Source organism: Roseobacter sp. HKCCA2468 (assembly GCF_037805105.1).
GTDB lineage: Bacteria > Pseudomonadota > Alphaproteobacteria > Rhodobacterales > Rhodobacteraceae > M30B80.
Map to the genome: position 1 here is coordinate 54,722 of NZ_JBBLYN010000003.1, position 57,671 is coordinate 112,392.

Annotated in this window: 49 protein-coding genes and 1 tRNA gene (2 of these 50 running past the window's edge); 34 read left to right on the forward strand and 16 right to left on the reverse strand. The window is 57.9% G+C overall.

All coding sequences use genetic code 11. From position 1 onward, the window contains the following. From rpmB to AAC620_RS08920, 6 genes are all read left to right on the forward strand, one after another. Positions 1–141, forward strand: partial view of a 50S ribosomal protein L28 gene (gene rpmB, locus AAC620_RS08895; protein ID WP_317655567.1) — the end only. It extends 150 nt beyond the left edge of the window; 141 of the gene's 291 nt are visible here — the last part of the coding sequence; its start codon lies off the left edge, out of view; the stop codon is at positions 139–141. An 85-nt stretch (positions 142–226) separates the two neighbouring features. Continuing rightward, complete coding sequence (locus AAC620_RS08900) at positions 227–679, forward strand: hypothetical protein (RefSeq protein WP_340244377.1); 453 nt, start codon at positions 227–229, stop codon at positions 677–679. Positions 680–712: 33 nt separating this feature from the next. Then, complete coding sequence (locus AAC620_RS08905; RefSeq protein WP_317655570.1) at positions 713–1,198, forward strand: copper chaperone PCu(A)C; 486 nt, start codon at positions 713–715, stop codon at positions 1,196–1,198. Between the two features lie 119 nt (positions 1,199–1,317). Then, positions 1,318–3,117, forward strand: a complete 1,800-nt coding sequence (gene lepA, locus AAC620_RS08910; RefSeq protein WP_340244380.1) for a translation elongation factor 4 — start codon at positions 1,318–1,320, stop codon at positions 3,115–3,117. 290 nt (positions 3,118–3,407) lie between these two features. After that, on the forward strand, positions 3,408–3,590 hold the full coding sequence (locus AAC620_RS08915) for a CTP synthetase (protein WP_340244382.1): 183 nt from the start codon (positions 3,408–3,410) through the stop codon (positions 3,588–3,590). A gap of 16 nt (positions 3,591–3,606) precedes the next feature. Continuing rightward, the gene (locus AAC620_RS08920) at positions 3,607–4,095 is read left to right on the forward strand and encodes a cytochrome b (protein ID WP_340244383.1); all 489 of its coding nucleotides are present in this window, start codon (positions 3,607–3,609) and stop codon (positions 4,093–4,095) included. On the opposite strand, the gene AAC620_RS08925 is transcribed toward AAC620_RS08920, so the two are convergent. Together AAC620_RS08925 and AAC620_RS08930 are read right to left on the reverse strand one after the other, a co-directional pair. Further along, positions 4,092–4,844 carry an alpha/beta fold hydrolase gene (locus tag AAC620_RS08925; protein ID WP_340244384.1) on the reverse strand — a complete coding sequence of 251 codons (753 nt, stop codon included), beginning with the start codon at positions 4,842–4,844 and terminating at the stop codon, positions 4,092–4,094. The two genes, AAC620_RS08920 and AAC620_RS08925, sit on opposite strands and share 4 nt — an antisense overlap. A gap of 42 nt (positions 4,845–4,886) precedes the next feature. After that, the gene (locus tag AAC620_RS08930; protein ID WP_340244385.1) at positions 4,887–5,798 is read right to left on the reverse strand and encodes a pirin family protein; all 912 of its coding nucleotides are present in this window, start codon (positions 5,796–5,798) and stop codon (positions 4,887–4,889) included. 171 nt (positions 5,799–5,969) lie between these two features. Here AAC620_RS08930 and AAC620_RS08935 point away from each other — a divergent pair, with 171 nt between their 5' ends. After that, on the forward strand, positions 5,970–6,479 hold the full coding sequence (locus tag AAC620_RS08935; RefSeq protein ID WP_340244386.1) for a hypothetical protein: 510 nt from the start codon (positions 5,970–5,972) through the stop codon (positions 6,477–6,479). Positions 6,480–6,504: 25 nt separating this feature from the next. Here the strand turns inward: AAC620_RS08935 and AAC620_RS08940 are convergent, their stop codons facing one another. Then, positions 6,505–7,941: a Glu/Leu/Phe/Val family dehydrogenase gene (locus tag AAC620_RS08940; protein ID WP_340244387.1), complete on the reverse strand. Its 1,437-nt coding sequence runs from the start codon at positions 7,939–7,941 to the stop codon at positions 6,505–6,507. A gap of 269 nt (positions 7,942–8,210) precedes the next feature. On the opposite strand from AAC620_RS08940, the gene AAC620_RS08945 reads away from it, so the two are divergent. The 7 genes from AAC620_RS08945 (at position 8,211) to rpoD (ending at position 17,770) form a co-directional block, all read left to right on the forward strand. Beyond that, complete coding sequence (locus AAC620_RS08945; RefSeq protein WP_340244388.1) at positions 8,211–8,546, forward strand: TadE/TadG family type IV pilus assembly protein; 336 nt, start codon at positions 8,211–8,213, stop codon at positions 8,544–8,546. A 73-nt stretch (positions 8,547–8,619) separates the two neighbouring features. Continuing rightward, positions 8,620–9,873 (forward strand): sarcosine oxidase subunit beta family protein, encoded by a 1,254-nt coding sequence (locus tag AAC620_RS08950; RefSeq protein WP_340244389.1) that lies wholly within the window; start codon positions 8,620–8,622, stop codon positions 9,871–9,873. Positions 9,874–9,887: 14 nt separating this feature from the next. Then, positions 9,888–10,163, forward strand: coding sequence for a sarcosine oxidase subunit delta (locus AAC620_RS08955; protein ID WP_340244390.1), 276 nt, complete (start codon positions 9,888–9,890; stop codon positions 10,161–10,163). Further along, positions 10,153–13,092: a sarcosine oxidase subunit alpha family protein gene (locus AAC620_RS08960; RefSeq protein ID WP_340244649.1), complete on the forward strand. Its 2,940-nt coding sequence runs from the start codon at positions 10,153–10,155 to the stop codon at positions 13,090–13,092. Before AAC620_RS08955 ends, AAC620_RS08960 begins: the two co-directional genes overlap by 11 nt. Beyond that, on the forward strand, positions 13,085–13,648 hold the full coding sequence (locus AAC620_RS08965) for a sarcosine oxidase subunit gamma (protein ID WP_340244391.1): 564 nt from the start codon (positions 13,085–13,087) through the stop codon (positions 13,646–13,648). The genes AAC620_RS08960 and AAC620_RS08965 overlap by 8 nt, the downstream gene beginning before the upstream one ends. A gap of 78 nt (positions 13,649–13,726) precedes the next feature. Beyond that, complete coding sequence (gene dnaG, locus AAC620_RS08970; protein ID WP_340244392.1) at positions 13,727–15,679, forward strand: DNA primase; 1,953 nt, start codon at positions 13,727–13,729, stop codon at positions 15,677–15,679. A gap of 93 nt (positions 15,680–15,772) precedes the next feature. Next, positions 15,773–17,770, forward strand: coding sequence for an RNA polymerase sigma factor RpoD (gene rpoD, locus AAC620_RS08975; protein ID WP_340244394.1), 1,998 nt, complete (start codon positions 15,773–15,775; stop codon positions 17,768–17,770). Between the two features lie 58 nt (positions 17,771–17,828). Here rpoD and meaB read toward each other — a convergent pair whose 3' ends face one another. Next, complete coding sequence (meaB, locus tag AAC620_RS08980; RefSeq protein ID WP_445322458.1) at positions 17,829–18,818, reverse strand: methylmalonyl Co-A mutase-associated GTPase MeaB; 990 nt, start codon at positions 18,816–18,818, stop codon at positions 17,829–17,831. 85 nt (positions 18,819–18,903) lie between these two features. Between meaB and hrpB the strand changes: the two genes are divergently transcribed. After that, positions 18,904–21,312 carry an ATP-dependent helicase HrpB gene (hrpB, locus tag AAC620_RS08985; protein ID WP_340244396.1) on the forward strand — a complete coding sequence of 803 codons (2,409 nt, stop codon included), beginning with the start codon at positions 18,904–18,906 and terminating at the stop codon, positions 21,310–21,312. Positions 21,313–21,314: 2 nt separating this feature from the next. Here hrpB and AAC620_RS08990 read toward each other — a convergent pair whose 3' ends face one another. Then, complete coding sequence (locus tag AAC620_RS08990; RefSeq protein ID WP_340244397.1) at positions 21,315–23,609, reverse strand: xanthine dehydrogenase family protein molybdopterin-binding subunit; 2,295 nt, start codon at positions 23,607–23,609, stop codon at positions 21,315–21,317. 210 nt (positions 23,610–23,819) lie between these two features. Between AAC620_RS08990 and AAC620_RS08995 the strand changes: the two genes are divergently transcribed. Further along, positions 23,820–26,723 (forward strand): valine--tRNA ligase, encoded by a 2,904-nt coding sequence (locus tag AAC620_RS08995; RefSeq protein ID WP_340244399.1) that lies wholly within the window; start codon positions 23,820–23,822, stop codon positions 26,721–26,723. Positions 26,724–26,791: 68 nt separating this feature from the next. Here AAC620_RS08995 and AAC620_RS09000 read toward each other — a convergent pair. From AAC620_RS09000 to AAC620_RS09020, 5 genes are all read right to left on the reverse strand, one after another. Beyond that, positions 26,792–26,868, reverse strand: a tRNA-Met gene (locus tag AAC620_RS09000). Positions 26,869–26,938: 70 nt separating this feature from the next. Then, positions 26,939–27,343: a Cu(I)-responsive transcriptional regulator gene (cueR, locus tag AAC620_RS09005; RefSeq protein ID WP_340244401.1), complete on the reverse strand. Its 405-nt coding sequence runs from the start codon at positions 27,341–27,343 to the stop codon at positions 26,939–26,941. Further along, the gene (locus AAC620_RS09010) at positions 27,343–29,781 is read right to left on the reverse strand and encodes a heavy metal translocating P-type ATPase (protein ID WP_340244403.1); all 2,439 of its coding nucleotides are present in this window, start codon (positions 29,779–29,781) and stop codon (positions 27,343–27,345) included. Before AAC620_RS09010 ends, cueR begins: the two co-directional genes overlap by 1 nt. Positions 29,782–29,850: 69 nt before the next feature. After that, complete coding sequence (rfbA, locus tag AAC620_RS09015; RefSeq protein ID WP_340244652.1) at positions 29,851–30,711, reverse strand: glucose-1-phosphate thymidylyltransferase RfbA; 861 nt, start codon at positions 30,709–30,711, stop codon at positions 29,851–29,853. A gap of 128 nt (positions 30,712–30,839) precedes the next feature. After that, a complete protein-coding gene (locus AAC620_RS09020; RefSeq protein ID WP_340244405.1) occupies positions 30,840–32,045 on the reverse strand; it encodes an aminopeptidase P family protein in 1,206 nt (401 codons plus the stop codon). Between the two features lie 163 nt (positions 32,046–32,208). Between AAC620_RS09020 and AAC620_RS09025 the strand changes: the two genes are divergently transcribed. From AAC620_RS09025 to AAC620_RS09045, 5 genes are read left to right on the forward strand one after another with little or no spacing between them, the layout of a single operon-like run. Next, positions 32,209–33,147, forward strand: coding sequence for an ABC transporter permease (locus tag AAC620_RS09025; protein WP_340244407.1), 939 nt, complete (start codon positions 32,209–32,211; stop codon positions 33,145–33,147). Continuing rightward, positions 33,144–33,965 (forward strand): ABC transporter permease, encoded by an 822-nt coding sequence (locus tag AAC620_RS09030; RefSeq protein WP_445322459.1) that lies wholly within the window; start codon positions 33,144–33,146, stop codon positions 33,963–33,965. The genes AAC620_RS09025 and AAC620_RS09030 overlap by 4 nt, the downstream gene beginning before the upstream one ends. Continuing rightward, positions 33,962–35,560, forward strand: a complete 1,599-nt coding sequence (locus tag AAC620_RS09035) for an ABC transporter ATP-binding protein (RefSeq protein ID WP_340244409.1) — start codon at positions 33,962–33,964, stop codon at positions 35,558–35,560. The genes AAC620_RS09030 and AAC620_RS09035 overlap by 4 nt, the downstream gene beginning before the upstream one ends. Then, a complete protein-coding gene (locus tag AAC620_RS09040) occupies positions 35,557–36,297 on the forward strand; it encodes an SDR family oxidoreductase (RefSeq protein WP_340244411.1) in 741 nt (246 codons plus the stop codon). Before AAC620_RS09035 ends, AAC620_RS09040 begins: the two co-directional genes overlap by 4 nt. A gap of 10 nt (positions 36,298–36,307) precedes the next feature. Continuing rightward, positions 36,308–37,309 carry a P1 family peptidase gene (locus AAC620_RS09045; RefSeq protein ID WP_340244413.1) on the forward strand — a complete coding sequence of 334 codons (1,002 nt, stop codon included), beginning with the start codon at positions 36,308–36,310 and terminating at the stop codon, positions 37,307–37,309. On the opposite strand, the gene ruvB is transcribed toward AAC620_RS09045, so the two are convergent. From ruvB to AAC620_RS09075, 6 genes are all read right to left on the reverse strand, one after another. Beyond that, on the reverse strand, positions 37,310–38,344 hold the full coding sequence (gene ruvB / locus AAC620_RS09050) for a Holliday junction branch migration DNA helicase RuvB (protein WP_340244415.1): 1,035 nt from the start codon (positions 38,342–38,344) through the stop codon (positions 37,310–37,312). Between the two features lies 1 nt (position 38,345). Continuing rightward, positions 38,346–39,029 carry a Holliday junction branch migration protein RuvA gene (gene ruvA, locus AAC620_RS09055; protein ID WP_340244417.1) on the reverse strand — a complete coding sequence of 228 codons (684 nt, stop codon included), beginning with the start codon at positions 39,027–39,029 and terminating at the stop codon, positions 38,346–38,348. Further along, a complete protein-coding gene (gene ruvC, locus AAC620_RS09060) occupies positions 39,026–39,529 on the reverse strand; it encodes a crossover junction endodeoxyribonuclease RuvC (protein WP_340244419.1) in 504 nt (167 codons plus the stop codon). The genes ruvA and ruvC overlap by 4 nt, the downstream gene beginning before the upstream one ends. A gap of 86 nt (positions 39,530–39,615) precedes the next feature. Then, positions 39,616–40,488 (reverse strand): 50S ribosomal protein L11 methyltransferase, encoded by an 873-nt coding sequence (locus tag AAC620_RS09065; RefSeq protein WP_340244421.1) that lies wholly within the window; start codon positions 40,486–40,488, stop codon positions 39,616–39,618. A gap of 7 nt (positions 40,489–40,495) precedes the next feature. Then, the gene (locus tag AAC620_RS09070; RefSeq protein WP_340244655.1) at positions 40,496–41,746 is read right to left on the reverse strand and encodes an MFS transporter; all 1,251 of its coding nucleotides are present in this window, start codon (positions 41,744–41,746) and stop codon (positions 40,496–40,498) included. A gap of 46 nt (positions 41,747–41,792) precedes the next feature. Beyond that, positions 41,793–43,193 (reverse strand): YcjX family GTP-binding protein, encoded by a 1,401-nt coding sequence (locus AAC620_RS09075; protein ID WP_340244657.1) that lies wholly within the window; start codon positions 43,191–43,193, stop codon positions 41,793–41,795. A gap of 131 nt (positions 43,194–43,324) precedes the next feature. Here AAC620_RS09075 and truA point away from each other — a divergent pair, with 131 nt between their 5' ends. The 13 genes from truA to AAC620_RS09140 all read left to right on the forward strand — a co-directional run. Then, the gene (gene truA, locus AAC620_RS09080) at positions 43,325–44,104 is read left to right on the forward strand and encodes a tRNA pseudouridine(38-40) synthase TruA (protein WP_340244423.1); all 780 of its coding nucleotides are present in this window, start codon (positions 43,325–43,327) and stop codon (positions 44,102–44,104) included. Then, on the forward strand, positions 44,101–46,281 hold the full coding sequence (selD, locus tag AAC620_RS09085) for a selenide, water dikinase SelD (protein ID WP_340244424.1): 2,181 nt from the start codon (positions 44,101–44,103) through the stop codon (positions 46,279–46,281). Before truA ends, selD begins: the two co-directional genes overlap by 4 nt. A 42-nt stretch (positions 46,282–46,323) precedes the next feature. Beyond that, positions 46,324–46,959, forward strand: coding sequence for a hypothetical protein (locus AAC620_RS09090; RefSeq protein WP_340244426.1), 636 nt, complete (start codon positions 46,324–46,326; stop codon positions 46,957–46,959). A 2-nt stretch (positions 46,960–46,961) separates the two neighbouring features. Then, complete coding sequence (gene ybgC / locus AAC620_RS09095) at positions 46,962–47,351, forward strand: tol-pal system-associated acyl-CoA thioesterase (protein ID WP_340244427.1); 390 nt, start codon at positions 46,962–46,964, stop codon at positions 47,349–47,351. A gap of 182 nt (positions 47,352–47,533) precedes the next feature. Next, positions 47,534–48,226 carry a protein TolQ gene (gene tolQ / locus AAC620_RS09100; protein WP_317655619.1) on the forward strand — a complete coding sequence of 231 codons (693 nt, stop codon included), beginning with the start codon at positions 47,534–47,536 and terminating at the stop codon, positions 48,224–48,226. After that, complete coding sequence (tolR, locus tag AAC620_RS09105; protein WP_317655620.1) at positions 48,226–48,717, forward strand: protein TolR; 492 nt, start codon at positions 48,226–48,228, stop codon at positions 48,715–48,717. Before tolQ ends, tolR begins: the two co-directional genes overlap by 1 nt. Before the next feature lie 5 nt (positions 48,718–48,722). Beyond that, a complete protein-coding gene (locus AAC620_RS09110; RefSeq protein ID WP_340244430.1) occupies positions 48,723–49,742 on the forward strand; it encodes an energy transducer TonB in 1,020 nt (339 codons plus the stop codon). Continuing rightward, complete coding sequence (tolB, locus tag AAC620_RS09115) at positions 49,739–51,085, forward strand: Tol-Pal system beta propeller repeat protein TolB (RefSeq protein WP_445322460.1); 1,347 nt, start codon at positions 49,739–49,741, stop codon at positions 51,083–51,085. The genes AAC620_RS09110 and tolB overlap by 4 nt, the downstream gene beginning before the upstream one ends. A gap of 125 nt (positions 51,086–51,210) precedes the next feature. Continuing rightward, the gene (pal, locus tag AAC620_RS09120) at positions 51,211–51,708 is read left to right on the forward strand and encodes a peptidoglycan-associated lipoprotein Pal (protein WP_317655623.1); all 498 of its coding nucleotides are present in this window, start codon (positions 51,211–51,213) and stop codon (positions 51,706–51,708) included. A 5-nt stretch (positions 51,709–51,713) separates the two neighbouring features. Continuing rightward, entirely contained in the window at positions 51,714–52,595 is an 882-nt protein-coding gene (gene ybgF / locus AAC620_RS09125; protein ID WP_340244433.1) for a tol-pal system protein YbgF, read from the forward strand. A 26-nt stretch (positions 52,596–52,621) separates the two neighbouring features. Beyond that, positions 52,622–53,887 (forward strand): tRNA lysidine(34) synthetase TilS, encoded by a 1,266-nt coding sequence (gene tilS / locus AAC620_RS09130; protein WP_340244435.1) that lies wholly within the window; start codon positions 52,622–52,624, stop codon positions 53,885–53,887. 80 nt (positions 53,888–53,967) lie between these two features. Continuing rightward, the gene (gene ftsH / locus AAC620_RS09135; RefSeq protein WP_340244437.1) at positions 53,968–55,884 is read left to right on the forward strand and encodes an ATP-dependent zinc metalloprotease FtsH; all 1,917 of its coding nucleotides are present in this window, start codon (positions 53,968–53,970) and stop codon (positions 55,882–55,884) included. A gap of 202 nt (positions 55,885–56,086) precedes the next feature. Then, positions 56,087–57,671, forward strand: partial view of a formate--tetrahydrofolate ligase gene (locus tag AAC620_RS09140; protein ID WP_340244439.1) — the 5' portion only. 92 nt of this gene lie beyond the right edge of the window; 1,585 of the gene's 1,677 nt are visible here — the first part of the coding sequence; the start codon lies at positions 56,087–56,089; its stop codon lies beyond the right edge, outside the window.

Genomic DNA, 57,671 nt, shown 5'->3' on the forward strand with positions numbered 1-57,671 from the left:
GTTTCCAACTCTGCTTTGCGCACCGTAGATGCGCGCGGCGGTTTGGATGCTGTGCTTCTGCGCGCGAAGGATGACGTCTTGTCGCCCCGCGCCTTGAAGATCAAGCGCGAGATTGCCAAAGCGCAAGCTGCGCAAGCCTAATCACCGCTGATCGAGATCCTGACCTTCGCGGGTGAGGATGCTGCAAGAAACGCCCCCGACCCTTGGTTGCGGGGTGTTTCGTTTTATGCGGCAACGCGACACCATCGCGCAGGGCCAGACATTATTTTTTGTGGTTTTGATGGGCGCCATGACACGCAAGGCTTCCAATTGGCTGATGACAGCGCTGATTGCGCTGATGCTGCTAACGAGCAGCGCCCAGGCCATGGCGCGCGGTCAAATGGTTTGGGGCGAATTAACCACATTGTGCCTCGGGGCCGAGCAGGTCTGGATCGTCACCGATGCGCAGGGCTTGCCACTTCTGGATCAAGACGGGGCGCCTGTCGCGCATAAACACGCCTGCCTTGATTGCCATCTGGCCCATGCTGCCCCGTTGATCTTCAGCCCCGCTTGGCAGGCGAATGCAAGCTATCATAAATTTGACCAGACACGCGAAGCCCCCACCCTAATTGGGGCCTCTCTCCCCCGCCACAAACAGGCCCGCGCACCCCCCTCCTTCTGTGAGTTCAACCCTATTTGAATTTCAACACAGATCTGGATGGAGATATCCAAAATGAAAAAACAGTTTTTCCTCGCGGCAGCCCTCTGCGCGCTGCCCTCTTTCGCGTTGGCCGATATGGTCGTCAGCGATGCCTATGCCCGCAGCACAGGCCCTTCGGCCCCCACAGGTGCGGCCTTTATGCAGATCACCAACGACACGGGCCAAGATGACGTCATCACGGGCGTGACATCAGATGCGGCGGCCAAGGTCGAACTACACACTCATATCGCCGATGGGGATGGGGTGATGCGCATGGTGCATGTTGAAGAGGGGTTTCCCATTGCAGCAGGAGAGACCATTTTCTTGGAGCGCGGAGGCAAGCATGTGATGTTCATGGGGCTGAATGCACCGATGGAAAATGGTGCTGAGATCGAAGTGACGTTCACCTTCGAGACGGCAAGCCCGCTGACAGTGACCATTCCCGTTGATCTTGATCGTATGCCCGAAGGCCATTCCATGAGCGGCCACGGGTCGATGGGCGAAGGCCATAACAACTGATCCCGCAAACCCGCGCAGGCAGGGCATGTGCTTGCGCGGGTTTATCATCTGAGCCCTCTTTCCTATTGGCCCGCCTTGCGCTATCTGACCGGTTACTGCACGCATAGCCTAGGGCCAACATGACCGAGCTTTCTCGCATTCGTAACTTCTCCATCGTGGCGCATATTGACCACGGCAAATCCACCTTGGCGGATCGCCTGATTCAATTGACAGGCACAGTGGCCGAGCGGGATATGAAAGAGCAATTGCTTGACGCGATGGATATCGAGCGCGAACGTGGGATCACCATCAAGGCCAATACTGTGCGGATCGAATACCCCGCCAAGGACGGCCAGACCTATGTGCTGAACCTGATCGACACGCCTGGCCATGTCGATTTCGCCTATGAGGTCAGCCGCTCGATGCGGGCGGTGGAAGGGTCGCTTTTGGTTGTGGATGCCAGCCAAGGGGTTGAAGCGCAGACCTTGGCCAATGTGTATCAGGCGATTGAAGCGGATCATGAGATTGTCCCCGTTCTCAATAAGATTGACCTGCCCGCCGCCGAACCTGAGCGGGTCTGCGAACAGATCGAAGATGTGATCGGGATTGATGCCTCAGACGCGGTCATGATTTCCGCGAAAACGGGTTTGGGCATCCCAGACGTTCTAGAGGCAATCGTCACCCGCCTGCCTGCACCCACAGGTGACGCGAATGCACCGCTCAAGGCCATGCTGATCGACAGCTATTATGACCCGTATCTCGGCGTGGTTGTTCTGATCCGCGTGGTGGATGGCAAGATCAAAAAGGGCGACCGCGTCCGTATGATGAAAACCGGCGGGCTGTATCAAATTGACCGCCTCGGCGTGTTCCGCCCCCAGATGGAGAATATTGCAGAACTCGGGCCAGGCGAAATCGGGTTTCTGACCGCCTCCATCAAACAGGTGCGCGACACCCGTGTCGGCGACACCATCACCCATGATAAGGGCGGCTGTTCTGCAGCGCTTCCAGGGTTCAAGCCCTCGATCCCTGTGGTGTTCTGCGGCCTTTTCCCTGTGGATGCCAATGATTTCGAAGACCTGCGCGATGCGATTGAGAAATTGGCCCTCAATGACGCAAGCTTTACCTATGAGATGGAAACCTCAGCCGCGCTTGGGTTCGGCTTCCGCTGCGGGTTCTTGGGTCTTTTGCACCTTGAGGTCATCCGCGACCGCCTTGAACGTGAATATGATATCGACCTTATCACCACCGCACCTTCGGTGATTTATCATGTGCATATGCGGGATGGGTCGATGGTGGAATTGCACAATCCCGCCGATATGCCCGACCTGACCTATGTGGATCATATCGAAGAGCCGCGGATCAAGGCCACGATCCTTGTGCCTGATGATTTCTTGGGCGATGTGCTGAAACTCTGCCAAGACCGCCGCGGGGTGCAGCTTGACCTCACCTATGCGGGCAACCGCGCGATGGTGGTCTATGATTTGCCGCTGAATGAAGTTGTGTTTGACTTCTATGACCGCCTCAAATCGGTGACCAAGGGCTATGCCAGCTTTGACTATCAGATGACGGGCTATCAGCAAGATTACTTGGTCAAAATGCAAATTCTGGTGAATGATGAGCCAGTTGATGCCCTATCAACCATGGTGCATCGGGACCGCGCCGAACAGCGGGGCCGTATGATGTGCGAAAAGCTCAAAGACCTGATCCCGCGCCATATGTTCAAAATCCCGATCCAAGCCGCGATTGGCGGGCGCATCATCGCACGCGAAACCTTGGCCGCGCTGCGCAAGGACGTGACCGCAAAATGTTATGGCGGGGATGCTACCCGCAAGCGGAAACTCTTGGATAAGCAGAAAGCGGGCAAGAAGAAGATGCGCCAATTCGGCAAGGTCGAAATCCCGCAAAGCGCCTTCATCAATGCGTTGAAGATGGATGATTGAGGGTGCGGGGAGGCAGATATGCCCGCCTCTCTCGCGTCTGCGCTCTTGACACATCCCCCACAAGTCGTGTCACCTCCTGACATGCGTCAATCGTGGCCAGCGAATTGCGCGGGTGTGCTGGGGTGTAGTGAGTTTGCCAAAGTAACCGACCGCTTTGTGGGGGCAGTAGGGGCCTGCAGGCGGTCGGCGCTTTTGGGCGCGTCAAACCTGATCTAAATCAAGGCGCGGCAGATCGTTACGGCAATGATCCCTTTTAGGAAACGTGCAGAACGAACCAAAAGGATCATATCATGCGCTTGTTTTTCCTCATATTTACATTGGCCGCGACAGCTTTGGCGGGGATTGGCGTAACAGCTGTGTTGGCCGCAGGTCTTGACGGGTGGCAGCCGATTGCCATTGCCGCAGGGGGTGGTGCGGTCATTGCCTTGCCCGCCGCGTGGATCATAGCGGGGCGTATTAAGGCATTAACCTGATAGGAACGGAAAAGAGATGTCAAAACCACTGGGCTATAGCGGCACGCAGATTGCGCTGCATTGGGGCATAGCCGCCCTCATCATTTATCAATTCGTCTACCACGAAGGCATTGAAGAGGCCTATGAGCAGGCGCTTGAAACAGGCGTTTACGCGCAATCCTTGGGATGGGCGAGCCACGCCATTCCTGGGATTTTGGTGCTGCTTTTGGTGATCTGGCGGCTTGTTCTGCGCCTGCGGCGCGGCGCGCCTGATGCCCCCGCAGAAGAGCCCGCGATTTTCGCGCGGCTGTCGCATCTCGCCCATTGGGCCTTTTATGCGCTGATGCTGGCCTTGCCAGTCACGGGGATGCTGGCATGGGGCGGTCAGATTGAGGCGAGCGCCGAGGTGCATGAGGTTCTCAAGTCGCTTCTCATGCTGTTGGTGTTGGTGCATGTGGGCGCGGTCTTGGTGCATCAATTTATCTGGAAGACCAATATCATGCAGCGCATGAAACGCGCAGGTTAGCCCAAGAACACCTTGAGGCTTTCCACAAATTCCCGCGGGGCGTCAGCATGCAGCCAATGCCCCGCTTGCGGAATTTTTGCGAATTTCGCATTGGGAAATAGCGCCTTAATGGCGGGGCGATGCTCGGGACGGACATAATCGGAACGCCCGCCCGACAGGAACAAGATATCCCCCGCAAAGGGGGTGAAATCCCCTTCAGGCCAACCTGTGATCTTCGCCATTTCGCGCGAGAGAACGTCCAAATTTAAACGCCACGCCTGTGCCTTAACATCTAGCGATTGCAGCAAAAACGCGCGCACCCCCGCATCGTCCACATGGGCCTGCAATTGGCGATCTGCATCCCCGCGTGTCGCAACCGCGTTGAGATCAATTGCGCGCATGGCGTCAATCATCGGTTGTTGCGAATGGCCATAGGTCACTGGGGCAATATCCGCGATCACGGCGCGGCGGATCAAATCGGGCCGCGTCAGAGCCAGCATCATCACCGCCTTGCCACCCATCGAATGGCCAACCACATCGGCACAGACGCCATGCGCCTCGATCACTTGGGCCAGATCATTGGCCAGATCAGGGTAGCTGTGACTGTCATACCATGGACTCGCGCCATGGTTGCGCATATCAACGGTGAGGCAATGCCGTTCGACCCGTTTCGCAATCACACCCCAATTGCGCGCTGATCCATAAAGACCATGCGCGATTAAAAGAGGCGGGCGATCCTGCGGCGTGCCATGTTCGACAATGTTCAACATAGGCCGCTTTTTAGGGGATCCCCCGCCCCTTGGAAAGGTGACTTAATGCGCGGGCGCCACAAAGGTGCCATTGCGCAAATCTGCAATGGCTTGGCGGATTTCGTCTTGGGTGTTCATCACAATTGGCCCATGCCACGCGACAGGTTCCTCAATCGGTGCACCCGAAATCAGAAGGAACCGCACACCTTCAGGCCCCGCCTGCACAGTGATCTCATCGCCTGTGCCAAATCGGATCAAGGTGCGATCGCCCGACATATCACGAATGTTCACCTCTTGCCCCATGACCTCTTTTTCCAAAAGCACGCCTGTGGGTTGGCTTGCATCCGCGAATGCGGCTTGACCTTCGAAGACATAGGCAAAGGCACGGCGATAGGTGTCGATGCGGAAGGTTTTCTTCACGCCCGCAGGGATTGAAATGTCCAAATATTGGGGATCAGCGGCGATGCCCTCCACGGGGCCTTTCTTGCCCCAGAACTCCCCAACGATCACTTTGACGCGGGTGCCATCGTCATCAATCACCTCTGGGATTTCTTGCGCGGCGACATCTTGATAGCGCGGATCTGTCATTTTCATAGATGACGGCAGATTACCCCACAGCTGAAATCCATGCATTTGCCCTTTGGCGTTTCCGAGCGGCATTTCTTGGTGCAAGATGCCCCGCCCTGCGGTCATCCATTGCACCGAACCTGCCCCCAATTTGCCAGTATTGCCAAGGCTGTCTGAATGCTCAACCGTGCCTGCCAGCACATAGGTGATTGTCTCAATCCCACGATGGGGGTGCCAAGGGAACCCTTTCTGGAAATAGGCGGGGTCTTCGTTGCGAAAATCGTCAAACAACAAGAACGGATCAAGTTCGGTTGGATCTTGAAAGCCAAAGGCACGGTGCAAATGCACCCCTGCCCCTTCCAACGTGGGCTTTGCGCTGCGCGCTTCGACAACAGGACGGATCGACATAAGCTTTCTCCTTCTCATGCCCCTTAAGATCTTTGGAGCGTGTTGTGAGTGAAACTAGGGCGCATCCCGCACCATGACAATCTGCACAAATCCGCAAAAAGATGTGCATCTTTGCGAGGGCCGATATTCCATGTATGAGCGGGGGGCAGATTTCAGCGAAAGGAATGCTTCGTGGCCAAGAAACGCGCCCAAGACGAGATTATCGGCTATATCGCCCCCAATATTGCCCGCCGCAGCTTTGCGGTGTTTTGTTTGGGTGGCCTAGGGTTTCTTCTGATCATGATTGCGGCCACAAACCCGCCCCAACATCTCTTCTGGCTCTTGCTGTTGATTGTGTTTGGCGTGGGGTCATTGGGGATGACCTATAAATTGTGGGAAGCCTCATCGCACAAATTGATCCTAACCCGCGCATGCCTACGCGAAGAGAATGGCCGCGTGCTGTTTCATATCGACAATGTCGAAAGCGTGGATCGCGGGTTTTTTGCGATGAAGCCCGCGGGGGGCTTTATCGTCTTTTTGCACAAACCCGAGGAAGGGGGTCGCGTTTATGCCCCTGGTCTTTGGCGGCGTTGGGGGAAATCTGTGGCCGTTGGCGGCGTCACATCCGCAGGCGAAGCCAAGGCCGTAGCTGATTTGATCAAAATCATATTGGCGGAGCGGGATTTGGGGGCGAAATCCTAAAGCGCGAACCCGCCCCCGAAAGAGGTCATAACCCTTTTGCGCGATAGCTTGCCGCCACACGGGCAATGGACACCAAAAATCCCGCCATCCGCAGATCAGGCACATCGTTGCGATCGTGCCAGACCTCGCGCATCGCCTGATAGGCGGTGCGCATCGTATCATCGAGGCCAGAGCGCACCAATTCCAACTCTCCGGCGCCGCGCAGATATTTTTGTTTAAAATCGGGCGACAGCGTCCAACCAATGCCTGTGTCGCGCGACAGCCGCTCCAGCTCATTTACGATCAATTCATGGCGGCTTTCTTCTTGGCGGCGCTGCATCCGACCAAATCGGATATGTGACAGGTTCTTCACCCACTCGAAATAGGACACGGTCACGCCGCCCGCATTGGCGTAAAGATCAGGAATAATCACCACGCCCTTTTCGCGCAGCACATCATCCGCGCCAGCGGTGATCGGGCCATTGGCCGCCTCAATGATGAGCGGTGCTTTAATCCGCGCGGCATTGGACAGGTTGATCACCCCTTCAAGCGCCGCAGGGATCAGGATATCGCACTCAGCCTCAAGCGCAGAGGCGCCATCCTCGATGAAGGTGCCGCCTTTGAATTTACGCACACCGCCCGTGGCAACGATGTGTGCGCGCAAGGCTTCGATATCCAACCCCTGATCATTATGAACCGCGCCATCGCGCTCGATCACATGGGTAATCTTCGCGCCATCCTCATCACTCAGAAAAAGCGCCGCATGATAGCCCACATTGCCCAAGCCCTGCACAATGATACGCTTGCCCTCAAGGTCGCCCGATAGATTGGCCGCCTTGATATCCTTTGGATGGCGAAAAAATTCCCGCAAGGCATATTGCACGCCTCGCCCTGTGGCCTCGATACGGCCTTGAATCCCCCCCGCATGAATGGGTTTCCCTGTAACGCAGGCCTTTGCATTAATGTCGGTTGTGTTCATGCGAGCATATTGATCTGCAATCACCGCCATCTCACGCTCGCCCGTGCCCATATCTGGGGCGGGCACGTTTTGACTGGGGTTGATGAGATCACGCTTGATCAACTCATAGGCAAAGCGGCGGGTGATGCGGTCGAGTTCATCTTCATCCCATTCGCGCGGGTCAATGCACAGACCACCCTTCGAGCCACCAAATGGCGCCTCTACAAGCGCACATTTAAACGTCATCAGGGACGCCAAGGCCTCAACCTCATCTTGATTGACATTGGGGGCATAGCGGATGCCACCTTTTACAGGTTCCATATGCTCGGAATGCACCGAGCGATAACCCGTAAAGGTCTTAATTTCACCGCGTAGCTTAACGCCAAAACGCACCACATAGGTGGAATTGCAAACGCGAATTTTCTCCTCCAATCCGGGGGAGAGATCCATCAACGCGGCCGCGCGGTTGAACATCAGTTCAACGGATTGACGAAAACTTGGTTCATTTGCAGGGATGCTGGCCATAGCTGTTCCTTCCTTAGACAGCGAACAAAACGGCGCGGGTGCGATTAAATTTACATATCCCCCCTCATCGCACCCAAACTTTGCCAAATCATGACACTCAAAAAGGGTTTGTGATCTGTGTCACACTTCGAACCCTACGCCTTGCCACGAAGATTGCAAAAAACTTCGTAAACTCTTCCCGTAATCGCCGCATTTTCGCCGCTCTTTGAGGACATGACAGGAAAGCCTCCGCCAAATCTGCGGTGGGTCAGGTCAATGGATTGAGGATGATGCAGGGGAAACCGAAAACGGCACAGCTTTGCCGCCATGGTTTGGGCGCGAACCGATTCTGGCGGGACGAGCATGGCTCGGTCACGATCTTTGTGGTGCTGTTGACGATGGTCATAGTTAGCCTTGGCGGCTTGGCGATGGATGTGATCCGCTTCGAATCTCAACGGGCGAAATTGCAAAGCGCGATTGATCGTGCGGTTCTTTCTGCGGCAGGCACCGCCAATGATGAGGCCGAAGTTTCTAGCATCGTCACACAATATTTGACCGCGCAAAACATTACGCCCTCGCGATTAACCCCTGATTATTTCATCCAAGATGGTCGGCAAAATACCTGAGTTTGTCGCAACTTGACGAAACCCTTCTGCGCTGCTGTCCTAGGGTGAGCTTAGGGACAAAGGGAGAGGTCAGATGCGCTATTCAGGCCTTCGTGTGATCAGCGAAGGATTGCGAGGGCAAAAATCATGGACGCGCGCGTGGCGCGATCCTGCTCCAAAAGCGCAGTATGACATGATTATCATTGGCGGTGGCGGCCACGGTCTGGCAACCGCCTATTACCTCGCCAAAAATCATGGCATCACAAATATTGCCGTGCTTGAGAAGGGCTATTTGGGCGGTGGCAATATCGGTCGCAACACCACCATTGTGCGCGCAAATTACCTACTTGAAGGCAATTCTCAATTTTACAGCCATTCCCTGAAACTATGGGAAGGGCTAGAGCAAGACCTGAATTACAATGTCATGCACAGCCAGCGCGGCATTATCAACCTGTTCCACTCAGACGGGCAACGTGATGCCTTTGCGCGGCGCGGGAATGCGATGATCAATCAAGGCGATGATGCGATCTTGTTGGATCGCGATGAATTGCGGCGCATGATCCCCTATCTCGATTATGATCAAACCCGTTTCCCAATTTTTGGCGGGCTCTACCACAAACGCGGCGGCACAGCGCGGCATGATGCGGTGGCTTGGGGCTATGCCCGCGCGGCGGATCAACGTGGTGTAGACCTCATCCAGAATTGCGAAGTCACAGGGATTGATGTGCATCAGGGCCGCGTCACGGGTGTCCAAACCACGCGGGGTGCCATTAGCGCACGCAAGATTGGCGTTGTGGTGGCGGGACGCAGTTCTCAGGTGGCCGCAATGGCAGGCCTGCGCTTGCCCATTGAGAGCCATGTGTTGCAGGCCTTTGTCACCGAAGGGCTAAAGCCCGCAATTGACCATGTGATCACTTATGGCATGGGGCATTTCTATATCAGCCAGTCTGACAAGGGCGGACTGGTCTTTGGCGGTGACCTTGATTTTTATGCATCCTATGCCTCGCGCGGGAACCTGCCCACCGCAGAGCATGTGGTGGAAACAGGGATGACGCTCATGCCGATGATCGGACAGGCCAAAATGCTGCGCTCTTGGGGGGGGATTATGGATATGTCCTCGGATGGCAGCCCCATTATCGACAAAAGCCCGATTGAGGGCCTCTATTTGAATTGTGGGTGGTGTTATGGTGGCTTTAAGGCCGTGCCCGGATCGGGGTATGCCTTCGCGCATCTTATGGCCACAGATCAGCCGCATCAAAGCGCCGAGCGCTATCGCCTTGACCGATTTGAGACGGGGCGGGGCCTCATGGATGAAGAAGGCCGCGGCAGCCAACATAATTTGCATTAGAGATCGAGACGGTTATGCGTATCCCCTGCCCCATTTGCGGCGAAAGAGACGGCCGCGAATTTCGCCCCAAAGGCGATATCACCTATGCAGATCGCCCTGCGGCTGAGGCGGGCGCGGCGGCGTGGCACAGCTATCTGCATTTGCGAGACAATCAACCGGGCCAAATCGTTGAGATTTGGCGCCATGCGCATGGCTGCGGGGCGTGGATATCTGTCACCCGAAACACAGTCAGCCACGCCATCCTAGGGGCAGAGTTGCTACGTGATCGAGGACAAGATCATGCGGGTTGAGGGCAAAGGACGGATCAATCGCGACAAGCCGCTCAATTTCACCTTTGACGGCAAAACCTATCAGGGGTTCGAGGGCGATAGCCTTGCCTCTGCGCTTTTGGCCAATGATGTCGCATTGGTCGGACGTAGTTTCAAATATCACCGCCCTCGCGGGATCGTGACGGCAGGCTCGGATGATCCAAACGGCTTGGTTGAACTGTCACGCGGGCCATATGGGGCCGCGATCCCGAACACACGCGCCACCATGCAATCCCTCTATGAGGGGCTTGTTGCGAACAGTCAAAACCATCTCGGGCCGCTTGGGTTTGATCTTTTGGCGGTGAATGATCTGGCCGCGCCCTTCTTAAGCGCGGGGTTTTACTACAAAACATTCATGTGGCCGCGCCGCTTTTGGGAAGCGGTTTACGAACCCCTGATCCGCCGCGCAGCAGGTTTGGGCCGCTTGTCCCGCGAGATGCAGGCAGAACCATCTGAAAAGGCCTTTGGACATTGTGATCTTCTGGTCATTGGCGCTGGCCCTTCGGGCCTGACTGCCGCCCTTGTCGCGGCCGAGGCGGGCGCGGATGTGATCCTTGTGGACGAGAACACAGAACTCGGCGGCAGGCTTTGGCTTGAGGATGCTGCAATTGACGATATGCCTGCGCAAACTTGGCTCGCGCAAATATCGGCCAAACTTTCTGCAATGCCCAATGTGCGGATCATGCCGCGTTGCACAGTCACGGGGGCCTATGATGGTGGCACCTACGGCATGATCGAGCGCGTGGGACTTGAGCACGCCCCAAGTGGCACTGTGCCGCGCGAATGTTTCTGGCGCATCACCGCACGCGCTGCGATTTTGGCCACGGGCGCGGTTGAACGGCCCATTGCATTTGCAGACAATGACCGCCCCGCCATTATGATGGCAGGCGCTATGCGATCCTATCTTGATCGCTACGGCGTTTTGCCTGCGCGCAAAATCGCGCTGTTTGTCAGCACGGATCAAGGACATCGCGATGCGCTTGCCTTGCAGGCCGCGGGGGCAACCCTTGCCGCTGTCATCGATCCGCGCAGCGATGCACCTGCGCTTGGCGATTATCCCCTTTATCGCGGTGCGGAGGTCGTGGCGACACGCGGCCGCAAGCGCATCTCGGGTATCACCATTCGTGACGCCGCGGGGAAAACCACCGATATGGACATTGGCGCTTTGGGAATGTCTGGGGGATGGAACCCCAATATTCACCTTGCCTGCCATATGGGCGCCCGCGCAATTTGGAACGCGGAGAAATCCTGTTTTCTTGCCCCTGAGGGCGCGGTTCCTGCCCTGCATTACGCAGGCAGTGCTGCAGGATATTTCAGCACTGCCGAGTGTTTCACCTCGGGGTTTGCAGCGGCGATCAATGCCCTGTCCGACTTGGGCCTGACAGCCCCTCATACGCCCTGCCCAATCGCCCCCGCTTCGCGCGAGACAGCGAGGCCCCATTGGGTGGTTTCTGGCAAAAAGCGGGCATGGATTGATTTTGCCAATGATGTGACCACCAAAGATATCCGCCTTGCCGCGCAAGAAGGGTATCAATCGGTCGAACATATGAAGCGCTACACGACCCAAGGAATGGCGCCCGATCAAGGACGCAGTTCAAACACGACCGCGATTGCGGTTTTGGCAGATGCCACGGGTCGTGGAATTTCCGAGACTGGCACGACAACCTATCGCCCGCCCTTTGTGCCCGTGTCCCTTGGTGCGATTGGCGCAGGCGCGCAAGGCAAAGGGTTTGCACCCGAACGCTTGACCACCAGCCATGCAGCAAGTGTTGCCCGCAAGGCGCCGATGGTGGCCACGGGCCTGTGGTATCGTGCATCCTATTTCCCACAAAATGGCGAGACAACATGGCTGCAATCCTGCAACCGCGAGGTGGGCTATGTGCGCAATGCGGTCGGTGTTGTCGATGTTTCCACTTTGGGCAAAATCGCCGTGTCAGGCCCTGATGCCGCGCGGTTCCTTGATTTTGTCTACAGCAATATGATGTCGACCCTGCCAGAGGGGCGTGTGCGCTATGGTTTGATGCTGCGCGAAGATGGGTTTGTCATGGATGACGGAACCTGCGCGCGCGTAGGCCCCTATGACTATGTGATCACCACGACCACCGCCGCCGCAGCCGAGGTCATGGCGCATCTGGAATTTGTGGCGCAGGTCTTTTGCCCTAATTGGAAACTCAGCCTGACCTCTACAACAGAGGCTTGGGCGCAATTTGCGGTGGCAGGGCCAAACGCGTTTGACCTTGTGGCGGGTCTGACCACAGACCTGCGCCGCGATGAATTGCCCTTTATGGGATGGGTCGCGCGAGATGTTTTGGGCGTGCCTGCCCGCATTTTCCGCATCTCTTTCTCAGGCGAGGAAGGCTATGAAATCGCGGTTCCTGTGGGCTATGGTGCAAGCCTTTATGACGCGCTTCTGACCCGCGCCGAAGCGATGGGGGGCGGGCCCTATGGGGTCGAGGCCCTCAACGTCTTGCGCCTTGAAAAGGGCTTTATCACCCATGCCGAAATCAATGGCCGCGTGACCGCGGGTGACTTGGGCATGGCGGGGCTATTGTCCAAGAAGAAAAGTGATTTCATTGGCCGTGCAGGGGCAGCGCGCGAAGGCTTGCTTGACCCTGCGCGTCCCACATTAATCGGGTTGCGCCCTGTTGATGGCCAATCAAAAATTCTTGCAGGCGGGCATTTGTTCGAGGCCGATGCAAAACCCAGTCGGGAAACCTCAAAAGGCTACGTATCTTCGGCCTGTTTCTCGCCAACCTTGGGCCATCCAATCGCACTTGGCTTCTTTGTGGATGGGCGCGCACGACATGGGGATCAAGTAAAAATGGTTGATCATCTGCGCGGGCAAGAAACCCTTTGCGAGATTTGCCCGCCTGTCTTCTTTGACCCTGACGGAGGGCGGATGCGTGACTGATCTTTCCCTAGCCCCAGTTGTAACGGGCCCCAGTGAAATCTCTCATGGCGCGATGCAGCTCAGCCTTGATGCCCCCCAAAACATCACGGCACTCTTGCCCCATCCAAACTGCCTTGATGCGGTGAACACGATCCTGAAATCTGATTTGGGCCTAAAATTTCCTGCGCCAAGTGAGGTCGTCACAAACGACACACTGCGGCTGATTTGGAACGGGTTAGATCATGCGCTTCTTTTGGGGGCTTCAGCCCCCCTTGCCCCCTTGGCACCTTACGCGCTTTTGGCAGATCAAAGCGGGGCTTTGGCGCGGTTCACGCTGACGGGGCCTGATCTGGCCGAGGTTTTGGCGCGGCTTTGTCCTTTGGACCTGCGCCCCACCGCCTTCGGGCCACGGCGTTCTGCGCGCAGTTTATTGGGCCATATTGATGCGCTATTTGTGACATCCGATGACGAAGGTCACATCGAGATATTCGTGATGCGATCCATGGCACAATCGGCCCTGACCGAACTGACCCATGCAATGCAAGGGGTGGCCGCGCGCAGATCAGCCGCGCTATGAGTTTGCCCACAGGGTTCTCCACAGAGGATCGCACGGCGGCATCTGGACAGCGCCCGCGTTCGCGCAGATACTCGCCCCATGAGTTTGCCGCCCGGATTTTTGGATGAATTGCGCACCCGCATCTCGCTGTCGCAGGTGGTCGGGCGCAAAGTCATGTGGGACAACCGCAAATCCAATGCGGCCAAGGGGGATATGTGGGCCCCTTGCCCCTTTCACCAAGAGAAAACCGCATCTTTCCATGTCGATGATCGCAAGGGGTTTTATTATTGTTTCGGCTGTCAAGCCAAAGGCGATGCAATCGGCTTTGTGAAAGATACTGAAAATGTCAGCTTCATAGAGGCGATTGAAATCCTTGCGCGTGAGGCAGGGATGCCCATGCCAGAACGAGATCCGCGCGCACAGGAAAAATCAGACGCGCGCGAGAAATTGGCACAGGCCACCGAGGCGGCGGTGCAATTCTATAAGCTACAGTTGAAATCCTCTGCGGCCCGTGACGCGCGGGATTATCTTGAAAAGCGGGGCCTAGATGAAGCTACGCTTGCACGGTTTGAAATCGGCTTTGCCCCATCAGCACGGCGCGGGACCTTTGAGGCATTGCAGGCCAAAGGTATCGCTGCCGAGGATATCATCACCGCAGGGATTGCCAGCAAACCCGATGATGGTGGCGCGCCCTATGATGCGTTTCGAGATCGGATCATGTTTCCCATCCGTGACCCGCGCGGGCGCTGCATCGGCTTTGGTGGGCGCGCGATGGATCCGAACGCGCGCGCCAAATATCTCAACAGTCGAGAGACACCTCTGTTCGATAAGGGGCGCGCCTTGTTCAATCACGGCCCCGCCCGCGAAGCCGCAGGCAAGGGCCAGCCTTTGATCGTGGCAGAAGGCTATATGGATGTTATCGCGCTATGGCGTGCAGGGTTTGAGGCGGCGGTGGCCCCGCTTGGCACCGCCATCACCGCCGATCAATTGCAACTGATGTGGCGCATTTCGCCCGAGCCGATCATCGCCCTTGACGGGGATAAGGCGGGCTTACGCGCCGCAATGCGCCTGATTGATTTGGCCCTGCCCTTGTTGGGTGCGCAAAAATCCCTGCGGTTTTGCATCCTTCCTGAGGGCCAAGACCCTGATGATCTGATCCGTGCCAAAGGGCGCGGCGCAATGCAAACCCTGATTGACGGGGCGCAGCCCTTGGTCAACCTCTTGTGGCAACGCGAAACCGAAGGCCGTGTTTTTGACAGCCCCGAACGGCGCGCCGAATTGGACAAATCTTTGCGCCGCGCCACGGCACAGATCCAAGATCCTGATTTACGCCACCACTACGATACAGCATTCAAAGACCTCAAATGGCAGCTGTTCCGCCAAAAACGGCAGAGTTCCGCAGCACCTAAAACAGCCCGCAGCCCCCGCAAGGCTGGGTTTATGCGCCCTGACTTCCCTCTCGAACCTTTGGCGGAAACCCGTGCCTCGGCCCTCGCTTCAGGGGCAATTAGCGAAAAAGATCTGCGTTGGTCGGTCATCTTGGCGTTGTTGTGTCTTTACCCCGCCTTGCTCGATCATTTTGAGCCGCAGCTTGACCGACTGCACCCTGAGCTGGAGGAATATCGCCGCCTGAGCGCGCATCTTTTGGGGACGCGATGCCGTGACAAAGAAAGCCTTAACCAAGAATTAGAGGCTTTTGGGTTATCTCCCCTTCTTGAAAATCTGCTCTCAATGGGCCATGTGCGCATTACACCGCCCATTTTATCGCAGGGCGCCGAAGACAAAGCACGAGACTGCCTCACGGAGGAATTCGCGAAACTGGCCGCGTGGCATGGGATCGACCATGAAATGGCCGAAGCCCTTGAGGGGTTGGATCGCACCGAAGACGATCCGCACCTGTCATGGCGTTTAACTCAGGCCTTAAAGACGTTACAACAAGCCACAAAGCCGAAAAGAAACGACCAAGCGGATGCCAGTGAAGACACATCTGCATATTCAAACCGCCTGCGCCACTTGATAGAGGAGCGCGTGTGGGAGAAGAAAAAACGTTAATCCGCTTTGCGAATCACTGATTCGCACTACAATGATTTCAGGTGCAAGCGTCAGCCGACCTTGGCCGAGCTTGAACGAAAAGGATAATCGCCGATGGCCAAAGACAGCGATGACGGCAAACCCGAAGGCGAAGAGACCGAAATCGGTCTAGATATGAGCCAAGCTGCCGTCAAAAAAATGATCGCCGAGGCCCGCGCGCGTGGCTTTATCACCTATGATCAATTGAACGCTGTCTTGCCGCCTGAACAGGTCTCCTCTGAACAGATCGAAGATGTCATGTCGATGCTGTCTGAGATGGGCGTGAATATCATCGAAGATGATGAGATCGAGGAAGAGGAAAACAAATCCTCTGGCGGTGAGTTGGTGGAAACCTCCACCTCGCGCGAAGTGGCCTTGGCCAGCAGCGAGACCGAAAAACTGGATCGCACAGATGACCCTGTGCGGATGTATCTGCGCGAAATGGGCAGCGTTGAATTGCTCTCGCGTGAAGGTGAAATTGCGATTGCCAAGCGCATTGAAGCGGGCCGCAACACCATGATCGCAGGGCTTTGCGAAAGCCCCCTGACCTTTCAGGCGATCACCATCTGGCGGGACGAATTGCTAGAAGAAGATATTCTTCTGCGCGATGTGATTGACCTAGACGCCACATTTGGCCGCTCAATCGGTGAAGAAGATGATGATGCGCCCGTGGTTGGTGGTTTGGATGGCGACAACCGCGACAGCGGCAGCGCTGCATCGAACCAGAGTGACGAGCCAGAATTGGACGCGGATGGGAACCCAATCGCCCGCGATGATGACGAGGACGAGGACGATCAAGCCAATATGAGCTTGGCCGCGATGGAGGCCGCGCTTAAACCTCGCGTTTTGGAAACCCTAGATCGTATCGCCAATGATTACATCTATTTGGCCGAAATGCAGGACAAGCGTATCTCGGCCACGCTGAATGAAGATTCGAGCTTTGATTCGGGCGATGAGGCCACCTATCAAAAACTGCGCGGCGAGATTGTGGAATTGGTGAATGAACTGCACCTGCACAACAACCGTATCGAGGCGCTGATTGACCAGCTTTACGGCATCAACCGCCGCATCATGTCGATCGACAGCGCCATGGTGAAACTGGCGGATCAGGCCCGCATCAATCGCCATGAATTCATCGAGGCCTATCGCGGCTATGAACTTGACCCCACATGGGTGGATCGCATGGCCGAAAAACCTGGCCGTGGGTGGCAAGCCCTGATGGAACGCTCCCGTGATAAGGTGGAAGACTTGCGCGCCGATATGGCCCAAGTTGGCCAATATGTCGGCCTTGATATCAGCGAATTCCGCCGCATCGTGAACCAAGTTCAAAAGGGCGAGAAAGAAGCGCGTCAGGCGAAAAAAGAAATGGTCGAGGCGAATTTGCGCCTCGTGATCTCCATCGCCAAGAAATATACCAATCGCGGCCTGCAATTCTTGGACTTGATTCAAGAGGGCAATATCGGCCTGATGAAGGCGGTGGATAAATTCGAATATCGCCGCGGCTATAAATTCTCGACCTATGCGACATGGTGGATCAGGCAGGCGATCACACGATCCATCGCCGATCAGGCCCGCACGATCCGCATCCCCGTCCATATGATCGAGACGATCAACAAACTGGTGCGCACGGGCCGCCAGATGCTGCACGAAATCGGCCGCGAACCCACGCCCGAGGAATTGGCCGAAAAGCTGCAAATGCCACTGGAAAAGGTGCGCAAGGTCATGAAAATCGCCAAGGAACCTATTTCCTTGGAAACCCCGATTGGGGACGAAGAAGACAGCCAGCTTGGCGATTTCATCGAAGACAAGAACGCCGTGCTACCGTTGGACAGTGCCATTCAGGAAAACCTGAAGGAAACCACAACCCGCGTTCTGGCCTCGCTCACGCCGCGCGAAGAACGCGTGCTGCGGATGCGCTTCGGCATCGGGATGAACACCGACCATACGCTTGAGGAAGTGGGACAACAATTCAGCGTGACCCGCGAACGCATCCGCCAAATCGAGGCCAAGGCGCTACGAAAACTGAAGCACCCCTCGCGGAGCAGAAAGCTGCGGAGTTTCTTGGATCAGTGATGCACGGCCTGCCTTGGCTTTTGTTGATCACCAAAGTCGCGCTCATGCGGAAAACCGCCTAAGGGGCCATTTTCCCCAAAATCTCCGCCGCCGCCGCATCGGGGCTGATTTTGCCCGCTGCCACATCACGCACGCGGGTCTCGATAGCGGCGCGGATCGTCTTATCCTCGCGCAACCGCGCCAATAACCCCTCGCGCAATTCTGTCTCGAACCAATGGGCCGCTTGCGTGGCGCGGGTTTCTTCCCAGATGCCTGCCGCCTGCCGCCACTGGGCCAAATTCTGCATCTCGACCCATGCTGTCTCAATCCCTGCCCCTTCCACGGCAGAAACGGCCAGTGCCTTTGGGAACCCTTCGGGGTCTTGCGGGCGTTTGCGCAACAGCCGCAGCGCGCCTGCGTAATCGGCCACTGTGCGGGTGGCGGTGGCACGCAAATCACCATCAGCCTTGTTCACCAAGATCAGATCGGCGATTTCCATGATCCCGCGCTTGACCCCTTGCAATTCATCCCCGCCCGCGGGCGCCAAAAGCAGAACGAAAAGATCGCACATCTCGGCCACCATCGTTTCGGATTGGCCCACACCCACTGTCTCGATCAAGACAACATCAAACCCTGCCGCCTCACAAAGCGACACCGCCGCGCGGGTGCGGCGCGCCACGCCGCCGAGGCTTGCCTGACTGGGTGAGGGGCGGATAAAGGCCGAGGGCGCGCGCGAGAGCTGCTCCATCCGTGTCTTATCGCCCAAGATTGACCCGCCTGAGCGCGCAGAGCTGGGATCAACCGCCAAAACCGCAACGCGCAGCCCTGCATCGGTCAGCATCATCCCAAAGGCCTCGATAAAGGTGGATTTCCCAACACCAGGCGTGCCCGAGAGGCCGATGCGCAGCGCCTCACGCCTATGGCCGCGCAGCGCGTCCAAAAGTGCGGCCGCCTGCGCACGATGATCGGCGCGGCTGCTTTCGACCAAGGTCACGGCACGGGCAAGCGCACGGCGTTCGCCCGCCAAAATCCGATCCTTGAGATCGAGAATATCCAATTCTGCCGTCATCGGGGCTGATTACTCCTTGACCTTACAAGGGCTTTTCTGCCTGTTCGGCCAAGCTACGTCCACCCCGAAAGACTTTTGCCGCCCTATGCGCCTGCCGATTGATGATATCCTGCCCGAGCTGATCGCCGCCCTTGCGCGCGCAGGCCGCGCCGTTTTGCAGGCCCCGCCCGGCGCGGGCAAAACCACCCGTGTGCCCCTTGCCCTGCTTGAGGCGGGGGCGGTGCAGGGTCGTATCCTCATGCTTGAACCCCGCCGTTTGGCCGCGCGTGCCGCTGCCGAACGCATGGCGCAAACCTTGGGCGAGGGGGTGGGGCAGACCATCGGCTACCGCATGCGCGGCGACAGCAAAACAAGCCCTGCCACGCGGATTGAGGTTGTGACCGAAGGCATCCTCACCCGCATGATCCAAGACGCGCCTGATCTGCCTGACATTGGCGCGATCATCTTTGATGAATTCCACGAGCGGTCGCTCAATGCTGATCTTGGTCTTGCCTTGAGTTGGGAATTACGCGGCGCGCTTAGGCCAGATCTAAAGATCTTGGTCATGTCGGCCACATTGGATGCGGCCCCCGTGGCGGCACTCCTTGATGACGCGCCCCTTGTCACATCAGCAGGCCAAGCCTTTGAGGTGGTGACCCATCATCTGCCCGCCCCCCTGCCCAAGGAGACGCGGCTTGAGCGCGCGATGGCCGATCTGATCCTGCAGGCCCTGCACGAAACGGAGGGGGGCATCTTGGCCTTTTTGCCGGGTCAAGGCGAGATTGCGCGCACCGCAGCCCTGCTTGATTTACCCCGCGATATTCGCCTGCATCAACTTTATGGGGCAATGCCCCTGGCCGCACAGCGCGCGGCCATTACACCCGAGGCAGATGGTGCGCGAAAATTGGTGCTTGCCACATCCATCGCAGAAACCTCACTGACCATTGCAGATATATCCGTGGTCATCGACAGTGGCCGCGCAAGGCGCGCGCGGTTTGACCCCGCCTCAGGCATGACACGGCTTGTGACCGAACCCGTCAGCCGCGCCGAGGCGGATCAACGCCGTGGCCGCGCGGGTCGTGTCTCGGCAGGCATTTGTTATCGAAATTGGACGAAGGGCAGCGAAGGCGCGCTACCCGCTTTCCCCCCCGCCGAAATAGAGGCCGCCGATTTGACAGGCTTGGCATTGGAACTGGCCCTCTGGGGCAGCGCGGATGGCTTGGCTTTTCTCACGCAGCCCCCTCTGGGCGCTCTGGCCGAGGTGCGGGCCTTGTTGCAAGGGCTTGGGGGTTTGGACGCCAAAGGGCGGATCACGGCTCACGGGCGCGCGATGGCTGCAATGCCCTTGCACCCGCGTCTTGCGCATATGCTGTTGTCTGGAGATGCGCGCGCCGCCCGAATTGCGGCCCTTTTGGGCGAGCGTGACCCCCTGCAGGGGCAAACTTCGCAAAGTGATCTGAAGCTGCGTCTGCGCCTTTTGGATGACCCTGCAGGAAAATCCCCTACCCTTGCGCGTATCCGTCAGGAAATGGCGCGCCTCAAACCCTTGGCCAAAGGTCGCGCGTTAAGTGACGCGCAATATCTGGCCTTGGCCTATCCCGACCGTATCGGGATGCGCCGCAAGGGGGACGCCCCGCGATATATTCTTTCAGGTGGAAAAGGTGCCATCTTTGACGCAGGCGATGAATTGGCAGGCGCGCGCTTGATTGTTGCCAGTGACCTTGATGGCAACCCGCGCGAAGCCCGGATCAGGGGCGCGCTTGCCCTGACCGAAGCCGAGTTGCGTGACATCTATGGCGATCAAATTGCATGGCAAAAGATTTGCGACTGGAACCCGCGCCTGCGGCGCGTTGAAACCAAGCTGCAAGAAAGCTTTGGCGCGCTCATCCTAGACGAGAGGCATGACCCCAAGCCAAACCCCGAGGAGGTTGCAAAAGCCCTCTGCGCGGGTATTCGCGACCTTGGTCTAAACGCGTTAGGGTGGACACGCGGCGCAACATTTCTGCGGGCGCGCATTGCCTTCGCGGGCTTGACCGATGTCAGCGATGAGGCGCTTTTGGCACAGCTTGAAGATTGGGCTTTGCCCTTCCTCGGCACAGCGCGCACCGCGGATGATCTGGGGCGGTTCGACCCTAGCGAGGGGCTAAAGCTGTTGGTGGGATATGAGGCCTTGGCCGAGCTTGATCGCCTTGCACCTGCGCATTGGACAACCCCCTTGGGGCGACAAATCGCGATTGACTACGGCGATGCCCAACCCGCCATTGCACTGCGCATCCAAGAGGTCTTTGGCGTGAACGAGCATCCGCGCATAGGGCCAGATCGCTTGCCCATTAAATTCACGCTGCTCTCTCCTGCGCAGCGCCCTATTCAGGTGACGCAAGATCTGCCGCAATTTTGGGAAGGCTCTTATGCGGATGTGCGCAAGGATATGCGCGCGCAATATCCCCGCCACCCTTGGCCCGAAGATCCACGCGCGGCTGACCCAACCCTGCGGGCCAAACCACGCGGGACATAACCCTATTCTGCCGCAATCGCGCGGGTGGCTTCGATGGCCTCCCACAGGCGGGCGGGGGTGAAGGGCATCTCAACCTTGGCGCCCATATCCGCAAGCGCATCATTGACCGCATTCGAAACTGCCGCCAACGCACCCACTGTGCCTGCCTCGCCACAGCCCTTCATCCCCAATGGGTTCGCGGTTGAAGGAACAGGACGGATGGAGAAGCCGATAAAGGGCATATTATCGGCACGCGGCATCGCGTAATCCATGAAGGTTGCTGTCAAAAGCTGACCATCTGCGTCATAAACCACGCGCTCGCAAACCGCCTGACCAATCCCCTGCGCAACGCCACCATGCACTTGGCCCTCAGCCAACATTGGGTTCATCATATTTCCGAAATCATCTACCACAGTGTAGCGATCCACGGCCATCACACCCGTTTCGGGGTCAATCTCGACCTCAGCAATATGGCACCCATTGGGATAGGAACGTCCGGGCAGTTTGACATATTCCTGCACCACACACAGATCCGCACGGCCCGCACCGCGCGCGGCCTCTGCAGCCTCTAGGAGCGTAACCACCACATTTGAGCCAGGCGCACGGAAGACACCTTCATCGGCATCGAAATTGACATCATCCGCATCGAGATGATCCGCCATGAAATCGCGCAAGCCACCGATGAGGCTATCACCTGCGGCGCGCAGCGCCATGCCCTGCACAGTGACCGAGCGCGATCCACCCGTGCCGCCACCCATTTCGATCAAATCACTATCACCCTGCACGATCTCAATCGCCTCAAGCGGAAGGCCCGTTTGATCATGGACAAGCTGCGGATAGACCGTTTCGTGGCCCTGCCCGTTTGATTGCGTTCCGACATAAACGCGCGCGCCGGCATCAGTGAGTTCGATCTTGGCCCGCTCATCGGGGTCGCCTAGGATTGACTCGATATAGTAACAAATCCCCGCACCGCGCAGTTTGCCCTTGGCGGCGCTGGCGGCACGGCGTGTGTCAAAGCCTGACAGATCCGCTTTTTCCAAGGCACGATCCAAAAGCGCCCCAAACTCGCCCACATCGTATAGCTCCCCCGTTGCGGTGCGATAGGGCATCTGATCAGGGCGAATGAAATTGCGCCTGCGCAATTCGGCGGGATCCACCCCCAAGACGCGGGCAGCGTGATCCATGCTGCGCTCAAGGCAGAAAATCGCCTCAGGGCGCCCCGCCCCACGATAGGCATCGACCTGCGCGGTGTTGGTAAATACCGCACGGTTGCGGAAAAACACATTTTGAATGTCATAGGTGCCCGTCAAAACGCGGGCGAATAGGTTTGATTGGATCAGCTGCCCATATTGCGAGACATAGGCCCCAAGATTTGACCAACTGTCCAAATGATAGGCCACGAGGCGATAATTCTCGTCAAAGCCAAGCTCACTCACTGTGACCAAATCTCGGCCCGCGTTATCGGCCAACATGGCCTCGGTGCGATCGGACATCCACCGCACAGGGCGGCCCATATGACGGGCGGCCATCGCGGTTAGGAAATATTCGGGATAGCCCATGGTCTTCATCCCGAACCCACCGCCTACATCGGGCGTGGTCACACGGACGTGCGAAGGATCAATGCCAAAGAATTTGGATAGATCACCTTTGGTGCCCCAGACCCCCTGACCATTTACGCCCAGATGGATACGCTCACCCTGCGGTTCCGCGAAGCACCCACGCGGCTCGATTGAATTGACGATAATGCGGTTGTCTTCGATGCGCAGACTGACACGATGTTTGGCCTGTGCCATCGCAGTTTTGACAGCCGCCTCATCGCCATGTTCCCAATTATAGGCCACGTTATCGGGCGCTTCGTCATGCAGCGCCGCGCCGCCTGCAGAAAGATCTAATTTCACGGGCAGGTCATCAATATCCAATTCGATCAGTTCAGCTGCATCGCGCGCCTGCGCAAGGCTATCTGCCACGATGAAGGCCACGGCCTCGCCCACAAACCTCACCCGCGAGGTGGTCAGGACGGGGCGGCGCGGGGCAGCCGCATCGCTGCCATCGCCGTTTTTCACGGTGACATAGCGCATCGCATTCAGATACCCCGCCGCTTCGATATCAGCACCCGTGATGATCATATGCACCCCATCCGCCGCACGCGCGGCATCAAGATCAAGGGTGGTGATAGTGCCATGTGCAACAGGGCTGCGCAGCACGAACCCCACCAAGGCATCCTTTGGCGCAATATCATCAATATAGCGCCCCTGCCCCGTTAAAAGACGAGCATCTTCAAGGCGTTTCACCGATTGGCTTGATCCAAACTTTTTCATGATCCCTCCTACTGGCATGGCGCTGAACTGCGAAACGCGCCTTCGCTTAGGTCGCACAGTAGCGGGCCAGATCGATCTGTCCAGTCTCGCCCGCCGCTTTCTCACGATTTCCCGTAGAGAAGCGCCCCCTTGCCCCTTGGCCTCACCCGCCCCATTGGGTAAGGGAAGCACTGAGAAACCACACGCAGATGCAGCCCGAAGGCAGATCAAATGGAAAAGACATTCGACGCAAAATCAGCCGAAGCGCGGATTTCCGCGAAATGGGAAGCAGGGGAATGCTTTAAGGCAGGGGCCAATGCCAAAGCAGGTTCTGAGGCGTTTAGCATCATGATCCCGCCCCCCAATGTGACGGGCGTGCTGCATGTGGGCCATGCGTTCAACAACACGCTGCAAGATGTGCTTGTGCGGTGGCATCGGATGCGCGGCTTTGACACGCTGTGGCAGCCTGGCACCGATCACGCGGGCATCGCCACGCAGATGGTGGTCGAGCGCGAATTGGCCAAGGAGGGCAAATCGCGCCGCGATATGAGCCGCGAGGAATTCCTCTCCCATGTTTGGGCGTGGAAAAAGAAATCTGGCGGCACGATCATCGAACAGCTTAAGCGCCTTGGCGCCTCCTGCGACTGGTCACGCGAGGCCTTCACCATGTCAGGCGCACCCAATGCACCCGCAGGCGAAGAGGGCAATTTCCATGATGCGGTGATCAAGGTCTTTGTCGATATGTATAACAAAGGCTACATCTATCGCGGCAAGCGGTTGGTGAACTGGGATCCGCATTTCGAGACTGCGATTTCCGATCTTGAGGTCGAGAATATCGACCAGACAGGCCATATGTGGCATTTCAAATATCCGCTCGCGGGTGGGGACACCTATGAATATGTCGAGAAGGATGAGGACGGAAACGTCACCTTGCGCGAGACGCGCGATTATATCTCGATTGCCACGACACGGCCCGAAACCATGCTCGGCGATGGCGCGGTGGCGGTGCATCCCGATGACGAACGCTACAAGCCCATCGTGGGGATGCTCTGCGAAATCCCTGTCGGGCCAAAGGAACATCGCCGCCTGATCCCGATCATCACCGATGAATATCCTGATCCAACTTTTGGCTCGGGCGCGGTTAAAATCACGGGCGCGCATGATTTCAACGATTACGCCGTGGCCAAGCGGGGCAATATCCCCTGCTATCGCCTGATGGACACACGCGCGCATCTGCGCGCCGATGGCGCAGCCTATGCCGAGGCCGCGAAGACTGCGCAGGAAGTGGCCAATGGGGACAAGACCCTGACCGAGGCCGAAGTGGACGCGCTGAACCTTGTTCCCGACCATCTGCGCGGGATGGAGCGTTACGCCGCCCGTGATGCGGTTGTGGCGGAGATCACCGCCGAAGGTCTGGCCGTGATGACCCGCGCCGATGACCCCCGCCTTGGCAAAGCCGCGCTGAAACCAGACGCGGAAGGCGCGGATGCCTTGGTGCCTTTGGTCGAGGAAAAGACCATCACGCAACCCTTCGGGGATCGCTCAAAGGTCGTGATCGAACCGATGCTGACCGACCAATGGTTTGTAGACACCGCCAAGATCGTGGAACCCGCGCTAGAGGCCGTGCGCACGGGCCGCACGCGGATCATGCCCGAACAACACCGCAAGGTTTATTTCCACTGGCTGGAAAATATCGAGCCATGGACGATCTCGCGGCAGTTGTGGTGGGGGCATCAGATTCCTGTGTGGTATGATGACGAAGGCGGAATGTATTGCGCCCCAACAGAGGCAGAAGCGCAGGCGATGGCAGGCGGCAAATCCCTGACCCGCGACCCCGATGTTCTCGACACTTGGTTCTCCTCTGGCCTTTGGCCCATCGGCACGCTTGGCTGGCCTGAAAAGACACCAGAATTGGAACGCTATTTCCCGACCTCAACGCTTGTGTCGGGCTTTGACATCATCTTCTTCTGGGTTGCGCGGATGATGATGATGCAATTGGCCGTGGTCGATGACATCCCCTTCCGTGACGTTTACGTCCACGCGTTGGTGCGCGATGAAAAGGGGCGCAAGATGTCGAAGAGTATCGGCAACGTGCTTGATCCCCTCGAATTGATTGACGAGTTTGGCGCGGATGCGCTGCGCTTTACGCTGACCTCCATGGCCGCGATGGGGCGCGATTTGAAACTGTCTAAAGACCGCATCGCGGGCTATCGCAATTTCGGCACGAAACTGTGGAACGCCGCACGGTTTGCGGAAATGAACGATTGCAAACCTGTTGACGGGTTTGATCCAAAATCGGTCAGCCAAACTGTGAACAAATGGATCATCGGCGAAACCGCACAGGCGCGTGTGGCCCATGATGAGGCGCTGTCGCAATATCGGTTCAACGATGCGGCAAACGGGCTTTATGCTTTTGTCTGGGGCAAGGTGTGCGATTGGTATGTCGAATTCGCCAAGCCGCTTTTTGCCTCTGATGACGCGGCTGTCATCGCCGAAACCCGCGCGACCATGGCATGGGTGATCGACCAATGTCTGATCCTTTTGCACCCCACAATGCCCTTCATCACCGAAGAGCTGTGGGGCGAGATTGCAGATCGCCCCAAGATGCTGGTGCATACAGATTGGCCCGACTATGGCGCGGAACTGGTCGATGCCGAGGCCGCACGCGAGATGACTTGGGTGATTTCGCTGATCGAAGAAATCCGCTCCGTGCGCGCGCAAATGCATGTGCCTGTGGGGCTTAAGGTGCAGTTGTTGCAACTTGATCTCGATGCGCGCGGTCAGGCCGCGTGGGACAATAACGCAGCGATGATCGAACGGCTTGCCCGCATCTCGGAGCTGACCCATACCCAGACCATGCCCAAAGGTGCAGTCACAGTTGCGGTTGAGGGCGGCACGTTCGGCCTGCCCGTGGCTGATCTGATTGATGTGGCCGAGGAAAAGGCGCGCTTGCAGAAGCTGCTGGATAAGTTGGCCAAGGAAATCGGCGGGCTGAAGGGCCGCGTGAACAACCCCAAATTCGTGGCAAGCGCCCCCGAAGATGTGGTCGCAGAGGCCCGCGAAAACCTTGCGGCCCGTGAGGAAGAAGAAGCCAAGATTAAAACCGCCTTCGCGCGTTTGGCGGAATTGGGCTAAGATGAACGCGGCGGCGCACGAGCGCCGCTGCTGCGTCAATCACAGTGCTGAATGTGCAAGGAAGGGCTTGGTAGCGGAGGAGGGACTTGAACCCCCGACACGCGGATTATGATTCCGCTGCTCTAACCAACTGAGCTACTCCGCCAGAAGCATCGCGGAAGTAGGACAAGCGGGGGCAAGCGTCAACCTCAAAATCGAAGCGCCCGCGCAGTTTTTCAATCCACCCGCCCGCTTGGCTCAATCGCGAGATCCTCCAAGATTGGACAATCGGGGCGGTGATCCCCCGAACAGCGCGACACAAGATCGGCCAAGGTCGCCCGCATCGCGGCCAATTTGGCCATTTTCGCATCAATATCCTGCAAATGTTGTTGCGCGATCTCTTTCACATCGGCGCTTGCGCGCCCGCGATCCTCGTAAAGGGCCAAAAGCGCGCGGCATTCCTCGATGGAAAACCCCAATTCACGGGCGCGCCCAAGAAAGCTCAGCTTATGCACCTCTTGTTGCGAAAAACTGCGGTATCCGTTTTCGCCGCGCGCAGGGGCAATCAAACCAATTTCCTCGTAATAACGGATGGTTTTGGCGGGCAGGCCCGTGGCCATGGCCGTTTGCGATATATTCATCAATGCCCCCCCACATGACGCAGGCGTAGCGCGTTCATCACCACAAAGACCGAGCTTGCCGCCATCGCGCCCGCCGCCAACATCGGGTTCAAAAGCGGCCCTCCGATCAGGGCCAATGCCCCTGCTGCGACAGGGATCAACGCCACGTTATAGCCAAAAGCCCAAAACAGATTCTGCCAAATATTGCGCAAAGTGGCCCGCGACAGGGTCATGGCATCCACAACACCCCATGGCGCGCCAGACACCAGAACCACATCTGCCGCCTGCATCGCGATATCGGTGCCACTGCCAAGCGCGATGCCCACATCTGCCTGCGCCAAAACAGGGGCGTCATTGATCCCATCGCCGACAAAAACAACGCGCTGCCCCGCCTTTTGCCACGCCGCCACAAGTGCCAATTTATCTTCGGGCTTGAGGCGAGCATGGGCTTCTGTGATGTCCAATTCTGCGGCAAGCGCATCAACCGCAGGCGCCGCATCGCCTGAAAGAAGCGCGATCTTCAGACCCATGCTTTTCAACGCGTCAATCGTGTCGCGGGCATCTTTCTTAGCAGGATCACGAAAGGCCAGACTGCCGGCATAGGCACCATCTTGCGCCAAGTGGATCAGGCTTGCGCCCTGAGGGGGAATGTCTGGGACACTGACACCCAACTCTGCCAAATAGGCCTCTGTGCCTAGGGCGATCTCCGCGCCCCCGACAGTTGCGCGGACGCCGCCACCGATGCTGTTCTGGAACCCTTGCATCGCCGCGATGGTCAGCCCACGCGCCTCGGCCTCGGCCACAATTGCTTGGGCGAAGGGATGTTCTGATCCACGCTCAACACTTGCGGCCAAGGCAATCAGGCGATCTTCGTCTTGCGCGTTGTAACACGCCACAAGCGCAGGCGCGCCCGTGCTGAGGGTGCCTGTTTTGTCAAAGGCCACAATGTCGGCCTGCCGCAAATCTTGCAGTGCGCGCCCCTCACGGAAATGCACCCCCAATTCCGCAGCGCGCCCCGTTCCTGCCATAACAGACACAGGTGTCGCCAGACCCATGGCGCAGGGGCAGGCAATAATTAGAACAGACACGCCAATCACCATAGCCTGCACGGGGGATGGGCCAAAGACCCACCAAAGCGCCGTGGTTACAAACGCCACAGCGATCACGACAGGCACAAAAACCGCCGCAACGCGATTGATCAAAGATTGGATAGGCAGGCGCGTCATCTGCGCCTTTGTGACCATATCCACGATCTGCGCGAGAACCGTTTGCCCACCTGTTGCAGTCACGCGGTAAATGGCGCTGCCCGCGCGGTTCATCGTGCCGCCCACAACACGATCACCCACAGATTTCGTCACTGGAACAGGCTCGCCTGTGATCATGCTTTCTTCAACCAAGGCCTCGCCCTCGGTCACGATGCCATCGGTGGCAATTTTCTCACCTGGTTTGACGCGGATCAGATCCCCGATCCGCAGGTCAGACGCTGCCACCTGCCGTTCGGCCCCATCTTGCAAGAGGGTGGCGGTGTCAGGGCGCAGTTCCATGAGGCTGCGAATAGCTGCGCCCGCCTGACCGCGCGCGCGAAATTCCAAAAAACGTCCCAAGAGGATCAAGGTGACGATGACCGCAGCGGCCTCGAAATAGATGAAACGGCTGGCTTCTGGGATTAAGTCTGGTGCGAATGTGACCACGGTGGAAAAGGCCCATGCCGCCGTGGCCCCCATCGCAACCAAGGAATTCATCTCTGGCGCGCCGCGCAGCAATGCAGGCACCCCTAGGCGGAAAAACACAGCACCGGGGCCAAATAAGACCAAGGTGGTCAGGGCAAATTGCGCCAGACGGGTTGTAAATTCCCCAAAGGTCGCGACCTGCCAGTGATGAAACGCGGGAAAAAGATGCCCGCCCATCTCCATGATAAAAACAGGCAAGGTCAGGAGCGCCGCCAAGATCAACTGTCGCTTTAGCAGGTGCCCTTCATCCTCTGCGCCGCTCTCGGGCTGCACCTCTGCCGCCTGTGTCTCAGGCAGGATTGGATAGCCTGCTTGACGCATCATATCGGTCAAATCGGAAAGGGCCAAATCGGGGGCCGCGGTGACATAGGCCTCTTTCATGGCCAGATTGACTTCAGCTTTGATCACGGCGGGATAGGCATTCAAGGCTTTTTCAGCGCGGGAGGCGCAGCCCCCACAACTGAGATTTTCCACGGCAAAACGCCAGTGAGTGGTCTGCGCAGGGTCAAGCGCAACGGGATACCCCGCCTTGCGCATCGCTGCATCCATCGCCGACAGATCAAACTCTGGCGTGGCTGTCACTTGGGCGGTTTTGGTGGTCAAATTGACCTGAGCAGAACGAACATGCGGCAAGGCTGCAAGCGCCTTTTCCGCCCGCGCAGCACAGCCCCCACAAGAGAGGTTCTCAACAATCAAAGGGATCACGCGCTGCGCTTGGTGGTCTAGCATTCTAAAGGGTCACTTATCATTCAGTTGGGGCATTTCACCCTTCAGATAAGGGTTCCAGTTACTGGAAGGTCAAGCCCCTTTGATGAGTGCCTGCAAATATTGCCCATATTCATTCTTGCCAAACAACTGGGCGCGCGCGGCAAGATCTGCCGCCGAAATCCAGCCTTTGTGATAGGCGATCTCATCGGGGCTGCCCGTCTGCAAACCTTGGCGTTTTTGCAATGTATAGACGAATTCCGAAGCCTCGAGCAGACTGGCATGAGTGCCTGTGTCAAGCCACGCATACCCGCGCCCCATTTGGCAAACATCCAATTGCCCATCGTCAAGATAACTCTGCAAAAGCGAGGTGATCTCTAACTCACCCCGCGCTGATGGGGTCACCGATTTGGCGCGCGCAGGCGCCGTGCCATCCAGAAAATAGAGGCCTGTCACTGCATAATTTGAAGGCGGCACTTCTGGCTTTTCGATGATTTCGCGCACACGGCCCTCAGCATCAAACCCGACCACGCCATATCGCTGCGGGTCTGACACATGATAGCCAAAGACAGTGCCACCTGCTTTGTCATGATCGGCCTCTTTCATCAATTCAGGCAATCCGTGACCAAAGAAAAGGTTATCACCCAAAATCATCGCCGAAGGCGCACCTGCCAAGAAATCCTCCGCCAAAAGATAAGCTTGGGCCAGACCATCGGGCGAGGGTTGTTCAATCCAGTCCAACCGAATGCCCCATTGGCTGCCATCGCCAAGGGCGCTTTTGAACTGGGCTTGATCCTGCGGGGTGGTGATGATCGCAATCTCGCGGATATCGGCCAACATCAGCACCGAAAGCGGATAATAGATCATAGGCTTATCATAAATCGGCAAAAGCTGTTTCGAAAGGGCCATGGTAATCGGATAAAGCCGCGTTCCCGTGCCACCCGCCAAAATGATGCCTTTGCGTGCCGTAGATCCCCCGTGCGTTCCGCAAGCCTGATGTCAGCTTATGCCATGCAGGGGGCAAGGTTGAAGCAGAAACTTCAACGGACTGGGGCGGCCACCTGACCGCCCCTTCCGATAGATTACCCCACCACGTTTTCGGCAGGGCCGTATGGATAGCCCGTGATATCCTCGGCCCCATCCTTGGTGATGATCAAAATATCATGTTCGCGATAGCCGCCCGCGCCTGCCATTCCCTCGGGGATTGTCAGCATAGGCTCCATGGAAATCACCATGCCTTCTTCGAGAACAGTGTCGATATCCTCGCGCAGCTCAAGACCTGCTTCGCGGCCGTAATAATGGCTTAACACCCCAAAGGAATGGCCATAGCCAAAACTGCGATATTGCAGCAAATCGCGTTCCGCGAAGAAATCATTGATCGCATGGGTGATCTCAGCACAGCTGACACCCGGCTTCATCAGGCTCATACCCAATTCATGCGCCTCGATATTCGCCTGCCAATAACCAAGGCTTGCCGCATCCACTTCGCCCACAAACATCGTGCGCTCAAGCGCGGTGTAATAGCCCGAGATCATTGGGAAGGTATTGAGGCTCAGGATATCACCGCGCTGTAAAACCCGCCCCGTGACAGGGTTATGCGCGCCATCGGTGTTAAGCCCCGATTGGAACCACACCCAAGTGTCCCGATATTCGGCATCGGGAAAGCGTTTGGCGATTTCCAGCTCCATCGCATCGCGGCCTGCCATGGCGACATCAATCTCGCGCACCCCCGCCTTCACGGCGTCTCGAATGGCATAACCGCCCACATCGGCAACTTGCGCGCCTGCGCGGATCAACTCGCGCTCGGCGACAGATTTCACCATGCGCTGGCGCATCGTAGCAGGCGCGACATCGGCGGTGGATTTTGGCGCCAAGAACTCATTGAGAAGCGCAAATTGGCTCAAGACCAAATGATCGGCTTCGTAACCAACTGCCTTGCCCTGCCCCGCGACATGGGCCACGGCGCGCCAGTAATTGTTGCGCTGCCAATCGGTATAGGTGATCCCATCACAGGCGCAGCGCCGCCATGGCTGCCCCGCATCAATACCCGCAGAGATCACGACCGCCTCAGATGCGGTCACAACCAACGCATAGGGGCGGCCAAAGGCACAGTAGAGAAAACCCGAGTAATAGGCGATATTGTGCATCGAACTCAGCACAACCGCATCTAGGCCTTGCGCATCCATAATTGCGCGCAGCCCCATCAGGCGGGCGTCATACTCAGCTTGAGAAAACGGAAGAATGGCTTTTTCGCCATTGTGGAAACGGAAGAATTCAGGTCGCTGCATCGCCGACCCTCCTTTGACAGAAGACCCCGGCGTTCAGGGCGGTTAAGGTCTGCCATGGGACGACGCCATCGTCCCCAACCTCGTGGCACTATCTGCCGCGAAAGCCTTGAGTCGCGCAAGTCCCCTCTAGCGGCCTAGCACGCCTTCGGGCTAAGGTTTTGCCATGTTGAGCTATTTTCTCAGTCGGGCGCTTGCGATGATCCTTAGCCTTGCCGTGGCAAGCGTAGTTATCTTTTGCCTCATTGAGGTGATCCCCGGTGATCCTGCCAGTTTCATGCTTGGCCTAAATGCCACAGACGAGGCGGTTGCAAACCTTCGGGCGGAACTGGGCCTCGATGGGGGGCTTCTGCCCCGATATCTGGCATGGGTCGGGGGCATGGTGCAGGGAGATTTTGGCCTATCCTACACCTATCGCGTGCCCGTGGCCGATTTGATCCAAGATAGGCTTGCCGTTTCACTGCCCTTGGCCATTTACGCGCTGATCCTGTCAACTGCCCTCGCGATCCCTGTGGGGGTGCTGGCCGCGGCCAAGCGCGGCGCATGGCCCGATCTTGGGGTGATGGCGGCTGCGCAAATCGGCATTGCGATCCCCAATTTTTGGTTTGCGATGCTGTTGGTGCTGCTGTTCGCGATACAATTACAATGGGTGTCGGCAGGTGGATTTGCGGGATGGGACAGTTTCGGGGCGGGGCTCGCCTCGCTCACGCTGCCCGCCTTCGCCTTGGCCCTGCCGCAGGCGGCCATTTTGGCGCGGGTTTTGCGTTCGGCCCTCTTAGAGACATTAGAGCAAGACTATATCCGCACCGCCCGCGCCAAGGGCCTAAGCCGCAGGCAAACCCTATGGCGTCATGCCTTGCGCAATGCAGGCATTCCCGTGATGACGATCTTAGGCCTTCAATTCTCGTTTCTTCTTGCGGGCGCCATTATCATCGAAAATGTTTTCTTTCTTCCTGGGCTTGGTCGCCTGATCTTTCAGGGCATCACCCAACGCGATTTAATCGTGGTCGAGTCGGTCACCATGCTGCTTGTGTTCGCCGTGATCCTTGTAACCTTTTTGGTTGATCTGGCCTACGCCGCCCTTGATCCTAGGCTGCGCAGATGAAGGTGCAGCGATCCTTGATCCTTGGCGGTGCGATCAGCCTGTTTTTCCTTGCCCTCGCCACCCTTAGCCTCCTCTGGGTGCCCCATGAGGTCACAAGCCTTGCGATTGCCAATCGCCTGCAAGGGCCAAGCGCCACCTATCTGCTTGGCACGGATCAATTCGGGCGCGATGTCCTATCTTTGCTGATGGTGGGCGCGCAAACCTCTATTGCGGTGGCGGTGGCGGCCATTGGCATTGGGGCAGGCATTGGCGTGCCTTTGGGTCTGCTGGCGGCAGCACAGCATGGGCGCTTTGGCGATGAACTGATCATGCGGGGCAATGATCTGATCTTTGCCTTTCCCGCGCTTGTGATCGCCATTCTGATCACTGCAACCTACGGCCCCTCGGCGTTTAACGCGATCCTTGCAATTGGCATTTTCAATATCCCCGTCTTTGCCCGCGTGACCCGGGCAGGGGCGCTACCACTTTGGACATTGGATTACATCCTTGCCGCGCGTGTGGCGGGAAAATCCAAGTTTAGGATCAGCCTTGAACATATCTTGCCCAATATTCTGAACCTGATCATCGTGCAGGCCACGATCCAATTCAGCCTTGGGATTCTGGCTGAGGCCGCGCTCTCCTATGTTGGGCTTGGGGCGCAACCGCCAACCCCCAGTTGGGGCCGCATGTTGGCCGAGGCGCAAACCATGATCTACACCCATCCGATGCTGGCCATTCTGCCCGGGGCCTGCATCATGGCCTTGGTTCTTGGCTTGAACTTGGCGGGGGATGGGCTGCGCGATCACCTTGACCCGAGACTGGAGCGCGCCCTGAAATGACCGCTTCGCCCCGCCTTAAACTGAAGAACCTGACAATCACCCATGACGGGGGTGCATTGGTTTCTGATCTGTCCTTGACGCTCGCCGCGCATCGGATCACCGCCTTGGTTGGGGAATCTGGATCAGGCAAATCGATGACGGCGCTGGCGATTATGGGCCTATTGCCCCAAGGATGCAGCGCGCAGGGTTCGGTTCTGCTCAATGGCATTGACAGTCTCTTGGGCCTGTCAGATCGAAAAATGTGCCAGTTGCGCGGTCGAAGGATTGGGATGATTTTCCAAGAACCCATGACCGCGCTGAACCCCGTTCTGCAAATCGGCGCACAGGTGGCCGAAACCCTTATGGTGCATCGCATCAGTCCCAATCGGCGGGCCGCAATGGCGCAGGCGCGCACCGTTTTAGATCGGGTTGGCTTGGCGCAGATCGCGCTTGATCGTTATCCGCATGAGCTGTCTGGCGGACAAAGGCAGCGCGTGGCCATTGCCGCTGCGATCGCGGCAGCGCCCGATGTTTTAATCGCGGACGAGGCGACAACCGCGCTTGATGTCACCACGCAACAGGGGATTTTAGCACTTTTGAAAACCCTCGTTGCCGAGGATGGCATGGCGCTTTTGCTGATCACGCATGATCTGGCCGTTGTGGCCTCGATGGCTGACGAGGTGGCGGTGATGAACCAAGGCCGCATCATTGAAAAAGGCGAGACAAAGCGGCTTTTGTCCCGCCCGCGCGACCCTTACACCAAGGCGCTCTTATCCGCTGCCCGCCCCGCCCCAAAAGAGACCGAACCCCTGACAAGCGAGACACTCTTATCCGTGGAAGGCGTCAGTCGCATCTATCCGCCCAAACGCCTAGGCTTGCGAAAATCTGAACCCTTCGTTGCAGTGCGTGATGCAAATCTTACCCTTAAGCGAGGGGAATGTTTGGGGATCGTAGGGGGGTCTGGATGCGGAAAATCCACGCTCGCCCGCGCCATTTTGGGGCTAGAGGCCGCGCAATCAGGGAAGATTGTCTTAGACGGCACAGAGGTGCATCCGAACATGCCGCTTGAAAATCGGCGACGTCTGTCAATTGTGTTTCAAGACCCCTATGGCAGCTTTGACCCCCGTTGGCGGGTGGGGCGCGTGATCGCGGAACCGCTTGATCTGCAAAATGTCCCATCTAATGAGGTCACATCTCGCGTTGCAACTGCACTTGAGCAGGTAGGCCTTTCGCCTCAAGATGCGCAAAAATACCCGCATCAATTCTCAGGCGGGCAAAGACAGCGCATTGCCATTGCCCGCGCGCTGATCACGCGACCCGATATCGTGGTGCTTGATGAGGCGGTTTCAGCCCTTGATGTCTCCGTGCGCGCACGGGTTTTGGATTTGCTGAAATCGCTGCAACAGGAATTGCAGCTTTCGTATATTTTCATCACCCACGATCTCACGGTTGTGGCCCATATGGCCGACACTATTGCGGTGATGGAAAATGGGGTGATTGTCGAACAGGGGCCAGCGCCCCAAATTCTATCTGCCCCCAGACATCCTTATACACAAAACTTACTCAACACCGCGCCCCGCTTGGACGCGGCCCCACAGAAAGGGACAGTTTCATGAGGCTTGCAGGAAAAACCGCAATTGTAACGGGCGGCGCATCGGGATTTGGCGCAGGGATCGTGCGCAAATTCCGCGCCGAAGGGGCCGAGGTGATGATTGCCGATCTCAATGGCGCGGCAGCCCATGACATGGCCCAGGCCACGGGTAGCCTTGCCCATGAAACCGATGTCGCCAAGGGCGAGAGCGTGGCCGCCCTCGCCCAATCTGCGCTTTCCGCGTGGGGGCGTATTGATATTATTGTGAACAATGCGGGCATCACCCATCTGCCGCAGATGATGGAAGATGTTACCGAGGAGATGTTTGACCGCGTCCTCGCGGTGAATGCGAAATCTGTTTATCTGATGGCCCGTGAAATCGTTCCGCATATGAAAACTGCACAAGCGGGCACGATCCTCAATATCGCCTCAACTGCAGGCCTCAGCCCACGCCCCAAGCTGAATTGGTATAATGCCTCCAAGGGCTGGATGATCACCGCAACCAAGGCGATGGCGGTGGAACTGGCCCCGCAAGGTATCCGCGTCAACGCGCTATGCCCTGTGGCGGGGGAAACCCCGCTTTTGTCCAGTTTTATGGGCGAGGACACGCCCGAAATGCGGGCAAAATTTCTATCAACCATCCCTTTGGGCCGGTTTTCCACGCCCGAGGATATGGGCAATGCTGCGTGCTTCTTGTGCTCGGATGAGGCCTCAATGATCACAGGTGCCGCCTTGGAGGTTGATGGCGGGCGCTGCATCTAAGGGGATGGCGATGTTTGAGAAAGGCGCGAAAAACTTAATCACCGATGTCGCGGGCCTATATGTCGGCCACGCTCAGGATGACGTGATCAAAACAGGGGTCACTGTTCTGACAGCCGAGCGCCCCTTTGTGGCAGGGGTGCATATCATGGGCGGTGCGCCTGGCACGCGAGAAACGGAGCTCTTATCGCCTGAGCGATTGGTGCAGGAGGTGGATGCACTGGTTCTCGCGGGCGGGTCTGCCTTTGGCCTTGATGCGGCCTCAGGTGTGATGGATGGCTTGCGGGCCGCGGGGCGCGGCTTCGCCGTTGGCGATCAGCTTGTGCCAATCGTGCCCGCCGCAATTCTCTTTGATTTGATCAATGGTGGTGACAAAGCATGGGGTCAGAACCCCTATGCCGCCTTGGGACGTGCGGCGTTTGAGGCGGCATCCCCTGATTTTGTCCTTGGTACAGTGGGCGCAGGAACAGGGGCGCTGACCGCTGACCTCAAGGGTGGGCTTGGCTCAGCCTCGGTCACCTTTGACGGGATCACGGTGGGCGCTCTGGTCGCTGTCAACGCATTGGGCCGCGTGACTATAGGCGATGGCCCGCAATTCTGGGCAGCCCCATTTGAAATGGGTGCAGAATTTGGCAGGCTTGGGACTGGGGCGCTTGGGACAGGGGCGTTCGATCCATCCGCATGCCCCTTGGTCAAAGGGCATCGGGACGGGGCAACCACCATCGCGATTGTGGCGACAGATGCCATCTTGACCCAAGCGCAAGCCACCCGCATGGCCACCGCCGCGCATGATGGCATGGCGCGCGCGATTTACCCCGCGCATACGCCGATGGATGGGGATTTGGTCTTTGCCGCTGCAACGGGCGCGCGCGCCCTTCACGATCCGCTCATGGATACGCTGCATTTGGGAAATGCGGCAGCCCTGTGCCTTAGCCGCGCGATTGCCCGCGCGGTCTATGAGGCCACCCCTGCAGCACATGATCCCCTGCCCACATGGGCCGAGAAATTTGGCTGATCATTCAAAAAGCCCCGTTTGCGCAGCCGGGGTAGGAACGGGCAGCCCGAGATGCGCAAAGGCCGATTGCGTCAGCATCCGCCCCCGCGGGCTGCGCGCAATCAGGCCTTGTTGCAAGAGATAGGGTTCAACCACCTCTTCGAGCGCATCGCGGCTTTCGGAAAGGGCGGCTGCAAGCGTTTCAATCCCGACAGGGCCGCCGCCATAGGATTCGGCGATCAGGCGCAGATAGCGCCTGTCGGCGCCATCCAGCCCAAGCTTATCGACCCCAAGCCGTGTCAACGCGCGATCCGCGATTTCAGCGGTGACACGCCCATCCCCCTCAACCACCGCAAAATCGACCACGCGGCGCAATAAGCGGCCTGCAATGCGCGGGGTGCCGCGCGCACGCTTGGCGATCTCCCGCGCCCCTTCCTCATCGGCAGGGGCGCCCATCAGGCGCGCGCCACGGGTCACAATCTGCTCCAACTCGGGCGTGTCATAATACACCAAACGCGTGGGGATGCCGAACCGATCCCGCAAGGGCGTGGTCAACAGCCCCAAGCGGGTGGTGGCCCCGATCAAGGTAAAGGGCTGCAATTCGATGCGCACAGATCGCGCGGCAGGCCCCTCACCTATAACCAGATCCAGTGCAAAATCCTCCATCGCGGGATAAAGCACCTCTTCGACTGCGGGGTTCAGGCGGTGAATTTCGTCAATAAACAAAACATCACGCGGCTCAAGATTGGTGAGGATCGCGGCCAAATCCCCCGCTTTTGCCAAAACGGGGCCCGAGGTCATGCGAAAATTCACCCCCAATTCGCGCGCCATAATTTGCGCCAAGGTGGTCTTGCCCAAGCCCGGGGGGCCATGAAACAGCACATGGTCCATCGCCTCACCGCGCTTGCGGGCACTTTCGATAAACACCCGCAAATTTGCCCGCGCTTCGGCCTGACCAATAAACTCGGTCAGAAGTTCAGGACGCAAAGCGCGATCTTCGCGCAGATCATCCTGCGGGTGCGGATCGGGGCGCAATGTTGGATCAGGCGTGCTCATATCAATCCTTCGAGGCCAAGAGGCGCAGTGCCGCGCGGATCAGTGCAGGGGTCGTATCGGCCTCGTCTGCCGCGCGCGCAACCGCACTTGCCGCGTCAGAGGGGCCATAGCCCAAATTGGTCAGGGCTGAAATTGCCTCAGCCTGACTTTGCGCATCGGCCTGCGCGGTTGCAGGCGGCGGCGGTGCCGCAGGGGTGGATACAGGCCCCTGCGGGCCTTCCACCACGGGCGCAGGGGCATTCTGCGTCAAATCGCGGGCCAGACTGCCACCCATCGCCATCAAAGCGGGGCCTTTATCCTTTAGTTCATTGACCACGCGCTGCGCCAATTTCGGACCCACACCAGGGGCTGCTTTGACCGCGCCCCAATCCCCAATCGCAATGGCACGGGCCAAGGCCTCTGTACCAAGCGCACCCGAAATTGCCATCGCGGCTTTGGCCCCCACGCCCTGAACAGACACCAACAAACGATGCCACTCACGATCATACGGGGTTAAAAACCCAAAAAGCTGCAAAAGGTCTTCGCGCACCAGAAGTTCGGTGTAAAGGCTTGCCACCTGCCCCGCATTCGGCAGGTTCGCAAGAGTGCGTTCTGAGCAATAAACCACATAGCCCACGCCACCGACATCCAAAAGCACATGGTCACTGGCGCGGTAATCCACGCGGCCTGTCAATTTCCCGATCACAGGCTTGCCCCCACTGCTTTCATGATCCGCGTCTGCGATTGCGCATGATGGGCATGACATATCGCAATCGCCAAAGCGTCAGCAGCATCCGGGGATTTTGGCGCGCATCCGGGCAATTGCAGGCGCACCATATGTCCAATCTGATCTTTATGCGCGTGCCCCACCCCAACCACGGTTTTCTTTACTGTGTTTGGCGCATATTCAGCCACAGGCAAGCCTGCCTTGGCAGGGGCCAACATCGCAACACCGCGCGCCTGCCCCAATTTCAACGTAGCCGCGCCATCACGATTGACAAAGGTCTGTTCGACTGCCGCGCAATCTGGTGCAAATTCGGCAAGGACGGCGATTAATCCATCATATAGCGCCAAAAGACGCGGGGCGAGATCACCGCCCACCCCTTCGATAACGCCATTTGAAATGTGGCGTAGGCGCGGGCCATCCGCCTCGATTACGCCCCACCCAAGATAGCGAAGCCCTGGGTCAATACCGATGATACGCATGGCCTGCTCGCCCTTTGTGGTTCTTTGCGTCAGCTTAGCCCATCAATAGCACGAAACAAGAACATTCAACAAGCGTGGCGTGCCCATCACCCCATATAGCGCAGTGTCAGCGCCGCCCATTCCCCATGCTCGGACGCATAAACCCGCTCGAACCCTACCGCGAGATAGGCGGCAGTGACATCCTCAGCCTGCTCCAACAAAAGGCCTGACAAGATCAAATAACCGCCCTGCGCGGCATGACGCGCCATATCGGGGGCCAGTTCGATCAGTGGCCCCTTTAGGATATTGGCAAAGATCAAATCAAAGGGCGCGCGGGCTGCAAGGGTGGGATGATCAAACCCTGCGGCTTGCACAGCCTCGATCCGATCTGCGAGGTCATTTGCTTGGGCGTTTACACGGGCGACATCAACCGCGATCTCATCAATATCAGAGGCCAGAACAGTCTGCGGAAAGACCCGTGCCGCAGCCAAGGCCAAGACCGCCGTGCCACAGCCAATATCAACCACATTTTTGAAAACATGGCCCTCAGTGAGCAGGCGATCAAACGCAATCAAACATCCAGAGGTGGTGCCGTGATGCCCTGTGCCAAAGGCCATTGCGGCCTCAATCAGCAAGGGCACGGCATCGTTTGGAACTGTATCGGCATCATGGCTGCCGTAAAGGTAAAACCGCCCCGCGCGCACAGGGTGCAATTCACGGCGCACCTGCGCGACCCAATCAGTTTCGGGCAATTCTGAAACGACAAATTCCCGCGCGCCATGCGATGCCGCCAAAAGCGCCAATCCGATCTCATCGGGGGCCTCAAGGAAATAGCCGCCCACCTCCCAACGGCCAGAGCCGTCTTCGATCTCAAAAACCCCTACGCCATAGGGCGCGGGATCAAGTGCCTCTATGGCCTCACCCAAGGCTTCGGCGGCGGATTTAGCAGGCAATGTGGTAAAGGCGGTAAAGGTCGTCATAAGCACCCTATTTGATCACGGTGGTGATGGGCGCAGCCACGGGTAAACCGCGCCGCGCAAGTAAGGTTTCATTCCCCGCCTCTGGATGACGCGGCACCAAAAGCGACAAGGCGAAAGATGTGGCAGCCATCCCTGACGCAAGCAGGAACACCGCAATCGGTGAGGTCAGCCAGATATACCCCAAGATCGCAGGCAAGAACACCGCAGCGATATGGTTGATGGTAAAGGCCACGGCGGCGGTAGGCGCAATATCAGCGGGATCTGCGATTTTCTGAAAATAGGTTTTGATGGCGAGGGCCAGCGCAAAAAAGATGTGGTTGCCGACATAGAGGACCGCCGCCATACCCACGCCCCAATCAAAATGATAGAGGCCCGCATAAAGCAGGAAAATCACGAACAAGCCCGCATATTCAAACATCAAGGCCGCACGTTCCCCAAAAAAGGCAACAGCACGACCCAGAAGCGGGGCCGCGATCATATTGGCGACCAATGTGACCATGAACAGCGCTGTGATCTCATGCACGGCAAAGCCATAGCGCTCGACCATCATGAAGCCTGCAAAGACCACGAAAATCTGCCGCCGCGCGCCCGACATAAATTGCAGCGCATAATAGAGCCAATAGCGGCGGCGCAGGATCATTTTGCGGTTCTGCGGGGTTGGGCCCTCAAATTGGGGGAAGGCGAAAAATGCAATCACTGCAACCAAAGCGGTAAAGCCGCCCGCCAACCCATAGACCAAGTCATAGCTCAAATCATAAGCACGCCATGTCAGCACGATTAACCCATAGGCCAAAAGCGTGGCCAAAGACCCCATCGACATCAGCCAACCAATGGTCTGTGGCGCGCGCTTTTTGTCAATCCATTGCAATTGAAGCGATTGGTTGACTGTCTCGTAATAATGGAACCCGATGGAGGAGATCAGGGTGACAATCAACAACCCCCCCAAGGAGGGGAATTGCGAGGTCAGCGCCGTGGCCAGACCCAACATAACCAAGGACAAAAGCGCCAATTTCTGCTCGCGGATCACAAGCAATAAGGCAATCACGCCAATCGCGAGAAACCCTGGAATTTCGCGCACTGAATGCAGCCATCCTATGTCGGCCCCGTCAAACCCTGCCGCCTCAATCACAAAATTATTGAGCAATGCAGACCATGTGGCAAAGGCCACAGGCATCGCAAAAGCCATCAGGAACAAAAGAACCTGCGGGCGCTGCCAGCGCGGCAAATGTGAGGTTTCAGAGAGGGGCACGAGCTTCATAGACTTTGCCATAGGCCCGAAGGGCTAGGCTTGGCAATTGAAACTTTCACCCCATACGATCTGCCAAAAGAAATTCCGCCGCCGCATCAAGGCGAATATGCGGCGGGCCAAGCCCCGCGCGCAGGCTTGATATAGGCGGGGCGAAATCTGTCACCGCGAATTCATGATCCGACCAATCCCGCGCGCCTTCGCGTGCAGGGGCAAGGATATGGTCGGGATGGTCGGGCAAGTGCCCCGCATAAAGGGCGCGCATCTGATTAGATTGCCCAACACGGCCCCGCACCAGATCAACCTCGGCCCCGTCTAGAACGCGGCTTTCCTCAACGGTGCTGCGCAGGCCTGCAATCGCCATAGCCCGCGTTTTCGCCCCCCGATAATCGGCGCGCTGTTTGGCCTCTTGCACCAAAGCCTCAAGAAGATTGGCATAGGCCTGATGCTGGGATTGATGCAGATAATCTGCCTTGGTGGCGGCAAAAAGGATACGATCGGTTTTTTGCCCCAAGAGCGCCGCCAAAGGGCCATTCGCGCCGTGGCGAAACACCGACAAAATACCCGCCATTGCCTGTCGCAGATCTTCTAAGACCTCAGGCCCACCTTGCATGGCGCTGAGCAGATCCACCAAAACCACTTGACGATCAATGCGGGCAAAATGCGCGCGAAAGAACGGACGCACGATTTGCGATTTATAGGCCTCAAAGCGCCGCGCGGCCTCGCGCGCGATTGTGCCACGCCTCAGGGCCTCAATCGGCAAGGGGCAAAAGGTAAGCGCGGGGCTGCCTTGCAATTCGCCCGGCAAGATAAAACGGCCGGGGGTCAATTGGCTGAACCCCGCCGCGCGCGCCGCGTGCAGATAGGCGGTGAAACTTTGCGCAAGGGCCGAGGCCTGCATCTCATCATGGCGCGTCTCAGCCACGGCTTCGGTGGCCATCGCCAAGAAATCTCGTGCTTCGACCAAGTTCTGCGCCTTGGCGGAAATCTGCGCCAAGCTGGCCTTAGACCATTGCGCGTAGCTTTGCGTCAGCAGTCCCAAATCCAACAACCATTCACCCGGATAATCAGTGATATCCAAATGCAAGCGGCGTGGGCCCGTCAGACGCGCAAGCCGTGATTTTGGCGTGACGCGCAAGGACAAGCGCAATTGCGAAACGCTGCGCGTGCCAATCGGCCAATGCGCCTCTGGCCCCGTCATCGCGGCAAGATGGCTTTCGTAATCAAACCGCGCAACCGTATCATCGGGTTGTGGTTGCAGGTAGGCCGCTTCAATCCGACCTTCGCGCTCGGGCGAGAATGCCGCCATGCGGCCGCGCTCCATCAAATTGGCCACGAGAGAGGTGATAAACACCGTCTTTCCTGCGCGAGACAGCCCTGTCACCCCCAAGCGCAGGCTTGGGTCTGAAAAGGCGCGCGTCAATGCTTCGCCCGTGCTCTCCACGCTGTCACGCAGCATATCGCCCAAAGATGATATCACGCTTGGCCTGCCCCCATCTGATGCCTTGCGCAAAGATAGGATGCCAAAGCCGCCATGGATAGGGGGTCATGGGCAATTGCATGGCGCGCGCGTTTCCGTTAGCCAAAGCCATGGCCCGTTATGCGCTCAAAGTCGAATATGATGGTCGCCCCTTTGCGGGGTGGCAACGTCAGGCTGATCAACCCTCGGTGCAGGGTGCGATTGAGGCTGCGCTTGCACAGCTTGAGGCGGATGTGCCCTCCATCGCTGCGGCAGGGCGCACAGATGCAGGCGTTCATGCCACGGGTCAGGTCGCGCAATGTGACATGGCCCAAGAGTGGCAGCCCTTTCGCCTGTCCGAGGCGCTGAATTATCATTTGAAACCTTTACCCGTGGCAATTGTGGCCTGTGCGCCCGTGTCAGAGGATTGGCACGCGCGGTTTTCCGCAGTTGAACGGCGCTATACCTATCGGCTGATCAACCGCCGCGCGCCCTTGACCCTTGATGTGGGGCAGGCATGGGCCGTCAAGCAGCCCCTTGATCTTGCCGCCATGCAAGAAGCCGCGCGCCATTTGATCGGCAAGCATGATTTCACAACCTTCCGTGCCTCTATCTGTCAGGCAAAATCGCCCGTCAAAACCCTTGATGAGATACGGATTGAGGCCTTCCCGCGCGGCGATGCGGTCGAATTTCAATTTCACCTGCGCGCGCGCTCGTTCCTGCATAATCAAGTGCGCTCGATTGTCGGCACGCTTGAGCGGGTTGGGGCGGGATCATGGTCGCCTGACGATGTGCGCATCAGCCTAGAGGCGCGCGATCGGGCCGCCTGCGGCCCTGTTGCGCCGCCAGATGGATTAATCCTGACGGGCGTGGGGTATCCAGATGATCCGTTCAGGGGTCAAGGATCATGACCCCCACCGCTTGGCCCGTGACCCGCGAAATTGTGCTTGTGGGGGGCGGGCATAGTCACGCGCTGATCGCGCGCATGTGGGGGATGCAGCCACTTGCGGGTGCGCGCTTGACCCTTGTCTCGCCAAACCCAACGGCGGCCTATTCAGGGATGCTGCCCGGTGCGATTGCAGGGCATTATCAACAAGACGAAATTGAGATTGATCTGGTTCGCCTTGCCCGTTTCGCCAATGCCCGCCTCATCCTTGCCCCCGCCATTGGGATTGATCGAGCGGAAAAACGCCTGCATCTCGCAGGGGGTAGGTCTATTTCCTATGACATAATGTCGATTGATATTGGCATTACGACTGATATGCCCGCCTTAGCAGGCTTTGCAGATCATGCCGTGCCCGTCAAACCTCTCGAGGAGTTTGCAGCCGCATGGGAGGGCTTTCTAACCCAAGCGCCCAATCCTGCACGCATCGCCCTTATCGGTGGCGGAATTGCGGGGGTTGAGGTCGCCATGGCCGTGGCGCACCGCCTGCGCACCATAGGGCGCAAGCCCGAGGTGACGATATTTGAGCGCGCACAAGCGTTGCAAGAATTGCCTTCGCGCGCGGCACGGCTTCTGCGACAAGACTTGCGCACCCAAAACATTACCCTGCGCGAGGGCGTTGAGATCACCGAGATCACCGCGCAAATGATCCATCTGCGAGATGAGCCTCCGCTGCCCTTTGATTTGATCCTTGGCGCGGCAGGCGCGCGGGCGCATCCGTGGCTGGCACAGACAGGGCTTGCCCTGAAAGATGGGTTCATCCGCGTGGGCGCCGATCTGCGCAGCGTGACAGACCCCGATATTTTCGCCACGGGGGATTGCGCGCATTTTGATCATGCCCCCAGGAGTAAGGCGGGCGTTTATGCGGTGCGCGCGGCAAAGCCGCTGTTTCACAATCTGCGCGCGGCTGCGATGGGGCGCAGTTCGCACACCTACCAGCCGCAACGCCATTATCTCAAGCTGATTTCCTTGGGCGATAAGCGAGCCATTGCCACGCGCGGAAGGGTGTCTGCATCCTTTCCCTTTCTGTGGATGTGGAAAGACCAAATTGATCGCAAGTTCATGCAACAGCTGACGCAGTTGCCTGAGATGGCGGCACGACCGCAACCGCCACAAGACCACGCGCTTGGCATAATCGAGGCCATGGGGCCAAAACCGCAATGCGGCGGCTGTGGCGCAAAACTGGGCCAAGCCGCGCTTGAGGCCGCCCTGCCCCCACCCCCAACCCACCGCAAAGACATTGAGATTGGGCGGGGGGATGATGCGGCGGTGCTGCATATGGGCGGTGCGCGCCAAGTGATCAGCACAGATCATCTGCGCGCGTTTTGCAATGACCCTGCCGTGATGGCGCGCATCACTGCCATTCACGCACTTGGCGACATTTGGGCCATGGGGGCTGCCCCGCAATCGGCCTTGGCAATGATCACCCTGCCCCCCTTATCAGAACCGCTGCAAAGTGCTTGGTTGACCGAAATCATGTCAGCCGCCGCCGAGGTGATGTCAGCGGCAGGGGCCGATATTATCGGCGGCCATAGTGCGGCGGGGGCGGAACTGAGCATCGGGTTCACAGTCACAGGTCTTGTTACAGATCGCGCAATCGGACTTAGAGGCGCGCAAGCAGGGGATGCGCTGATCCTGACCAAACCCATTGGCACAGGCGTTCTTCTGGCGGCAGAGATGCAAGGATTGGCAAAGGGCGGCGACATTGCGCGCCTTTATCAGGGACTTACGACACCGCAGGGGGCGGTGGCGGATATTCTCGCCCCCCATGCGCGCGCCATGACCGATGTGACGGGGTTCGGCCTTGCAGGCCATATCATGAATATCGCCCGCGCCTCGGGCGTGGGGGCGCAGATTTGGCTTGATCAAATTCCTCTCTATCAAGGCGCGCTTGATTTGGCGGCGGCGGGGGTGCAATCGACCCTCTACCCGCAAACCCGCGCGCATCTTTTGGGGCAAATACGGGGCACAACATCGGGCCCGCGCGCCGATCTGTTATTTGATCCTCAAACCGCAGGCGGGCTTTTGGCAGCCCTGCCCCAAACCGCCCTGCCAGAGGTGCAAGCGGGACTTCAAGCCACAGGTCACACCGGATGGGTTATTGGCGAGATAACGGATCAAACTGGCACGCTAGAGATCAGCTGAGGGGATTGAACCACAGCCCCCAAGCCGCTAATCCCGTGGCCTATGACCCAAGATGAAGTCACACCCTATTTCACCCGCGCTGATGGCAGCTATCTCTTCGCCCGTTGGGGTCGGCCTATCGCCCCTGTGGTGTTTGGGGTTGAGGATGCGACCGTGTCCATCGTCAAGGGCGCGCTTGAGGCGGTTGTCGCACTTGCCGGCCACCAGATGGCCGAGACAGATCCCGAACTGGGCGCGAATTTCATGATGTTTTTCATCCGTGATTGGGACGAGGTGCTTGCCACACCCAATATGGATCGCCTGCTGCCCGATTTGGCCGAGATCATTGCGCGGCTCAAAGCGGTAGATGCCAATCAATATCGCGCATTTCGGTTTGATGCCGATGGTGGCATCAAAGCGGCCTTTGTTTTTGTGCGCATGGATGCGGATTTATCGCGTCTGCCTGCCGATACCATCGCGCTGTCACAAGCGGTGCAGACGATTTTACTTTGGTCGGATCAAGCCTTTCTAGGGCAATCCCCACTGGCCGCAGGGACCGATGGCGCGGCGCGCCTGAAACCTGAAATTGCCGCGATTATTCGCGCAGGCTATGATCCTGTTATGCCCGTCTGCGCGCAAGACAGCACGCATGGCCTACGCATGGCGGCACGGGTGGCTGTCTTGGAGCATAGAAATTGAGCATGACGCATCACTGGCCCATCCGTGTTTATTACGAAGATACCGATCTGGCGGGGATCGTCTATTATGCCAATTACCTAAAATTCATTGAGCGCGCCCGCAGCGAGATGGTGCGCGACCTTGGTATTGATCAAACGGCGCTCAAGGCCACCCAAGATATCGTGTTTGCCGTGCGCCGCGTTGAGGCTGATTACCGCGCGCCCGCAAAATTCGATGATGAATTGGTGGTTGAAACCAAAATTCTGCGCGCAAGCCCTGTGCGCTTGGAATTGAGCCAAGATGTCATGCGCGCAGGCACCGTGATCTTTGCCGCCAAAGTCACCCTCGCCACCATCAATGGTCAAGGCGGCGTGGCGAAACTGCCGCCCGAAATGCTGTCGAAATTCTGCTAAGCCCTGAGAGCAAGGATTTGCCAATCACGCGGGCTTGAGCGCGCGCCCATTCCCAAGTGATTTTGAACCTGATATAGGGGAAAGCGAACCCATACTGAGTGCCGCAAAAAGAACGGCGCCGATTTGGGGGTGCTTTGCCCAAAAGGCAAGGTCGGGCATCGAGGCAAATAGAAAGAACGGGCATGGACGCTACAACGCTTAGCATGGCGCAAGAGGCTGATTTCACCCTCATGGCGCTGTTTTTCCGCGCATCCTTTATTGTGCAGGCCGTGATGATCGCACTGATCGTGGCCTCAGTTTGGGTCTGGGCGATCACGATCAACAAATTTCGGATTTATCGCCGCGCAAGGCAAAACACAGCGGATTTTGATGCAGCGTTTTGGTCGGGTCAGCCGCTTGATTTGCTCTATGATCAAATCGCCGAAAGCCCGCAATCGGCCGCGGAACGTGTCTTTGTGGCGGGCATGGCCGAATGGCGCAACTCGCTGCGTGACGATGGCGCGCTTATCCCTGGTGTGCAGCAGCGCGTGGATCGCTCAATGGATGTGGCGATTGCCCGTGAAGCAGAGCGCCTAACCGCGGGCTTGACCTTCCTTGCCACAACAGGCGCAACGGCACCGTTTGTTGGCCTCTTTGGTACAGTTTGGGGGATCATGCGATCCTTCCAAGAAATCGCGATTTCTGGCAACACATCCCTTGCCGTTGTGGCGCCTGGTATTGCCGAGGCCCTGCTTGCAACGGGTCTTGGCCTGTTGGCCGCGATCCCTGCCGTGATTTTCTACAACAAACTGTCGTCCGACTCAGATCGGATCATTGCAGGCTATGAGAGCTTTGCAGATGAGTTTTCCACCCTCTTGTCACGGCAGCTTGACTGATGGGGGCCTCGGTTGCGCAAAAATCAGGCGGCGGTCGCAGACGCGGCCGCAGACGGGCGGGCAGCAGCCGCGCCATGTCCGAAATCAACGTCACGCCTTTCGTGGACGTGATGTTGTGCCTTTTGATCATCTTTATGGTGGCCGCCCCGTTGATGACTGTTGGTGTGCCGATAAACCTGCCAGACACTGCCGCAGAAGCCCTGCCCAGTGAGGAAGAAGAACCGCTCACTGTAACCATCGCCCCCGATGGGCGGGTGATGATCCAAACCACCGAAGTTTCGCGGGATGAACTGGTCACGCGGCTGTTGGCCATTGCAGGCGAACGCGACAGCACGCGCATTTTCCTGCGCGCGGATGGCGCGATTTCCTATGAGCAAGTGATGCAAATCATGGGCGCGCTGAATGCGGGCGGCTTTCGCGAAATTGGCCTTGTGACCGATGCGGGCGGGCCTGCGCTGGATGGCGCGGCGGGCAGCGGGCCTGAGGGGTAGGTTTGATGCGGCGGGAGCTTTATGTCTCGGCTGGGCTGCACATCGCGCTGCTCTTATGGGTGGCGTTTGGAGATATTTTGTTTCACCGCAACACGGAAACCGATTTTCAGGTGACAGGCGTTCAAATCATCTCAACCGCTGAATTTGAGGAACTCACTCAAGCGGCGAGCCTGCCGCCTGCGCCCGAACCCGCGCCAGAGCCCACGCCAGACCCTGCACCGCAACCAGAGGTGCAACCCGAGGTGCAACCACAGCCCCCAGAAATAAGCGCACCCCCTTTGGGCGCAGAGAATGCGCCCCCGTCAAACACGCCAACACCCGAGGCTGCGCCGCGCGTGGCACCAACACCCGCGCCTGCACCGCCGCCTGATGCCGAAATCGCGCCGACTGTTGTCGAGGCAACCCCTGAGCCTGATACGCCGAGTGAAACACCCGTTGAGCAAGAGGTGGCCCAAGCCCCCGAAGCCGCAACGACCCAGATCGTAACAGAGGCCGAAACACCCGCAGCAAGCCTTGCACCGATTGCGTCACCAGTGCCGACCGCACGGCCACAGCGCCCCACACCCGAACCAACACCCGAACCAGAGCCGCAGCCTGAGCCTGAACCCGCGCCTGAACCTGCTGACCCGCTCGCTGATGCGATTGCGGCGGCGGTTGCAGATGCGGTCAGCGCCCCTGCGACACCCTCCGTCCCCTCTGGCCCGCCGCTGAGCAGCGGCGAGGTGGATGGTTTGATCGCCGATGTGCGCGCCTGTTGGAATGTGGGCGCGCTATCCTCCGAAGCGCAGCGCACAATTGTCACCATCTCGGTCACCTTGGGCCAAGATGGGCGGCCAGATGCGGGGTCTATCCGAATGATCGACAGTTCTGGTGGCTCGGATGCATCGGTCTCCCAAGCATTTGAAGCAGGACGCCGTGCAATTTTGCGCTGTGGCGCAAACGGGTTTAACCTGCCCCCAGAAAAATACGACCAATGGCAAACCATCGAGATGGTCTTCAACCCCGAACAGATGAGGCTGAGATGAAGGCGCAGTTGATTACAGTTTTTCGCGGCTTGGGGCTGTGCCTTGCGCTTGGCGCAAGCAGCCTACCCGCATGGGCCCAAGGTGCAGGCGGGCCTTTGCGCATTGAGATCACCGAAGGTGTGATTGAGCCGCTCCCCTTCGCCCTGCCCGTCTTTATCGCGGATACGCCTGATATGGCTGATGCCGCCCAAGATATCACGCGGGTGATTGCCGCCGATCTGCGTGGCACAGGCCTGTTTCGCGAAATCCCAGCCGAGGCCCATATTTCCACAATCACCAGTTTTGACAGCCCCGTGCAATTTGCCGATTGGCAAGCCATCAATGCCCAAGCCCTGATCACGGGTTCGGTGGGCCGCACCCCAGAGGGGCAGATGGTTGTGCGTTTTCGGCTTTTTGATGTGTTCTCACAACTGCCACTCGGAGATGGGCTGCAATTCGTAGCAACGCCCGAAACATGGCGGCGCATGGCGCATCGGGTGGCAGATCAAGTCTATAGCCGCATTACAGGCGAAAGCGGATATTTCGACACGCGCGTGGCCTTCATAAACGAGGAAGGCCCCAAAAACGCGCGGCTCAAGCGTCTGGCCCTGATGGATTATGACGGCGCGAATGTTCAATATCTAACAGATAGCAGCGCGATTGTTCTTGCGCCCCGCTTTTCGCCAGATGGACGCAGCTTGCTCTACACATCCTATGAAAGTGGCACGCCGCGCATCTATCAGATGGATATTGCAAGCGTGACCCACCGTCCTTTGGCCGATCTTCCTGGAACTATGACCTTTGCCCCACGCTATTCCCCTGACGGGCAGCGCGTTGTGTTTTCGGTCGAACGGGGCGGAAATAGCGATATTTATGTGCTTGATTTGGTCACGGGCACGCAGACACGTTTGACCGAAGCGCCTTCGATTGAAACGGCACCAAGCTTTTCACCAGATGGCAGCCAAGTCGTGTTTGAAAGCGACCGCTCTGGCAACCAGCAGCTTTACATCATGCCTGCCACAGGTGGCCCTGCGCAGCGTATCAGCCGCGGCAGTGGTCGTTATGGCACCCCCGTCTGGAGCCCGCGCGGCGACTATATCGCCTTCACCAAACAAGAGGCAGGGCGGTTCCATATCGGCGTCATGCGCATTGATGGCAGCGAAGAGCGTCTTTTGACAGCGTCTTTCCTTGATGAAGGGCCAACTTGGGCTCCGAATGGGCGCGTGGTTATGTTCACCCGCGAAACTGCAGGCACAAATGGGGCGCCTGCGCTTTATTCGGTCGATATTTCGGGGCGCAACCTTCAGCGTGTCGCGACACCGGGAATGGCGTCCGATCCCGCTTGGTCGCCGCTGTTGCAATAACCCGCACGTGATTGGCCAAATCATTATGCCCGATTCACAACGCGCTTTGGACATGTTACACAGGGCCAAAGCGGTGCCCACAATCGGGGTGGAATGACCTGCCCCTTGTCTTAGGAATGTAAACGATGAAACTTTTGGTAAAATCAACTTTGATGGTTGCGATGCTTGGTCTTGCAGCCTGTTCGCAAGCAGGGCTTGGCGGCAATGGCGCAAGTGGCCAATATGGCGCGGGCGCAGGCGGGAATTACGACCCTGCAAGCCCCGAATATTTCAACCAAACCATTGGTGACCGCGTGTTCTTTGCGGTGGATCAATCGAACCTGTCGGCTGAGGCAATTGCGACCCTAGACCAACAGGCGAACTGGCTGTTGAGCAATCCAAACTACACCGCGATTATCGAGGGCCATGCGGATGAACAAGGCACGCGCGAGTATAACCTTGCGCTTGGCGCGCGCCGCGCGGCATCGGCACAGGAATATCTAATCAGCCGTGGGGTCGCGCCCAATCGTCTGTCGACCATCTCTTATGGTAAAGAGCGCCCGATTGAGATTTGCTCGAACGAAGCGTGCTATAGCCGCAACCGCCGCGCGGTGACGGTGATTGCCGCAGGCGCGGGGGCCTAAGCGATATGCTCAAGCGGGCGCTGATCTGCGGGGTAATGGTCATTGGCCTTGGGGGCGGCATGCCCCCCCATGCGGCCTTTGCCCAAACTGACCAAGCCCAAAGCCTTGCCGATATTCGGCAAGAGCTATCGGTGCTTTACTTCGAGATACAGCGCCTCAGGCTTGAGCTCTCAACAACGGGCGGGCCAAGCCTGCCCGCAGGAACAGCGAACCCGCTTTCGCGGCTTGATGCCATTGAGGCGGAATTGCGCCGTATGACCGCCGCAACTGAAACGCTGCAATTGCGCATCGAGGCGATTGTGGGGGACGGCACCAACCGCATTGGTGATCTGGAATTCCGCCTTTGTGAATTGGAACCTGACTGCGATATCGCAACGCTGGGTGACACGCCCTCCTTGGGCGGTGTTGCCCCCGATGGGGACACAGGCACGCCCTTGGGCCAAGGCAGCACCCTTGCGCCCGCGCCAAGCACCGGCGGGGCCAGCGATGGCCCGCAATTGGCCGTTGCGGAACAATCGGATTTTGACCGCGCCCTTGCGGCCTATGATGCGGGCAATTGGGCAGAGGCCGCACAAGCCTTTAGCCGCTTCGCAGAAACTTATCCGGGCGGCCCATTATCGGGCGAAGCGCATTTCCTGCGCGGTGAGGCCGAAGTCCAGCAAGGGGCTTGGAGTCGTGCAGCCCGCGCCTTTCTTGACAGTTTCTCAGGCAGCCCCGATGGCCCGCGCGCGCCTGCGGCCTTGGCCCGCCTTGGGCAATCCTTAGGCGAATTGGGCCAAATTGAGGAAGCCTGTATCACGCTGTCGGAGGTCGCTACGCGCTATCCAGAGGCACGCAGCGAAATTGCGGCCGCCGAAGCAACGCGTGCGGCGCTTGCGTGCAATTGAGCCTGAGCGATAAATTTCACAGTGAGATGGCGCGGCTATGCCCCGCGCCTTTACCGCCAGTTTTGGCCATCATGGTTTCAGGTGGCAGCGATAGCCTTGCCTTGATGATGCTGGCCCATGACTGGGCCGCAGAGATGCGCCAAGACCCTGACAATGGCCCCGTGACGCTGATTGCGATTACTGTGGATCACGGACTACGCCCCGAAAGCGCCGCCGAGGCGGAAGGGGTGGCGAAAATCGCGCATGATCTTGGGATTGATCACGTCACCTTGCAATGGAAATGGGATGGCGTGGGCAACTTACAGGCCGCCGCGCGCGCTGCGCGCTATAGTCTTGTTCAAGAATGGCGCAGACGCAAACGGCCTGAAATTGGCGCGATCCTTGTGGGCCATACCCGTGATGATCAGGCGGAAACCTTTTTGATGCGCCTATCGCGCGGATCGGGCGTTGAGGGGTTGTCAGCGATGAAAGCCCTGCCGCTCTCGCATAAGGCCGCAGATGCGGCAGGGGCTGCCCCAGTTATTCGCCCAATCCTTTGGGCGTCCCGCGCTGACCTGCGTGCGGCCCTGCAAGCGCGCGGGATGGGGTGGGTCGATGACCCCTCAAACGAGAACGAAGATTATCTGCGCGTGCGCACGCGCAAGGCGATGCGCGATCTGGCCGAAATTGGTCTCGATGTCGACACCCTTACGCGCACGGCAGACCACATGGCCCGCGCCAGCGTTGCACTTTGGGCGCGCGCGGCGGATGTGGCACGCGATGTTGTCACCGAACCCTATCCAGGCATTCTGCAGTTTGACCTGACGCGCCTTGAACGGATTGAAGAAGAAACCCAATTGCGCCTCTTGGCGCATGGGATTGGGTGCTTGACCCAAGCCCCCTACAGGCCCCGCCTCAGCAGCCTAGAGGCCTTGGCAGACGCCGCATATGCGGGGCGCGGGGCAACGCTTCAAGGGGTGCAAAGTTTTGTGCAAGATGATGCGCTGGTCTTGGTGCGTGAATTGCGCGCAGTGGCCGATTATGAATGCCCTGCAGATGGGGCGTCTGCGTGGGATGGGCGGTGGCGCATCAAAGGGCGCCGTTTGGGCGAGGCTGTGATCCGCCCCTTGGGCGCGCAAAGCCTTGCTGCGCTTGAGTTGCCAAAGGGTTTGCCAAAGGCCGCGTTTCAGTCTTATCCCGCGCTTTGGGCGGGCCAAGCCTTGGTTGCCGTGCCCTATTTGGCGCGCGAGGGACTATGCGCCCCGCAATATGATCCATCGGCAGAGTTCCACCGATCCATATTATCGCATTGAAGTCAGCCAAAGCTTCTTTATCTTAGAGGGAACGCAAGCGCGCATGTGGCGCGGCTGCCGCGAAAGCGAGGAGAATTCTCTTGGGCAATGCTCGTAATATCGCCTTTTGGGTCATTTTGTTTTTGTTGATCCTTGCGCTGTTCAATCTGTTCAGCGGCAACCAGTCATCGGTCAATGCCCGATCAGTGGCTTATTCTGATTTCATCTCTCAAGTCGAACAAGGCTCGGTGAGCACGGCAACGATAGATGGCGAAGCGGTGCAGTTCACCACTTCGGAGGGCACATTTGAAACCACCCGTCCTGCGGACAGTGACATCGCCACCGCCTTGATTGACCAAGGCGTGCGGGTCGAAGTGCGCCCACAGGAGCAGTCGGGATTCATGTCCATTTTGTCGCTGTGGCTGCCCGTTCTGGTTCTCATCGGGATCTGGATTTTCTTCATGAACCGCATGCAAGGCGGCGGTCGTGGCGGGGCTATGGGTTTTGGAAAATCCAAGGCGAAACTGCTGACCGAGAAGCATGGCCGCGTCACCTTTGACGATGTTGCAGGGATCGATGAAGCCAAGGAAGAATTGGAAGAAATCGTTGAATTCCTAAGGAATCCACAGAAATTCAGCAAGCTTGGTGGCAAGATCCCCAAGGGTGCGCTGCTTGTCGGCCCTCCTGGAACGGGTAAGACCTTGCTTGCACGCGCCATCGCTGGCGAGGCGGGTGTGCCCTTCTTTACCATCTCTGGCTCTGACTTTGTCGAGATGTTCGTGGGTGTCGGCGCAAGCCGCGTGCGCGATATGTTTGAGCAGGCCAAAAAGAACGCGCCTTGTATCGTCTTTATTGACGAGATTGACGCGGTCGGGCGCTCACGCGGTGTTGGCTATGGCGGCGGCAATGACGAACGCGAGCAAACCTTGAACCAGCTTCTGGTTGAGATGGACGGCTTCGAGGCCAACGAAGGTATTATCATCGTGGCGGCGACCAACCGCCCCGATGTTCTTGACCCTGCCCTTCTGCGTCCAGGTCGTTTCGACCGTCAAGTGCAGGTGCCCAACCCAGACATCAAAGGCCGTGAAAAAATCTTGGGCGTTCATGCGCGCAAAGTGCCTCTTGGCCCGAATGTCGATCTGCGAATCATCGCACGGGGCACGCCAGGCTTTTCGGGTGCTGATTTGGCCAATTTGGTGAATGAAGCCGCTTTGATGGCGGCCCGCGTCAATCGCCGCTTTGTCACGATGGAAGATTTCGAGAATGCCAAAGACAAGGTGATGATGGGGGCTGAACGCCGCTCAATGGTGATGACTGAGGATGAAAAACGCCTTACCGCCTATCACGAAGCGGGCCACGCGGTGGTTGGATTGAACGTGCCGCAGCACGATCCAATTCACAAAGCGACAATCATCCCGCGCGGTCGTGCCTTGGGTTTGGTTCTTTCCCTGCCTGAGCGCGATCAACTGTCCGTCAGCTACACAAAATACACCTCGAAAATCGCAATGGCGATGGGGGGCCGTGTGGCTGAGGAGTTGGTATTTGGCAAAGAGAACGTCACCTCTGGGGCCGCCTCTGATATTCAACAGGTCAGCCGCATTGCGCGTGCCATGGTCACGCAATTTGGCTATGCCGAAGAGCTAGGCTATGTCGATTACGCCAATGAGCAGCAATCTTATTTGGGCTCTTATGGCGGCGGCACGAACCATTCGGCGGCCACGCAAAAGATCATTGACGACAAGGTCAAGGAATTGGTGGATCAAGGTTATGAGACCGCCAAGCGCATCTTGACCGAAAAGCGCGATGACCTTGAGCGTTTGGCACAAGGTCTGCTTGAATATGAAACCCTCACAGGCTCTGAGATCACCCGTGTCATCGCTGGCGAACCTTTGAACCGCGGCGATGATGGGGATGACACAGGGACAGGCGGTGGCGCCTCGATCACCGCGATCCCAAAAACCAAATCGCGCAAACCGCGCAATGATGATGGCGGGATGGAGCCTGAACCCACGCCCTAAGCGGCCATGGTTTTCTAGACCACAAGACACCCCTCGATCCGTTTCGATCTGGGGGTGTTTTCATTTCTACACGCTCTGCTTCTGGCGCACCACGGCGCGAAAAGGTCGAAAACAGTCCGCGCGATTCAGAATCGCCTCCCTATAGTCGCGCTGAATTCGACCTTTTTTCTCAACCCCAAACTATGAATGGGACACGCGCATCATGGCCTTCAAAACCGACATCGAAATCGCACGCGCCGCAAACAAACAGCCAATCAAAGACATCGGCGAAAAGCTGGATATCCCATATGAGGCGCTGCTGCCCTATGGGCACGACAAGGCAAAAGTGTCTCAGGATTTCATCAACAGCCTTGAGGGCCGCGACAATGGCAAGCTGATCCTTGTAACTGCGATCAACCCCACCCCTGCGGGCGAAGGCAAAACCACCACCACAGTGGGCCTTGGGGATGGTCTTTGTGCAATTGGCAAAAAGGCCGCGATTTGTATCCGCGAAGCCTCGCTTGGGCCAAACTTCGGCATGAAGGGCGGCGCGGCTGGCGGTGGCTTGGCGCAAGTTGTCCCGATGGAAGAAATGAACCTGCATTTTACAGGCGATTTTCATGCGATTACGGCGGCGCATAACCTGCTCTCTGCGATGATCGACAACCATATCTACTGGGGCAATGAGCTGCAGATTGACGAGCGCCGCGTGGTCTGGCGCCGTGTTCTCGATATGAACGATCGTGCCTTGCGCGATGTTGTGACCTCGCTTGGCGGTGTGTCCAACGGCTTCCCACGGCAGACAGGGTTTGACATCACAGTGGCCTCCGAAGTGATGGCCATCTTGTGCTTGGCAGATGATTTGGCGGATTTGCAGCGCCGTTTGGGGGATATGATCGTGGCCTATCGCCGTGACCGCAGCCCGATTTACGCACGCGACATCAAGGCCGATGGCGCAATGACTGTTCTGCTCAAAGATGCCATGCAGCCAAACCTCGTGCAGACCCTCGAGAACAACCCCGCTTTTGTGCATGGTGGCCCCTTTGCCAATATCGCGCATGGCTGTAACTCGGTCATTGCCACCAAAACCGCGCTGAAATTGGCGGATTATGTGGTCACCGAAGCGGGCTTTGGTGCGGATCTGGGCGCCGAAAAATTCATGAATATCAAATGCCGCAAAGCAGGGCTTTCGCCCGATTGCGTGGTCTTGGTTGCCACTGTGCGGGCCATGAAAATGAATGGCGGCGTTGCTAAGGCTGACTTGGGCGCAGAAAATGTTGAAGCGGTCAAAAAAGGCTGCCCAAACCTTGGTCGTCACATCGAGAACCTCAAAGGTTTTGGTGTTCCTGTGGTTGTCGCAATCAACCATTTCTACAGCGACACGGATGCCGAAGTCGCCGCCGTTCAGGACTATGTGAAATCACTGGGATCTGAGGCCATCTTGTGCCGCCACTGGGCAGAAGGATCTAAGGGGATCACCGACCTTGCGACCCGCGTGGCGCAATTGGCGGATAGCGGTTCTGCTGCCTTCCAAACGCTCTATGCCGATGACATGCCACTGTTCCAAAAAATCGAAACAGTGGCCAAGCGGATTTATCGCGCGGATGAGGTTTTGGCAGATCAGAAAATCCGCGATCAGCTCAAAGCATGGGAAGATGCAGGCTATCAAAACCTGCCCGTCTGTATGGCAAAAACACAATATAGCTTTACCACAGATCCAAACCGCCGTGGCGCCCCAACAGGTCATTCCTTGCCCGTGCGCGAAGTGCGTCTTTCGGCGGGTGCAGGGTTTATCGTTGTGATCTGCG

What these genes read in the sequence shown, in the direction of transcription:
- pal (WP_317655623.1), top strand. Translation starts at nt 51,211, where the DNA reads ATGAAACTTTTGGTAAAATCAACTTTGATGGTTGCGATGCTTGGTCTT.
- truA (WP_340244423.1), top strand. Translation starts at nt 43,325, where the DNA reads ATGGCCCGTTATGCGCTCAAAGTCGAATATGATGGTCGCCCCTTTGCG.
- ruvB (WP_340244415.1), bottom strand. Translation starts at nt 38,344, where the DNA reads ATGAGCACGCCTGATCCAACATTGCGCCCCGATCCGCACCCGCAGGAT.
- rpoD (WP_340244394.1), top strand. Translation starts at nt 15,773, where the DNA reads ATGGCCAAAGACAGCGATGACGGCAAACCCGAAGGCGAAGAGACCGAA.
- AAC620_RS08940 (WP_340244387.1), bottom strand. Translation starts at nt 7,941, where the DNA reads ATGGCCAGCATCCCTGCAAATGAACCAAGTTTTCGTCAATCCGTTGAA.
- AAC620_RS08930 (WP_340244385.1), bottom strand. Translation starts at nt 5,798, where the DNA reads ATGTCGATCCGTCCTGTTGTCGAAGCGCGCAGCGCAAAGCCCACGTTG.
- AAC620_RS08945 (WP_340244388.1), top strand. Translation starts at nt 8,211, where the DNA reads ATGCAGGGGAAACCGAAAACGGCACAGCTTTGCCGCCATGGTTTGGGC.
- AAC620_RS09110 (WP_340244430.1), top strand. Translation starts at nt 48,723, where the DNA reads ATGCGGCGGGAGCTTTATGTCTCGGCTGGGCTGCACATCGCGCTGCTC.
- ybgF (WP_340244433.1), top strand. Translation starts at nt 51,714, where the DNA reads ATGCTCAAGCGGGCGCTGATCTGCGGGGTAATGGTCATTGGCCTTGGG.
- tilS (WP_340244435.1), top strand. Translation starts at nt 52,622, where the DNA reads ATGGCGCGGCTATGCCCCGCGCCTTTACCGCCAGTTTTGGCCATCATG.
- AAC620_RS09025 (WP_340244407.1), top strand. Translation starts at nt 32,209, where the DNA reads ATGTTGAGCTATTTTCTCAGTCGGGCGCTTGCGATGATCCTTAGCCTT.
- tolR (WP_317655620.1), top strand. Translation starts at nt 48,226, where the DNA reads ATGGGGGCCTCGGTTGCGCAAAAATCAGGCGGCGGTCGCAGACGCGGC.
- AAC620_RS08990 (WP_340244397.1), bottom strand. Translation starts at nt 23,609, where the DNA reads ATGAAAAAGTTTGGATCAAGCCAATCGGTGAAACGCCTTGAAGATGCT.
- AAC620_RS09030 (WP_445322459.1), top strand. Translation starts at nt 33,144, where the DNA reads ATGAAGGTGCAGCGATCCTTGATCCTTGGCGGTGCGATCAGCCTGTTT.
- AAC620_RS09070 (WP_340244655.1), bottom strand. Translation starts at nt 41,746, where the DNA reads ATGAAGCTCGTGCCCCTCTCTGAAACCTCACATTTGCCGCGCTGGCAG.
- AAC620_RS08950 (WP_340244389.1), top strand. Translation starts at nt 8,620, where the DNA reads ATGCGCTATTCAGGCCTTCGTGTGATCAGCGAAGGATTGCGAGGGCAA.
- cueR (WP_340244401.1), bottom strand. Translation starts at nt 27,343, where the DNA reads ATGAATATATCGCAAACGGCCATGGCCACGGGCCTGCCCGCCAAAACC.
- tolQ (WP_317655619.1), top strand. Translation starts at nt 47,534, where the DNA reads ATGGACGCTACAACGCTTAGCATGGCGCAAGAGGCTGATTTCACCCTC.
- AAC620_RS08920 (WP_340244383.1), top strand. Translation starts at nt 3,607, where the DNA reads ATGTCAAAACCACTGGGCTATAGCGGCACGCAGATTGCGCTGCATTGG.
- AAC620_RS08955 (WP_340244390.1), top strand. Translation starts at nt 9,888, where the DNA reads ATGCGTATCCCCTGCCCCATTTGCGGCGAAAGAGACGGCCGCGAATTT.
- AAC620_RS08995 (WP_340244399.1), top strand. Translation starts at nt 23,820, where the DNA reads ATGGAAAAGACATTCGACGCAAAATCAGCCGAAGCGCGGATTTCCGCG.
- AAC620_RS09020 (WP_340244405.1), bottom strand. Translation starts at nt 32,045, where the DNA reads ATGCAGCGACCTGAATTCTTCCGTTTCCACAATGGCGAAAAAGCCATT.
- ybgC (WP_340244427.1), top strand. Translation starts at nt 46,962, where the DNA reads ATGACGCATCACTGGCCCATCCGTGTTTATTACGAAGATACCGATCTG.
- selD (WP_340244424.1), top strand. Translation starts at nt 44,101, where the DNA reads ATGACCCCCACCGCTTGGCCCGTGACCCGCGAAATTGTGCTTGTGGGG.
- meaB (WP_445322458.1), bottom strand. Translation starts at nt 18,818, where the DNA reads ATGACGGCAGAATTGGATATTCTCGATCTCAAGGATCGGATTTTGGCG.
- AAC620_RS08915 (WP_340244382.1), top strand. Translation starts at nt 3,408, where the DNA reads ATGCGCTTGTTTTTCCTCATATTTACATTGGCCGCGACAGCTTTGGCG.
- AAC620_RS08905 (WP_317655570.1), top strand. Translation starts at nt 713, where the DNA reads ATGAAAAAACAGTTTTTCCTCGCGGCAGCCCTCTGCGCGCTGCCCTCT.
- AAC620_RS08925 (WP_340244384.1), bottom strand. Translation starts at nt 4,844, where the DNA reads ATGTTGAACATTGTCGAACATGGCACGCCGCAGGATCGCCCGCCTCTT.
- tolB (WP_445322460.1), top strand. Translation starts at nt 49,739, where the DNA reads ATGAAGGCGCAGTTGATTACAGTTTTTCGCGGCTTGGGGCTGTGCCTT.
- lepA (WP_340244380.1), top strand. Translation starts at nt 1,318, where the DNA reads ATGACCGAGCTTTCTCGCATTCGTAACTTCTCCATCGTGGCGCATATT.
- AAC620_RS09040 (WP_340244411.1), top strand. Translation starts at nt 35,557, where the DNA reads ATGAGGCTTGCAGGAAAAACCGCAATTGTAACGGGCGGCGCATCGGGA.
- dnaG (WP_340244392.1), top strand. Translation starts at nt 13,727, where the DNA reads ATGAGTTTGCCGCCCGGATTTTTGGATGAATTGCGCACCCGCATCTCG.
- AAC620_RS09065 (WP_340244421.1), bottom strand. Translation starts at nt 40,488, where the DNA reads ATGACGACCTTTACCGCCTTTACCACATTGCCTGCTAAATCCGCCGCC.
- AAC620_RS09045 (WP_340244413.1), top strand. Translation starts at nt 36,308, where the DNA reads ATGTTTGAGAAAGGCGCGAAAAACTTAATCACCGATGTCGCGGGCCTA.
- AAC620_RS09035 (WP_340244409.1), top strand. Translation starts at nt 33,962, where the DNA reads ATGACCGCTTCGCCCCGCCTTAAACTGAAGAACCTGACAATCACCCAT.
- AAC620_RS08900 (WP_340244377.1), top strand. Translation starts at nt 227, where the DNA reads ATGCGGCAACGCGACACCATCGCGCAGGGCCAGACATTATTTTTTGTG.
- AAC620_RS09090 (WP_340244426.1), top strand. Translation starts at nt 46,324, where the DNA reads ATGACCCAAGATGAAGTCACACCCTATTTCACCCGCGCTGATGGCAGC.
- ruvC (WP_340244419.1), bottom strand. Translation starts at nt 39,529, where the DNA reads ATGCGTATCATCGGTATTGACCCAGGGCTTCGCTATCTTGGGTGGGGC.
- AAC620_RS09010 (WP_340244403.1), bottom strand. Translation starts at nt 29,781, where the DNA reads ATGCTAGACCACCAAGCGCAGCGCGTGATCCCTTTGATTGTTGAGAAC.
- hrpB (WP_340244396.1), top strand. Translation starts at nt 18,904, where the DNA reads ATGCGCCTGCCGATTGATGATATCCTGCCCGAGCTGATCGCCGCCCTT.
- AAC620_RS08960 (WP_340244649.1), top strand. Translation starts at nt 10,153, where the DNA reads ATGCGGGTTGAGGGCAAAGGACGGATCAATCGCGACAAGCCGCTCAAT.
- AAC620_RS09075 (WP_340244657.1), bottom strand. Translation starts at nt 43,193, where the DNA reads ATGCTGCGTGACAGCGTGGAGAGCACGGGCGAAGCATTGACGCGCGCC.